The following is a 41,322-nucleotide window of genomic DNA, read 5'->3' as shown; positions in this document are numbered from 1 at the left end:
GAAAGGCTTTACATCAGCCAGTTTCGGACATGATGGGTCGATTGACTCAGCTCATGTCCGTTTTTCTTGGCGTCCCGCTACCGGATACAGAACTTCCCACTGTCCAGAAGATTAAGTTTAAGGAATATAAAAAGAAGATGGACGCTGCCCTTAAAAAGATTGCCTTGACGGACGTAAGAAACCTTGGGTCAATTGATCTCCAGTCAATCATAAACGAGCTTCTTTAAGACATTAATAAGTAGACTTTATGTTGCAAATTCAAGCATCAAAAATCACATCACCTTTGATGCCTGAAGTGTAATACTCAGCTTGCTTAATGATTCAATGAGCTACCAAAACAAAAAAGATCTGAGAAGATAGAAAGGCAAGGCTCTAATTATTCTATGCAATTTGAATGGGATAAAAATAAAGCCACTCGCAACCTGTCAAAACATGGCGTTTCTTTTGAGGAAGCAGAAACCGTTTTTGAAGATCCTCTCTACGTTGACTTTTATGATCCAGACCACTCAGAGGAAGAAGATCGCTATCTTATTGTCGGGGAGTCGCATCAAGGGCGCTCATTGATTGTGTCATACACAGAACGAGGAAACATAATACGCCTGATTAGTGCTAGGGAAGCAACACGATCTGAACGAGAAGTTTACGAAGAGGGATAATACAGCGATGGAAGACGATCTAAGACCAGAATACGACTTAAAAAGTCTGCGAGTCAGGAAACTAGGCTCTGGCAGAAAAGATTTTGCTGGGGTAACAGTACGCTTAGAACCCGACGTTGCCGAGATGTTTCCTGATGCTGAGGCAGTTAACGAAGCACTACGTTTTTTGATTCGAGTAATGCGGGACAATTCAGTTTCTAGCTCATCCAGGGGCAATTAGAAGAAATGGCCTCTAAACTAATGGGGGACTAGGTTATGTGGAAAGATGAAATCGTTGAAGAAATTCACCGTATTCGTGACGAATATGCCAAGTCCTTTAACTACGACTTAAAAGCCATATTTGAAGACCTGCGTAAAAAACAGGACGAAAGTGGCTATAAATTTGTTGACTTGTCAGGAAATCGCAGCTCGAAAACACGCTGGATAAAGCCATTGGAAGCTTCTACGGTGAACGATCAGAATGTTGATAAATAGGCCAGATCGAAGCGATGGAGCCTGAGTAATCTGCTCCCAATACGGCCCTCAATAGGGGCAGAAATTCCATGAGCAAGAAAACTGAAAATGCAATGCAGGATGATCTACGTCCCGAATACGACTTCTCTCAGATGAAGGGCGGCGTTAGAGGTAAATATGTTGAACGCTATCGTTCAGGCACCAACCTAGTCCTCCTAGATCCCGACGTAGCCCAAGCCTTCCCCACCGATACTGTCGTCATTAATAGAGCAGACCCATGATTACAACCCTCAACAAGCCATCGGCTCTAATGCATGAAATCCAGCTTGAGAAAGTTGGAGGCTGTAACTTGTTTAAATTCAGTGAGCCTCTTCAATTACGTATGGAGAGCCTTTTAGAAAGAAAAAAGCGGATGCAATAACCCCCGATGAAATCACTGAACTAGATGCAATTGGAGAACTTGACCGCATTTTTACCTACGTTAACGCCGTGCTAGCGGCTGACCACGTCAATCAGGGATGAACTTAAACAAGCCGTTCGACTATGGGGATATGGCGAATCCGCTCAAATATCAAATGGTCATCCAATGGTCTGAGGAGGATCAAAGCTTCTTGGTGCGTTTTCCCGATTTTCCAGGTCAGCAATGGCGTACCCACGGGAACACCTACACTGAAGCAGCAGCTAACGGCCTTGAGGCGCTAGAATCCCTTGTAATTGTCTATGAGGCAGCGGGTGAGGCGTTGCCAAAGCCTACTGTGATTGATGTGGTTTAACTCAAATGGCAGACGATCTAAGACCAGAATACGACTTAAAAAGTCTACGAGTCAGAAAACTAGGCTCTGGCAGAAAAGATGTTGCCAGAACAACTGTGAAATCGGAATCCAACCCTGCTGAGGCGTTTCCTGGCGCTGATAAGGAAGTGCGACCATTAGAAGAGGTCATGGAGGAGATTAGTCGAAAAGCGCAGGAGAGAGGCTTAACGCCAGAAATCCTTGAGTCTATTCTGGGTGAGTCAAGCGACGCTCAAACTCTGGGCTCGTGAGGCGATCACCGCTTTCTAGGGGTGGGGCCACGGTTGGTTTAGCCGCAGTGAGGGGGGAGGTCGCCCTAGGACGGGCCATCGGTAGGGTAGTTCTATGCTATCGGGCGGGTGGGGGAACCGCGATGAAATTCAGTACAGTAAATTCAGTACAGTAAACATAACGTTACTGTGATACGTGGCTGTCCGAGTCGTCGATTCCGGGTTTCGAGGTTGTCGATGGCTCGACTGGATGGCCCAATGCCTCCGTCTATCACCCTGTTCTGCGCCCTTACCTTTGCCGCCTTGCCATGACCCAGCCCACCGTTGACCCTCCGGCGACGACCGCCCCCGTTGAACCCACCGCCCAGCCTCCGGAAGCCCCGCCTAGTTTTGTCAAGTTGGCTATGCGGAACATGGTCAAAAAGGGCGGCAAGTCGCTGTATCACTTTGCCCTCACCACGGCGGGCCTGTTGGGACTGCTGGTGGGTTTGGCCTACCTGACTCGCTAGGGGGCTAAACCAAATGACCGTTACCCCCAACCCGTCTGAACCTGCCCTGGAATCGCCTGTCCTGGAGGAGCCCGTCCTAGAGGTGATCGTGGAGGGCCACCATCCCCAGGGCGATCTGATCCCTACGGAGGACTGGCAAGCTTGGTTTAGCCAATGGGCGACCCAGGTGGATTTGCCGCCCTCGCCCCTGGGAGCCTACGAGCTATCCCTCACCCTCACCGATGATGGGGAGATGGCGGAGCTAAACGGCACCTATCGTCACATCGAACGGCCCACAGACGTGCTCTCCTTTGCGGCCCTGGAGGATGAAACCCCCCTAGCCCCAGAATTGCTGGAGAGTGAGCCTTTTTATCTGGGGGACATCATCATTTCCTTGGATACGGCCCAACGACAGGCCGAGGCGGCGGGTCACGATCTCCGATGGGAAACGGTGTGGTTGGCTAGTCATGGGTTTCTACATTTGCTGGGCTGGGATCATCCCGACGACAACCAATTAGAGGCCATGCTAGCCAAACAAGGGGAATTGCTGCGGGCCATTGGCTTAGCTGTGGCCGATTAGCCCCAGGATTTGCCTTAATGGTTTGGATGTGTTGATGAATCGCTGGAAATCTTGATCGCTGGTGTAGACTAGCCTCGAAGCAAGATTTATGCTGTGGCGTAGCGGATCGCTGCCGGAGAGACAGTGGTTGGCCTCGTATTCATCTATAACTGCCGATCCCTAGGGATCTCCTATTTATGACGCTATATCGCGAAAAATCCGACTCGGTGCCCACCACCGATTTGCCCCGGCCCATCCGGCCCCTGTCCTGGAAAGTTGCAAATAACCTATTGGTGAGCTTTCAGTATGCGTGGCAGGGGGTCAGCTATGCCTTCCGTACCCAGCGCAACTTTCGCATCCATGTGGGGGTGGGGCTCGTGGCGGTGGGGCTGGCGGTTGGCTTGGGGCTAAGTGCGGTGGAAATCGCGGTGATCATCTTGACCTGTGGGGCGGTGATGACCATGGAGTTACTCAATACCGCCCTAGAGTCGGTGGTGGATCTGACCGTACAGCAGACCTACCACGAACTCGCTAAAATTGCCAAAGACTGTGCCGCCGCCGCCGTGCTGATGTCGGCCATGATTGCGATTTCCGTTGCGGTTTGTTTACTATTGCCGCCCCTGTGGCAGCGTCTTTTGGGATAACCCTGATCATGATTCTTGTCATTGATAATTACGATAGCTTTACCTACAACCTCGTGCAGTACTTGGGGGAACTGGGCCAGGAACTGCCCGTGGCCAAAGACCTCCGGGTATACCGCAACGATCAGATTAGCCTCTCCGAGATCAAGGCGCTGGCTCCCGATGGCATTGTGATTTCCCCCGGCCCTGGCACCCCCAATGATTCCGGCGTTTCTCTGGCGGTGATTCAAGACCTTGGCCCCACGGTGCCAATTTTGGGGGTATGTTTGGGGCACCAAAGCATCGGCCAGGTGTTTGGCGGCACCATCATTCGCGCCCCCGAACTGATGCATGGCAAAACCTCGCCCATCTACCACAAAGGCCAAGGCGTGTTTGCCGGATTGGAGAACCCCTTCCAGGCCACCCGCTACCACAGCCTCGTGATTGAACCCCAGTCTTGCCCTGAGGTGCTAGCGATCACCGCCTGGGTGGAGGATGGGACGATCATGGGCGTGCAGCACCGCCAATACCCTACTCTGCAAGGGGTACAGTTCCACCCAGAAAGCATCCTGACCGACTCTGGCAAGCCCATTCTGCGGAACTTCCTGTTGTCTATTCCCGTGGCCGTTGCGGCCTAGGTAGACGCGATAGGCAGACGCTCCCTCTCCCAGCCCCATTTCCCATGGCTTCTATCCTCGACCCGCCCATTCCCGCTAAGGTTGCCAAAATGAAGGCACGGGTCTGCTGGCAACATCCGACCCTGGTGGCCCACCACATTGACCAAACCCGGCTGATATTGGAGGACGGCCACGCCGAGGACGAGGAATTCTCCTTTTTGGTGATTGGCGATAGTGGATCTGGCCCCCACCCGGATCACCACCCCCAGCGGCGGTTGGCGGAACAGATGGTGCCTCACCTGGAGGACTGTCGGTTTTTGCTGCACACCGGGGATGTGGTGTACCAAGTCGGCTCCCGCGAGCAGTACCCTGAGAACTTCATCAAGCCCTACCGGGAGTGGCTGGTGGGGGGAGAGCAGCCCGAAAAGATTGCCTACGATCAAATGCTGTTTCGGTTTCCGTTTTTGGCCGTGCCCGGAAACCACGATTATTACAATCTGCCCCGGCTGTATAGTTTGCTGGTGCAGATTAGCAAACCCCTACGCAAGCTGCTGGGTATCGACCTCAATCCCAATGTGGGCTGGCATGGGTCGGGGGTGGGAGATGCCTACGCCCGCGCTTTTTTGGATTATTTACAGGGAATGCCCGACCAACGGCTAGCGGCCCACCTACGGGCCCATTATGGCCCCTGGGATGGGCACACCCAGGGCTTGCGCTACCGACCGGGGGTGTTTACCCGTCTGCCCAACCGCTACTACACCTTTCGCTACGGCGGCATTGATTTCTTTGCCCTGGATTCCAGTACCTTTAACGATCCCTCGCTACTCACTCACCAGGGAGGGCTAGACCATCGCCAGGAGCTTCAGGATCAGCGGCGGCAGGTGTTGGAGGATCGGCGAGCGGTAGAGGAGGCTGCGCTGCACCAAGACCTCAGGGATGCCCATGCCCAGGAAGACCTGGACGACTGGCAAGCCAAGGTGGAGCAGTACGACGAAATGCTGCTCGATCTCGATAAGCAGCTCAACGCCAACCCCACCGCACTCATTGATACCGAGCAACTGCTATGGCTGCGGGATGGCCTGATTGCCTCCTGGCACGACCCAGCGGCACGGGGGCGCATTGTGTTCTTCCACCACCCCCCCTACGTCACCGAATCGACCAAGTGGAACCAGGGCCAAACCCTGGCGGTGCGCCAACATCTGCGCTGGGTGCTGGATCAGGTCGCGGCGGCAGTTCCGGCGATCTCCCCCCAGACTCCCCCCGTGAATCTGGTGATCAACGGCCATGCCCACTGCTTTGAACACCTCAAGACCCTAGACACAGGCCACGCCGATGGTCACCTAGCCTGGATTGTCTGTGGTGGCAGTGGCCTCAGTTTGCGGCGTCAGCGGTCTGGGGGCAACGTTCTTTACGAAACCGTCCCCGACCTAACCCCCGAGGCCCAGGCCGAGCTTCGTCCCGTGGCCGAGTCCCAGCTTTTTGTAGGCCGCACAGGCAAAAAGCCCGACTATCGCCGCCCCTACTCGTTTTTGCGGGTCGATGTGAAAGGAGGCAAGGATCCTAAATTCGTCCTCACCCCCCATGTGTCTGAGCGCTTTCACCAAGATTGGCAAGACTACGCCTTGGATCCTATTTACCTTTAGGCGGGTTACCTTTAGGCAGGTAGCTTGGGTCAGGTTTCATCAGTCTGGCCAATCCCACGCCCTAGCCGAGGGTGCCCCCCTCCGTGGGACGATGGCGCTTGAGGATGACCATGGTTGGCCCTACCACAGGGTTACGGGCCACCACCAGGCCGTCGGCGTCCCTCAGTTGCAGGGTGGCCAAGGCTAGCCCCTGGGCCTGGGTATAGATGTCTTGGGCAATGCGGTCTTGGGAAGCCCTTCCCAGGCCATACCAGTCGTTACTGACATTGACCGACAGCACTTGCTGGGGCCAGTTGACCTCCACCGACTGAATCAGCCCCACCCCATAGGAACGGCTGATTTTGCTGACCCGATCCTGAATATCGGCAATCAGGCTTTGCTCCGGGGAAGGCTCCAGCCCCTCTGTTCGGTTGTCTATGGCCCGGTTGTCTGCGGTGATGGCAGGATCTGACGCACTACTTTCCCCCAAAGGCGAGGCCTTTCCCCCCTGTGCGCCCCCTGGAGAGAGGGCTGGTGCAGAGACCGAGATCTCCGGCCCCTCCACCCCCTGACCAGCGGTGCTCCCTCCCCCCAGGGGGTTCCACAGCACGAGCCAGAGAATCACCAGCCCCAGGGCAATGGCCGTCATACGTTCATCGCTGAGGGTGCGCTGCCAGGTGATCGGCAACCAAGACCGCACTTGGCGCAGCCCCCGACGCCAGATCGCCGCCCCATCGGCCAACACAATCATCAGTTGATCAATCATGCCCAATTCCTTCGGCTGGTAGGGAACCTCACTCGGCTCCCAATCGTCGTAGGGAAGAACTGTGCGACCGGGTTTTTCCGCTTCCCGGCGCGACCCAGAGCCAGCATCCAGCACCGAGGGATCTGGCTCGTCCCTTTCTTCACCCCCGCCTGTCGCCATCACCGAGGGCCAAGACGCCGCCTCTGGTCTGATGTCCCTCGGTGGATCCGCCGCCATGGCCGCTGGTTCAGATTCGTCCAAATCCGTCCACACCTCCGCTGCTGGGGGATTGTTCATAGGGAACTCGTTGGCTGATCGGTCTGCTGCATCGAGTGCCGACGACGAAGCAGACAACGCCTCAAAGCTGTCCGGCAAGGCGTCATCCACTTGGTGATCCACGGCTGAATCGGCCTCGGCTGGCGGCCCCTCCGGCGGCGTCATCGCCTCTGCATCGGGAATCGCTGGAATGTCTTGGGGAAAATCGGGATCGTGGGAATTCATAGGGCAACCCGCCTACCAAATCTTCGTTCACCTCTGCCCACCATAAACCAGATCGTCCGCCATGATTGCTGCTGGTTCAGCCTAGAGCGTTTCTAAAGCGGCTAGCAGGGCCTCTGGCTCAGCATTGTGGTGCAAAAAGGAAAACCAGTGACCGTAGCGCAGTTGGCCCTGGGCATCCAGCACAAACTGGGCGGGGAGCGGTGCCCCCAGCGCTTGCCCCGTGTGGTACTGGCGGAAACTTTGCCCCACCGGATCGCACAGCAGCGGTAGGGTAAGCTGCAAGTCTTCTACCACGGCCTTGCCCTGACGAGGGTTGAGGCTGGTCACCATAAACACCTCCGTACCCGCATCCCGAAACCGTTGATAGGCCGCATTCATGGCCATGATGTGGGGGTAACACAAGGGGCAGTACACCCCCTCGGCAAAGATGCGGGTGAAGGCCAGCACCACGGGCTGTTTGCCGCGCCAGTTGGCCAGCCTCACCGTGCGTTGATGGGTGACATCGAACAGGGCAAAATCGGGGCCCCTGCTTCCCAGGGCCAATCCCAGGCGGGCAGGGCGAGGCAGCAGGTACTTGCGCCAAATGTGCCAAGGGGCGAGGGACGGTGGGGCGGTCATGGTTGGGGAAAAGGCAGTCTGAGGGGGCGGTCTGAGGGTGAGCAAGGCCGATGTCGTCGGGGATGCTAGGGTGTTCCAGGGGATGACAGCGGGGAGGATGCCTCTGCCGCCGCAAAGAAGTCTTTAGATTTTACGGGATCAGGCACCATGGTTTTGTCGCCCGGTTGCCAGTCTACGGGGCAAACTTCGTTGGGGTTACTCTGCACATGCTGGATAGCCTGGAGCACCCGCAGGGTTTCGTCTACATTGCGACCAAAGGCCAAGTTGTTGATGGTGGCGTGCTGAAGGATGCCTTCCCGGTCGATGATAAACAGCCCCCGCAAGGCCACTCCGGCTTCTGGGTCGAGGACGTTGTAGGCGGCGCTCACTTCTTTTTTCAAGTCAGAAATGAGGGGATAGTTGAGATCACCCACGCCCCCGGCCTTGCGCTCGGTTTGAATCCAGGCGAGGTGGGCAAATTCGCTATCCACCGACACCGCCAAAATTTGGGCATGGAGCGCCTTAAATTCCTCGTAGCGGTCGCTAAAGGCCGCAATTTCTGTAGGACACACAAAGGTGAAGTCGAGGGGATAGAAAAACAGCACCACATACTGCCCCCGATAGTCCGACAGTTTCACGACCTTAAAGGCTTGATCGACCACCGCCGTCGCCGAAAAATCAGGGGCCAGTTGCCCAACCCGTAGACATCCCTCCGTCTGTTCTGTCATGGTGGCTTTCCTAACCAACGATTGCTCCTATAAGGGTAAACCCTATTGACTGGATTGCAACCCCGTAGGGCAGGCTGGTGGTCTTCGCCACCCTTCGCCACTGACAATCTAGGGAAGTCTTGGTCAGCGCCCGCCCTAAACCCAGATCTAAAGAGCTATCTCTAACCAAAATGGCTCAGGCGTGATTTGAACACGCGACCAAGGGCTTATGAGTCCCCTGCTCTACCACTGAGCTACTGAGCCGTAGCATGGCGTTGAGTTCATCAAACTCAACCCACGGTTAATAACTATATCACAGCAAAGCCCCAAGTTAGCCATTCTGATGGCGAGAAACGAGCTATTCGCTCCTCAGGATCGGTGGCGGGTCGGATCTATCTCACCCTCGATCTTCCCCAAGCCAAAACGGGCCAGCCCCATTGGAGCTAACCCGTTTTGCAGGAGGATGAGATTTGAGTCTAGCGACGGGGGAGGTGAGCCATGGGGTTCACAGTACCCGTACCAGGCAGGTGGATCTCAAAGTGGAGGTGGGGTCCGGTGCTGCGTCCGGTGCTGCCCATCTCAGCAATTTGTTGACCCTGGTTTATCTGTTGCCCTTCCCGCACCAGTAGGCGGCTGTTGTGGGCATAGCGAGTCAGGCTACCGTCAGGGTGGCGGATATCCACCAGGTTGCCATAGCCGCCAGAGTTCCAGCCAGATCGCACCACAACCCCGCTTGCGGCGGCCACAATGGGCGTACCCACAGGGCCAGCCACGTCAATGCCTCGGTGCATCCGACCCCAACGCCAGCCATAGCCAGAGGTAAAGGTGCCGTGGGTTGGCCAAATATAGCCATTGAACCGATTGGGGGCAGAGGGAAGGAAGCTGTCGGAGCCGGGCAGCATGGGCATCCCAGGGGAAACGGTTTGCCCCGTTTCGACGCTGGGGAAGGGGCGGTAGGCATCGGCCCCCATGGGAGCTGCCGCTAGCAGCTGTTGACCATTGGGAGTCGTTGCTTCAGGAGTTGTTGCTTCAGGAGCAACGGAAGTCGGGGCCGGAAGGTTGGGAAGCATAATCCGGGGAGCCGCCGCCACCTGGGTCGGTAGGGCTTCAGATTCCGTGGCAACATCGGTGATTGTCCAATCCTGCTGTTCGGCTACAGCAGGATTGGGATCTACCTCATCATCAGCGGTTGCCGCCGCCAAGCGGGGCGGGAGGTTAGGCAGTACGGGAGCCGTTGTCGAAGCATTCAGTTCTGCAACGGCTGCAGAGCTTGGGGCTTCGGTTTCAGGACCTTCGGCAACAAAGGTCGATTCCCGCACCAGCAGAGCCGAACTCTGGGTGACGGGTTGGCTTACCCTGGGAGCCGTGGTGACGCTAGTCTGAGAGGTGGATGTTTCGGGCAGAGCAGCTTCGGTACGGTTTTGCTCTAGGGCTAGACGGGCCAGACGAATCCGTTCGTTCAGCAGTTCCCGATCTACCATCGATCCATTGGACTCGCGGATGCGGGCGAGATGGTCTTGAATGACCTGCTCACGGGTACGGGGCGAGGTCATTTCCTGGGTACTGGGTGCCAGTCGGTCGCCAGCAGCAACCGTTTCAGTTTGGTCTGCTGGTTTATCCGGCTGTGATGTCGCTACCTCAGCTTGGGGAGCGGTGGCGACGGGCTGCGCGGGCCTACGGACAGAGAGACGAGGGGTTGGCTGACCTTCTTCATGGAGCGCCATGCTCATCGGCAGGGCTGAGGTGTTGCCCGTGGGGGCCGCCGTGGCATTGGGGTTAACGGCGATGCGTTCTGACGTTGATTCAGCCACCTCAGGCTTATCCGTCGGCTCAACGAGATCAGACTCGGCAGAGGGAGTTGCTAACGCCACATCTACGGCGGCGTCTTGCCAGGAACTTGAAGTCGTTGCGGTCTCAGTCAGCGGGGCAACGGCAATGTCTGGGCTAGGTTGAAGCTCTGGAGGAGCCACGTTGGGCTGAGCCGCTTGGGTTTCGGTGGTCGTGGCTTCAACCCAGTCATTTGAGCCGGAGGCCATCGCTAGGCTGGTAGAGCCTATGGCCTCAGATTGCTCACTTTCCTCGGATAGCTCACTGAGGGCTTCTTCGTCTAGCTTATCGGCTTCGGTTTCCGAGAACTCGGTGGTTTCACCCTCTAGGGAAACCCAGCCCTGCTCTAATTCATCAACGGAGAGCCGCGCCAGGGAGGCTTGATCTTCGGACATGGCCAGATCCTCACCGCCTACGGCACCCAAGGCGGATCCGGTGTTGGCCTGGTTATCGGTGGGCACCCGAAGCACTTGTCCCTCTCGCAGGACATCGCTGGGGGAAATGCCGTTGACGGACTTGATGGTATCAACATCCGCTTGGTGACGGGCGGCGATGTGCCAGAGGGTGTCGCCTTCGTTCACCGTGTAGTAATCTGCCGATGCCGTGAAGCTAGTCCCCAGGGGGGCAGCGGCAGTGGGCTCTTGAACGGTATTGCCAGCGGCGGGCAACACAACAATGGTGGATCCTTCGGCGGCAAGGGCCATACCGGGCATTGAGACGACGGAGGCCGTTGCCCCAACGGACAATGCAAAACCTAACATGCTGACCGGAGCGTTAACCTGCTGGCGACAAACTCCTAGTAGCCCAACTGCCGCAGCAGCATCACTTTGGATGGGCGCTTCGACAAGGGACTGTTTTCGAAATACACGCTTCAAGGAACGACCTCCTGTAAACCAGTGCTCGACGTCTTGAACATTGTCTCTAGGGTCACCAAAGGGGACGAGGGTCGTCCTCAGGCAATGGCGGTAAAACCCCAACAAACAGTGAAATTCAAACGGTAGAACAACAGATAAGTTACGGAACCAGTCTTAGCTCAGTAAGAATACCTTGCTAATCAGACTTAGGCAAGTTTACACAAGTTTATGTAAAAAACAATGCCCAATCTTATTTGGCCTGTTCGAGATAGCCAACTGAGAAACTGGCCATCTTGGAACACAACATATAGGTTTAACCCTATAAAAAAGGATTTGGCAAGTGTGTGGGCTAGGACGGCTGATCCCTAAACCGGACAGAATGTTGGAGCAGATCGGGCGACAGTCCTCCCGATCAAGATCGCCTGAAATCCCCTTTGGATAAGGCATCTGGGGAAAGAGAAGCCGATGCAAAACAGCCCCTTTGATCTCGCTTGATCCCCGTTTTTTGCGATCTAGGGCTTGAGCATATGGATTTCTTATCTAGATCGGCATTATTTTGTATCGAGGATGACGTTGTTTCTTAAACCTATGCTCTGTCGCCCTTAAAGCGAGGGGGATCCCCAATTCAGGGGGTTGGCCAGAGATCGATCTGCCGTAGGCACTCGAATAGACCAATGGCCGCACTGCTCGCTAGATTTAAGCTTCTCACGGCCCCCCGATTCATCGGAATAGCGACGACTTCGGTGCATTGGGCCAGTACGGCAGACGGTAGCCCCTCCGTTTCGCTACCAAAGAGGAGCCAGTCGTCTGCCCGGTAGGCTAGATCAATATAGCGGCACGATCCGGAGGCACTGAAGCCAATGGTGCGCCCGCCCATTCGTTGACGCTGGCGGTCAAAGCTGTCCCAGTCGTCGTGGAGGGTGAGATTGACCTGGGGCCAGTAGTCTAGCCCCGCCCGCTTTAGGTATCGATCACTGAGTTCAAAGCCTAGGGGGCCAACCAAGTGGAGCGGTGTGTTGGTAGCGGCACAGGTGCGGGCAATATTTCCCGTATTTGGCGGAATTTGGGGATTAACAAGGACAAGCTGGGGCATGACAGCAATCAATACAAAGGCCGAATGGATGAATGCATGAATTGGCGACTTTGTCTAGCACCAATAGGAAAGTTTTATCTTTTGGTCTAAATTCATGGCGCTAGAGGGCGTGGTCGAGGTAAGGCCTAAAAATGCAGCAAAAGATAACCTGGAGTTATCAGGGTGATAGAGAAGCCTGGGGGCGATGGGGTGCTCTGTGAGGTTGCCTAGGCGGCGCAGGGCTCACAGATCTCCTGGGCAAGCTGATCTTCGTGGGTTTTCACGGTTTGGATGGCGGTTTTGAGGATAGTGGGCACCGATTGTCCGGCGTCGTACTGCTGGATCCAGCGCTGGGCTTCGTTGCCCTCCCGCAAAATCCGCTTCAGGGGGCTGAGAAAACAGCTAATGCCGTTGGCCTTGGCGATGGGCCAAACCTCATCATAGAGTTCTTGGATCCATTCTTTCGCTGAGATACTTCGACCATCCTGCCAATGGCGCAGGTCAGCCTCTAGGCTGTGCTTGGCCACGGCAATTTCGTTGGCGTCGCTGATCCGCACGAGGTCGTGGTTGCGGCTCTCGGTGGGGAACTGGCTGAGCACCAAAGGATCCAGGTCGGGATTCTGCATCATCTGAATCAGGCGGGCTTCTAACAGGGCCGTCACCGCCAGCAGGCCAATGGGGTCGCTAATCAGGTCACAAATGCGCAACTCTAAACGGTTGAGGCTGTAGGGACGACGATCACCATTGGGCCGCACCGATGACCACAGGTGGCGTACATTTTGCATGGTGCCCGCCGCCAGTTGTTCCTCCATCCAGTCAATGTGGTGGCGATGGCTTTCAAACAGGGGCACATCGGCGGGGGTTTTGGGGAAGACCTGCCAGCGGCTGGAGTGGGATCCGGTTACCGCCCCATCGAGAAAGGGCGAAGAGGCGGTGAGGGCGAGGTAGAGGGGGGCTTCTACCCGCACCAAACGGCAGGCCCGCATCAGCATTTTGGGGTCGGAAATGCCGATATTGATGTGAATACTGGCGGTGACGACGGTGGTGCCGTAGGTTTGCTCGATGTAACTGTGGTAGGGGTTGCTGGGGTCGGATCGGAAGAAACGATCCGTTGGCCCCAGGGCCAGGGTACTGCCCGGAATGAGGGTGTAATTCCCGAGATCTTGTAGGTACCGACGGAGTTCGTGGCGGGGGCGCACCAACTCACAGAGCAGCTTTTCGTACTGGCAGAGGGGCGGGGTGGTGTATTCCACGTTGCGACTATCGGGCTCGCGCACAAAGCCATTCAGATCGGCCACAATCCGATCCGACAGCCCGACCACGTCCCCATTGGGAGTGCCCGTGTACATTTCCACTTCAAACCCTTTCGATAGCAGCACGGCAGACCCCGCAATTAGATCGTCAAATTTTCTCTATATATAAATAGTATCGGTCGAGGGACGGGGGGGTTAGGGAATCGGGGTCTCCTCCAAGATTTGCGTGATGAGATCCTTGGGGCGGGCATTGCCAACGGGGATGAGGCGGTGGGCCAAAACGTGGGGGGCGAGGGTTTTCACGTCGTCGGGGATGGCGTAGTCGCGGCCTTCCAGGTAGGCGAGGGCTTGGACGGCGCGGTAGAAGGCCACCGACCCACGGGGGCTGACACCGAGGGTGATTTCCCGGTGGGCACGGGTGGCGCGGACGAGGTCGAGGATGTACTGCTGAAGGGAGGCTTCTAGGGCAACCTGGGCGCACTGTTGGCGTAGGGCTACCACTTCTTCGAGGCTGATGCAGGGCTGGATGTCGCGGCTCATCGATCCGCCCCCCAGTCGTTGCAGCATACCCAACTCTTCGGTTTCGGTGGGGTAGCCCAGGCTAAAGGAGAGGGCGAAACGATCCATCTGGGCTTCCGGCAACGGAAAGGTGCCCTGGTATTCCACCGGGTTTTGGGTGGCGACGACAAAAAACGGGTCGGGCACGGGGCGAGAGAGGCCGTCGGTGGTGACTTGGTGCTCCTCCATCACCTCCAGCAGAGCGGATTGGGTGCGGGGGGTGGCGCGGTTAATTTCGTCGGCCAGCAGAATGTTGGCGAACACTGGCCCCGGCATAAACTGAAATTCGCCGCTGTTGGGGTTCCAAATGCTGGTGCCCGTCACGTCGGTGGGTAGCAGGTCGGGGGTGCATTGAATCCGCTGAAAGTTGCCGTCTATGCAGCGGGCCAAGGACTTGGCCAGCAGGGTTTTGCCCACACCGGGAACATCCTCTAGCAGGGCATGGCCATCGGAAAACAGCGCCACCAGCACCAGGCGAATGGCCTTGTCTTTGCCGACGATGGCTTTACTGAGGTTTTGAACCAGCGTTTCAATCCGATCTCGCATGAGCCTTGCCTTTCGTATTCTAGTTCTGGTGCTTATTCTGCTGACCTTCTAGGCTTATCATGACCCCGATCAGCCCCAATTGCCCACCGGAGTTTTGGCCAGGGCGGCGAGGGCGGTCTGACAGTCCTGCTCAATTTGGGCCTTCAGGGCATCGAGGGAGGGGAAGCGTTGTTCGGGGCGCAGGTGCTGGTTCAAAAATACCTGGAGAGATTTGCCGTAGAGATCCCCCGACCAGTGCAGCAGATGGACTTCCACCGTCACGCTCAGCCCTTGCACCGTGGGCCGTTGGCCAATGTTCATCACCCCCGGTAGGCGCTGCCCTGCCACCGGACTGGCCCCCTCCACCCACACACTGTAGACCCCGTGGGGCGGCAAAAACTTATCTTCGGGGATGGCCAGGTTGGCGGTGGGAAAGCCCAGGGTGCGGCCCAGTCGTTGGCCCTTCACCACCCGCCCCGACAGACTATAGGGACGCCCCAGCAGGGCTTCGGCAGTGGCCAGATCGGCCTGGGCCAGGGCGTTGCGAATGCGAGAACTGCTGATGCGCTCTCCCCCTAGGCAGGTATGGGGCGTGATATGGACTTCCACGCCGTAGGGACGGGTAAGGGTTTGCAGGTCGTCTACGGTGCCCTGGCGCTTTTTGCCAAAGCAGAAATCCTTGCCGACGCTGATGTACTGCACCTTGAGCTGTTGAATCAACAGGTCTTCGACAAATTCCTGGGGGGTGAGGTTGGCAAGGGCTTGGGTGAAGGGCAGCAGCACCAGTTGACCGACGCCGAGCTGGCTGATCATCGCCGCCTTTTCGGTGATGGGGGTGAGGGCAGGACGAGATTTGCCAGAGAAAAATTCCTGGGGATGGGGAAAAAAGGTCATCACTGTGGGGGTGGGGGTGGTTCGCAGATCCCGCATCCGTTGGTCGATGTCGGGGAGAGGAAGATCGTTGGGACTCGGCCCCCTGCGACGGCTGAGTCCCCGCAGGGGGGGCGTTGGATCAAGGGTGGTTAACGCTGGGGCCGATCCTTGGGCTAGGGAGTCGCTATGGCCTAACCCCAGGGCGTGGGCCGAAATTTGCTGCATAACGGCTTGATGCCCCAAATGGACACCATCAAAGTTCCCCAGGGCAATGGCCGTTGGAGTGATGGCGGTCGTTAGGGAAGAGGTAATCCACACGCTTTACATTTTGACATAACCGCTCCCCCCGACCGCATCCTCGCTTCAAGGGACTTTGAATCGATTCTGGATCCCCTATCCCCCCTGGGAGAGGGGAGGGGCTACGCTGAAGGTCTAGTGAACAGGCAGCAGGGTGGCAGGGGTGGGGGCATTGAGGTCGAGGGCCATGCCTTCGCGGGCGACGACGCTGTGGGGAAAGGCGGCTTTGGTGTCGGCGGCGACTTGATCCATGAAGTCGTCGTCGTGGGCGGGGTCGTGGTGGAAAATGACCAGGGTTTTGACGTTGGCAGCCTGGGCGACTTTGACCGCCTCCTGCCAGGTGGAGTGGCCCCAGCCCACCTTGCTGGATTTGGGATCGCTATACTCGGCGTTGGTGTAGGTGGCGTCGTAGATCATTACGTCGGCGTCGCGGGCGAGGGACAGCACGTTTTCGTCGAGGCGATCTGGAAAGTGCTCGGTGTCGGTAATGTAGGCGGCGGCCTTGCCCTGGCAGGAGACTCGATAGCCTACGGACTCGCCAGGGTGGTTCAGCAGGGCGTTTTCCACCACCACATCGCCAAGGGTGACGGTTTCACCAATTTCAATGTCGTGGAATTTCAGATCGGCCCCCATGATTTGCAAGGGCACCGGGAAATTAGGGTGCAGCATTTGGTCGTTGAGGCGCTGCTCGATGGTAGAACCGTTGGGGGCGATGGCCCCATAGATATTGAAGCGGTTGCCCTTGATGAAGGCCGGAACAAAAAAAGGAAAGCCCTGGATGTGATCCCAGTGGGAATGGGTGAAGAAGAGGTTGGCCTCTAGGGGCATGTGTCGCAGCAGCGAGACGCCTAACTCCCGCAGCCCAGTGCCGCCGTCAAAAATCAGGCGATGGTCGCCCACCAGCATCTCAATACAGGAGGTGTTGCCCCCATAGCGGACGGTGGGGGCTCCTGGGCAGGCGATACTGCCACGAACGCCCCAAAACCTGACTAGAAACTGCGGGTTTAGCTCGGCCATGAATCTTTAGGTATCAAAAGGAACGTGGGCAGGTATAACCAGTCAATTCTGCCGTAGAGCAACGCTATCAGGATGATGAGTAGGATTCTTTTTATAGTAATGAAGTTTTCTGGTTCTGGTCTGTGATTTCCGTCAACACTAATTTTACGGAGTGACCGTCATCACCGCCGTTGTCCTTCACTGAAATTCCCCTAGCGCCCCAGAACTGCGGCCCCTTCATAGAAAAAGATGCCAGCGATGCAGCCCGTCATCAGGGTCGCCAAGGTTCCTGCCCAGAGGGCTTTCCAGGCTAGTTCGCTGATTTCGTGGCGGCGGGAGGGCACAATCCCCGATAAGCCACCCACAAAAATTCCCACCGAGGGCAGGTGCGCAAAGCCACAGAGCACATAGCTAACAATCACCAGGGCTCGGTCGCTGAGGGTGCCATCTTGCGAGAATTTCCCCAGGGCGATGTAGGGAGGGATGGCGGTTTCCAAGAATCGACTACCGATTAACTGCGAGGAAATCCAGAGTTCTTGCCAATCCAGGGACACGCCCGTCAAAAACGTTAGGGGTAAGAAAATCGCTCCCATCATGTTTTGGAGCGTGACGACCTGAAACACCTGGCCAATGGCTCGCCACAGGAAAAAGGAACTGCCAGACAACTGGGCCAATTGGGCAAAGATGATATTCAATAGGGCAATCAAGCCCAAAATGGCGATCAGGGCGGCGGCAATGCCCGTGGCCATTTTTACCCCGTCCAGTGCGCCGAGGATGAGGCTATCCATGGGGCTTTGACGTTCCTCTTCGGCCATGTCTACGGCGGGCACTTGGCCCAGGGTTTCCGGCTCCTCGGTTTCCGGCACCAAAATTTTGGCCATCACAAAGGCGGCGGGAATGGTCAGCACCGAAGCCGCCATCAGGTGTCCGGCAATGGAGGGAAACGTGCCCCGCAAAAAGCCCGCATAGAGCCCCAGTACCGTAGATGCAATCGACCCAAACATAGAGGCCAGAATGGCGCAGAGTTCGCTGCGGGTCATGCGTTCCAAAAAGGGCTTAATGGCAATGGCCGACTCGATGCCCACAAAAATGTTCGCGGCCCCCGCCAGCGCCTCGGCTCCGCTAATGCCCATGGCCCACCGAAAGAACCGCGCAAACACCCTCACCACGGGCTGAATGGCCCCCAGGTTATACAGCAGCGAAAAAATAGCGGAAAAGAATACCACCTGCGGCAACGACCGAAAGGCGAAGATGTAGCCCAAATCTAAATTCGCCGCTCCCAGTCGATCCCCCGGCACGGGCACAAAGGGATCGGTTAGGGCACGGGCAATCCAGCGTCCGGCCCCGGCGGGGCCAGCAGGGATGGCTGGGGGTACCAGAATGTTGCCAAACAGGAACCGCGCCCCGGCATCGGAGGCATCAATTAACCCATTCAACAACCCACTCAGCCACACCACGGCATCGCGGCTGATGGGCAGCAGGAAAATCATCAAACCCACCACCAACTGAACCCCAATACCCCACTGGATAATCTTCCAGGGCACCCGTCGCCGATCCTCCGACCCCAGCCACGCAATGAAGCACAGTCCAGCCAGTCCCAGTAGCGAAATGAAACGCAGTGCCATGGTGAAACCTTTGCAAACCTGTCCCCGATTATGCCGAAGATTACCCACGCTGCAACAAGATAGCAATGGATCTTAGAGGCTATTCACAAAGTGAGTTTTCCGGCATGGATTCGTTGGGGTCGCCATCACTGGGTGCCAGTCCTGTGGGGTTGCCATCCCTGGGGTCGAGTCATCCTCTAGGCGTTGAGTTGGGCAGGGGCCAGATATTGGCTGTCAACCAAAAAAGCGCCCCGGTCAAAGCGGACGCCCCAGTAGCCACCGGGACGCCGATCTAGCACCAAGCCCACATCGCCCACTTGCAGCAAATCTGGGGGACGCAGCATCGGCATGGGGTCGGCGGTTTTGAGGTAGGGCGGCAGAGCGACCAACCTCACCTGATCTCCCACGGAAAACTCATTAGCCATCGTTGCCCCTCTTGTTCACCGATTCACTCATTGCCCAGCATAGGACGCCATGGTGTGTTCTAGAGGGTGTGATCTGAAGTGGGGATGGGCCAAGGACGGGGATTCCCTGTGGTCATGGCCATCAGGAAAGCGCTAGGCTAGCGGTAGGTTTTCCACCGTTTGTCCGCCTTACCCTTGCCAGCCTGAATTGGGGCCAGCCATGACCTTAGACGATGCCGACCTGCAAGCCAGACTTCGCCGCATTGAGACCGAACTGGAATTGACGCAATCCAGCCCTCGCCCCACGGGTGGCCACCCACCGCGCACTGAATCTCCGGCCCCGTCCTCCTCGCAGGGTTGGCTAGATCGATGGAAGGCCAATGCGTTGCTGCCGTTACAACTGTTGATGATTCCCTGGACGCAGGAAATTATCGATCAGGTGTTGTTTGGCGGAGGGTGGAATTTGCCCCTGCACCCGCGCAGCCTGGAGGGCATTCCCGGCATTTTCCTGTCGGCTATTTCCCATAGCGGCTTCCCCCACCTGATCGGCAACAGTATCGGGTTTGTCATCTTTAGCTGGCTGATTTTGGCCAAAAGTCGGCGCGACTATTGGATGGTGCTACTGCTGGGCTGGCTGGGCGGCGGCGTGGCGTCTTGGTTGCTTGGCCCCAATAGCGTCCATGGCCTCAGTGGTGTGGTGTATACCCTGTTTGGCTATCTGCTGTTCATCGGTTGGCTAGAGCGGCGGGTGGTGCCGCTGCTGATTTCAGTGTTCGTGCTGGTGAACTACAGCTACTTTATTTGGGGGATGTTTCCCACTCACCCGATGGTGGCCTGGTGGGGGCATTTGTTTGGCTTTCTCATCGGTATTTTCGCGGCCTATGGGGTCTACCGCGAACCCCACGCTTCCTAGAAAATTGCAGGGGGATCTGGATCAGAAACCGGGGGGGATCTTGGCAGCAGGTTTTGGGCAGGAGGTTTTAAGGAAATAGCCTACAGGCCATCCCAGAAAGTGCCGACATCGATGAGGGCTTCGTAGCGCTCTAGTTGGTCGAAGGAGAAGTCCACCATGGTGGGTACCAGCAAGGATCGGGCTGGATTTTGACGGCTCACGAACAACTGCCCATCCCGGTCGTAGAGGAATAGGGATACATGATCGTCGTCTTCAAATTCGGCCACGAGGCCATACTCAAAACCGGGCCAGTCCGTCGGTTGCTGGGTGGCCCAATCGTTGGGGCGGTAGGGCTGGGCTAGCTTAACCACATCTCCGGTGTTGATGGCGTACTCAGACATGGTGAATCTCCTCTGGGCGTAAGGGGGTGAAGGGAGGGCAACGGTGGCAATGGGTACCCAATCACCGCCAGGGAACTGACCGGAATCTGGGACGATTGGTATTCAGCGATACCTTTCCGCAACCGTTTAGCCAGCTTACCGTAAATGTTCTGAGATCGAAACCCTTCTGTATTCAGAGACACAGTTTTTAAGAAAAGGATCCCCCCCTTGAATCTGAGGGTCGGCAAGTTCGGTCAAATCTTGCGCCAGATCTCACATTCGATCCTAATATTCATTCAGGGCGAGGGATGGGGTGTATCCCGGCGCAGCACGGTATTTTGCGAGACGTTGCGAGGACTGACCATGGGTACCTGGGTAAAGGAAACCGATGAAGCCATCTATCTGATGCAGGGTAATCAGTGGATTTCCCGGATCCAAAAGCGGCCTTCCTCCGGCAACCCCAAGGAACAGGTGCTCAATGTGGAGGGGATGCGGCAGTGGTTTTTGCGGCCCGATGCCCCCCTAGCCATGACGGTTTCCGTGGGTGCAGGTGGCCCAGAGCCGGATCGCATGGGTTCCCCCAGTTCCGGTGCTGCCGAGGACGAGGAGGACGACCTTGACCCTGCTGATCCCGATGCTGGAACAGGCACACCGGGGGCCAGCCGCCCCAATGCCGGGGCCAAACTGCGGGTGAAAAAAGCCACCTACGTGCGACGACAACCCCTACCCGCCGACCGCCTCGCCGAGGTGGATAAGGTGCTGCTAACCCAGGGCACCATCCTGGATATTCAATACTATGTGGATTTGGGCGATAACCAGTGGCAGGTGGAACTGCGGGAACCCACCCTAGGCAGCCAGCCCCAGAAAACCTGGTGGGTCTCTGCGCCCGATGTGGAAATGATCACCGACATTAGCCTCACGGTGACGCGCAACACGGTCTTCAAGCGAGAACCCAAGGATTCCTCCCAACTTCCGGCCAACAGTGTGTTGGCGGTTCCGTCCGGCACCCGGTTCCATCTCATTAACAACAAACCCGCCGCTGGCGATCATGCCGAAATTGAGCTAGCCGAGGCCCCCACGGAGCGCGAATCCAGACGGGAATGGTTTGTGTATAAACCTGACGTGAAGATTGAGGGCAAACGAGAACTGTTACGGGTCAAAGGGGACACCGTCTTCAAAACCCAGCCGATTCAATCCAACCAACTCGCCAGCGATGACAAGGTGTTGGTCAAAAAGGGCACCGTCTTTCTCGTCAACTCCTATGCCCAGCCCGCCGATAACCATGTGCGGGTGGCCCTCCAGGGAGCCTTCCTGGGGCCAAAGAACCTAACCACCTGGTTCGCCTACGTGCCCGACATTGAAATCGAGGGGACTAGCCTCGGCAACAACCCCAACGATAGCGGCATCGCCCCAGCCACCGGAAACACCTTCCCCAGCGGCCCCTCCCCCAGCGGCCCCGTCAGGGTAGCGGCCACCCCCGTGGATCGAGGCATTCAGATCACCCTACCTGGATACCGAGGCACCTACTACTCCAACGATCCCATCCATCCTGTTAACCAGTACGGCCAGCGGGGCAACTTCACCTGGGCCGAAGCCCTCCACGTCAACCGAGCCACGGGCTACTATCGCAAACCCGCCAACGCCCAGGTGGTGCAGGGTATCCTCAAGGTGGCGCGGGTGATGGAGGAAATCCGCCAAATGTATGGCAATCGGCCCATCCGCATCAACTCCTGGTATCGCGACCCGGCCACCAACGCCGCCGTAGGAGGAGCCCGGTTTTCTCGCCATCTGTCTGGTGATGCGGTGGATTTTGTCATTGCCGGGGTCAGTTGTTTCAACGTCTATGCCCGCCTTAGTCCCTGGTGGGGCAACCGAGGGGGGCTAGCCAGTTCCACCGTCTTCACCCATATCGACATGCGGGGCTATCGGGCTCGGTGGGATTACGGCTATTAAGGATATTTCTGGCTTAATTCAATACAAAGAGAAGATAATTTGTTCGGATGGCTTCTCCCCAATGCCTAGGGAAGAGGGTAGAATTTAGCTTGGTTTTTTAAGCGTTGAAATTATCTCTACCATGGCGGATTCTGGTGCTTCCCTGACTAGCGAAAACTCTGAACTATTGCCCCGTCAAGAAAGGGTGGAAACGCTACGTAATGCCCTAGAGACCCTGCAAATTGCCGATGAAATCGCCAAGCAGGGCTATCTCATCACCAGTTCCGAACTGGCGGATTTGATGGATGTAAATGCCAGCGCCGTGACTAGCCGGGGCGAACTTTGGCATTGGCGGAACTGGTCTGTTTCCCGTGTGCGCCGCGAAGGCAACCAAATTCTCTGGCAAATCGAGCGCATTGATTAGGCTCTGTTCTTGGCAGCGTCCAATCGCTTGCACTACACCCTGATTAACCCAGTAGGGGCGAGGTTACCTCGCCCCTACTGTTGTGGCTTCTACGACAGCCCTCCCACAAAGCGGCCTGGGCTGAGTTTTTGTTCGGGGTCAAACTGGGTTTTGATGGCCTTCATTAGGGCTAGGGCTGGGCCAACATCGCCCCAAACATCGCAGGCTTGCTTGAGGTCGGGAGATGCCTCCAGCAGCACGAGGTAGCCTTGAGACCCCGTACAAACAGACCGCAGTTTTTTGAGCAGATCGGGGGTAGCGGTATCTGCGTCTAGACATACCGTACCAATGCCACTGCTGGCGTGGAGGCGGGTCAGGTTGTCGGGATCGATCTGCTGGAGTTGGGCTAACAGGTCGCAGGCGGTGATGGGCAGCAGGCCAACCTTGGCTTTTACGGTAGCCGATTCAGTCGTCTCTGCCGGAAAGAGGTGGTGATTCGCCTGATTCCAGAACGATTGATCTTCGGTTGCCGCCAATTCTTTGATGTCTAATCCGGCGGGAATGATCTGGCGCAGGACGGTTAACTGTTCCTCTACCCCAGGGGCGATGGACTGGAACCGGGCCGCGAGGGTGAAGGATTCTGGGCTACCCAGGGCAGCGGCGAGGGTGGGGGAGAGCAGGTCTAGGGCCACAGGAGTCAGCGATGAGCGACGCACGGCGGCGGTGAGGGCCTGAATTTCGGCAATATTCCCAGAAATCACCAGGGTTTTTGAGGTTTCCTGCACTGGAAACAGGCGGAAGGTGAGTTGGGAAATCACGCCCAAGCTGCCGTAGGAACCCGTGAACAGCTTCATCAGGTCGTATCCGGCCACGTTTTTCACCACCCGTCCCCCGGCCTTGGCCACTTGGCCGTCGTAGCGCACCACCGAGAGGCCGATCAACATATCTCGCACGCCGCCGTAGCGCTGGCGCAGAGAACCCGCACCCCCCGTGGCCACGATGCCGCCCAGGGTAGAGCGGTCGGGATAGGCCGGATCTAAGGGGAGGAATTGGTTAACAGCAGCTAGTTTTGGGGCCAGTTCCGCCAAGGTTAGCCCCGCCTGGGCGGTGAGGGTCATATCCCCCACGGCATGGTCGATGATCTGATTCAGGCGGGCGGTGCTAATCACTAGGTCAACCCCTTCAGCCAAACCGCCCCAGGTGATCTTGCTGCCATTGCCACAGGGCAACACCCGCCACTGGTTTTGGTGGGCACAGGCCATCACCTCCGCCAGTTGGGCTTCGCTGGTGGGGTAAACCACAGCTTGGGGCAGGGTGCGATCTGCCGTCACCTGGGCTAGGGCAGTTCCTAGCTCGGCGGCGATTTGCTCTTGGGAATTGACGGATTCAGCCCCAAGCAGGGCGGTGAGGGTGCTAACGAGGTCGGCCATGGGCGCTAGTCGATGCTGATGGGGGTAGGGCCGCTGGCACTGGAGGCCGATGGAGGCGGTACGTCGGTGCGGGGGGTGCGAAACTCGCTGTAGAGCCGATCCCGCCAGTCGAAGAAGACTTGGTATTCGGGCACATCGGCCAAACCGGGCACGCCCTTGCCGCAAATGCCCTCCGGCAGATCGACATACTGACGGTCGGGGAACTTGAGGTACATGGTGGCGGCGGCCACGGCGAAATCCGCCAGGGTGGGCTGGCTTCCCAACAGGTAGGGGCTGTTTTCCAGCATCAGGCACAGCGCCTCTAGATCGTGCTTGAGGGCAGTGGCGGCAACTTTGATGTCATCTGGCCCAAAGCCGACCCCGGTGCCCACCAGATTCAAAATATCCCCCGGTAGGGCACCCACCAGGTTCCGCAGCAGGTCGGGGGTGGCGGTGGGTAATAATGCGGTACGGAAGTTGGGGTGCTGCTTAAAGGCACCGATCATCACCTTGCGGGCGTTGGGCACAATCGCCTCATCGGCCCAGCTTTCCATGGCGAGGCACAGCCCCCGCTGCTTGGGATCGGTGGGCAGAATAGCGCGGTCGGGATAGGTGCGCTCTAGGTGCAGGGCAATAGCGGTGGAGTCGGGAATAATCTGGTCGCCATCCTTAAGCACAGGCACCTGGCGCTGGCCCGACATTTGGAAGACTTCAACCTGACCTACGCCAGGGGTAACTTCTACCTTTTGGTAGGGCAGTTGCTTGTAATCGAGGATGAGACGAACTTTCTCCGCGTAGGTGGAGGCTTCAAACTGGTACAGCGCTAGCATGGGTGTCCTCTTAGCAGCCTTGAATATCGGGGATCAGTTCTGACCCGGTATCACTGTATCGCTATTTGCGGGGTCTGCACAGGCGGCGGGCGGCTGGGTGGTAATGGTGACGGACTCAAACCCTGCGGTAGACAAAAGCTGGCCCACGGTCACTTCGGCGCGGCGGTTGGCCTCATTTAGCAAACCCGTGGTGCAGGCGGCGGCTTCGATTTTCTGGAGTGCCTCCTGTTGGGCCAGGGCTTGCAGTTGGGGGGCATTATCTGGCCCTAGGCCCAGCCAGCCCCGGTCATAGTCGTAGACGGTGGACTTGCCCACATCCAGCTTGCTATCCAACAGTTGCGGCGGCGGCAGGGTAACGCGAATGGCCGATTCCCCCTCAAGCTGCACGTCATCTACGGTAATTTGCGACAGATCCACCCCGGCCCGCACCTCCCCGTAGGCCAGGTAGAGCAGGTTGGTAGAGCCGATCACGTAACCCGCTAGAGTGCGGTCGCTTTGGGCCGGAACGACGGCCTCCATGGCAAAAATCGCCGTTGTCAGTTCACTTGCCCCCCGGAGTTGCTGCACCACCACGGTACGCACATCCACCTCCGGTTCCGTTACCGCCGGAATAAACAGTGTGGGGACGGCCTGCAAAAATTGCTGCCCCGACCGCAAAACCCCCACCCCCATCACCAGACCCACCGCTACAGTGCCGCCGATCACCATTTGCCCCAGGGGCCATAGCCACCACCAGGGTTTCATCAATGGCTTCGGTTTGGGTTGAGGCTTGATGCCATGGGAAGACATGGCAGGCGGAAAATCCCTAGGGGGCGTGATTCTGGCAAACCCATCCTCTGGCCAGTGCGCCCCATCGGCCTGTTCTCCTAATCCATCCCTATCCCCTGGCCAATGCTTAGGAGATCCTTGAGTTCTGGGCGATGTCATCTCCGCTGGCGGCATGATGACCGTAGCCGACAGGTGGCGATCTGGGGCATCGGAATCGGCAGGAACATGGCCCATAGTTGACCTCAAGGGGCGAAGGTGAACGGCAAACGTGACGATACGAGGCTAACAAATTCCCCTCCTCGTCGGCGAATCGGCTGTGCAACTTTAGTACCCAGGTCATGACAGCGATCCTGGTTGGCTTTGCCGTCATTGGCCCCATGATGTTGCCAGAATGTCGTCCCTAGAAAAGGGAGCGCATCGTCCTGGTGGTTGCAGGGCCAATTTAAAATCAGACTTTGTGAAACAGAAGCCAGCTTGTAAGCTACACTACTGAACTGTCCAAGACGCTTTCTTAACCTAAGGGGCCGATCACTCGCCTGGGGATCGGGGAAAATGACATAAAACCCTACATAAATACCGCAGTTTTCCACAGGCGCATCTTTTGTTAAGATGATTTAACTTTTTCTGGAAGCCCTTCTATTCAGCAGGTTGCGAGGGGCTAAGGATCCTTAATAGCCATATTCCACAAACTTATCCACAGCTTTGCCCAGGGCTGTGGATAACTTGTCCTCAGGGGTGAATTTGTGCCAAGGAAGTTAACGAAAGACTAAGCTTGGCCCCTCCCGACAGGTGGCCCATCCTGGGTAAACGTCCGTTTGTCGATGTCTGTTTCAGGAGATCCCTCTTCCGATGGCTGTATCCATGCGTCAAAAAACCATCCTCATCACCGGGGCGAGCAGTGGCATTGGAGCCGCCTGTGCCCGACTCCTGGCTCAGGATGGAGCAAGGGTGATCCTATCGGCTCGTCGTACTGAAAAACTCCAGACCCTAGCCTCCGAATTGCAGACCCAGTATGGCATTGAGGTCTTACCCCTGACGCTGGATGTGTGCGATGCCCAGGCGGTACAAACCGCCATTGACGGACTACCCGCAGAATGGCAAGCCATCGACGTGCTAATCAACAATGCGGGCCTCAGTCGAGGGATGGATAAACAATACGAAGCGCCCCTGCAAGACTGGGAAGAGATGATCGACACCAACGTGAAAGGCTTGCTCTATATGAGCCGCGCTGTGGTACCGGGGATGGTGGCGCGGGGGCAGGGCCATGTGGTGAATGTGGGTTCCATCGCCGGACGACAGACCTATCCGGGCGGTAGCGTGTACTGTGCCACTAAGGCGGCGGTGAAGGCGCTGTCCGAAGGGCTAAAACTCGACCTTTTGGGTACTCCGGTACGGGTGACCAACATTGAACCGGGGTTTGTGGAAACGGAATTTAGCGATGTGCGCTTCCATGGCGACACCGAACGAGCCAAACAAGTCTATAAAGGCATGGTGCCCCTCACCGGGGAAGACATCGCCGACAGCATTGTCTTTGCTATCACCCGTCCGCCCCACATCAACATCAGCGAAATTTTTCTCATGCCCACCGACCAATCCTCGGTGTTCCACGTGCATCGCCGCCCAGAGTAGGGCAAAATGGACGCCAGCCTCAGCGGTAAAATAAATTACAGTTGCCGAGCCCAGCCATCCTGGTCAGAGAGTTAGGAAACTGTGCCCTTCATTCGTTGACTCGCCCTCTATTTGTCGCGTAACCCCTATGCCCCTTGTCGTTGGTGATCCTGCCCCCGATTTTGCTCTACCTGATGCAGAAGGCAACCTTTACAGCCTCGAAACCCTCAAGGGTCAGCGGGTAGTGCTCTATTTTTACCCCCGCGACAACACTCCGGGCTGCACCAAGGAAGCCTGTGGTTTTCGCGATGCCTACGCCGCCTATCAAGAAAAAGGCGTAACGGTGCTGGGCGTAAGTGCCGACGATGCTAAATCCCACGCCAAATTTACCGCCAAATACAATCTGCCCTTTCCGCTGTTGATCGATGAAGGCGGCGAAGTGGCCAGCCGTTTTGGCGTTTATGGCCTGAAAAAGTTTATGGGCAAAGAATATATGGGTATCACCCGGAGCACCTTCATCATTGGCCCCGACGGCACCCTAGAGAACATCTATCTCAAGGTAAAGGCCGAAACCCACGCCGAAACCGTGCTAGCGGATTTAGCGGATTGAGCCGATGAATGGGGCCATAGGATCATGATCTAGATTGTGAACTAGGTGTGAATTAGGCCGCACCACTCCATGGGTCGTATCGCGATGGGTCCTATTACTGTTCTGAGCTGGCCTCAACCCAGCCCGTTGAGGAAATTCCATGTCCTACTTTGTCCATATACTACGCACCCTGGCGGGGCTGTTGTTTCGGCGGCCCATCCTCGGTACCTGCGTAATTCCAGTGCTGCCCGATGGCACCATTGTGTTAATTTTGCGCCGCGATAACCGCCGCTGGAGCCTGCCCGGTGGCCTAGTGGACTGGGGCGAGGATGTAATCACCGCCGCCCGCCGAGAACTGAAGGAAGAGGCGGGCCTGGAACACGCTGAATTAGATCGATTGGTGGGGGTATATTCCAGACCCAAACGGGATCCACGTTTTCATTCCGTTTGTGTGGCGGTGGCGGTGCAGGTGCAGGGAACGCCCTCCGTTGCCGACCCCCGCGAAGTGCTGGAGGTGCGATCCTTTGCCCCCGACGCCCTGCCCTGGGACAACCTCGCCCACGACCACCGTGAGCATTTGGAGGATTTTTTCCAGGGCAAGACGGTTTTAGCCTAAGGGGGGTTTTAGCCTAAGCTGAAAGAAGGGGGCTGGCCCATGGGTCGGGAATGCGCTCGCCCAATCGCCGCCCTGCAATGGTTGTATCTCCCCAGTCTGGGCTATGAAATCCTCCCACGAAGTCGTCATGCGCACGGGTCGCCTCAAGGTGCCCAGCGGTACCCTGTTTTGGCACGAGGCCGGACGGGGGGAAACCCTAGTCTTTCTCCATGGTTCCTGGCACGACAGCGGCCAATGGCTTTCGGTGATGCAAACCCTAGCCACGGAATGCCACGGTCTAGTCCCCGACCTGATCGGCTTTGGCGAATCGGCCAGCACCGCCACGGTTCACTCGGTGGATTTAGAAGTAGACGCGCTACACACTTTGCTTCAGGCGTTGCGGATTTCCCGCTGTGTGCTGGTGGGGCATTCCCTGGGGGCGTGGGTGGCCCTGCGCTATGCCCAACGTTACCCCGACCAGGTGCGAGGGGTAGCGGTGGTAGACCCGGAAGGATTGGCGGGTTCCAAAGCCTCGCGCTGGCGGTTAGATCGCTGGTTGGTGAATCCCCTATCGCCCCTGGTGCCGTTGATGACCCTCGCCTCCTGGTTGGGCGGCAAAGGCAAATTCCGGGCCTTGCAACGGCGACGACACACCCTGCGTCAGGCTCCGGCGGCCTGCCAAATCCTGTTTCGGCGGCGTCCCGCCGACATTGCCGCAGAGCAGATTGATCCCAACACCCTGCCAACTGCAAACGTCGTACAATTTTTGGCCAACCCAGCCTCCCCAGCAGAGGACAATTCTCGCTCCTCAGGGATGATGTTGGGCCTGGTGCAGCCCGTTCCCGCCGCCGATACACCCCTCGGCTTAGAGGAAGCCGCCACCGCCGCCGCCCTCCGTCAGTTTTTGGCTACCATGAAAAGTCTTGTATGAATGGTCAGCAATGTTAACAATTAGGGGTGAATAAATCGGCAAAGTCCGGTACCCTAGGGGGTCAAGTCACCCTGTTCATCTTCGGGGATGCAATGTGAGACCACGAGATCAGGATCAGGCCCGCCATGACTGACAACCCTTCGTCCAATCCGACCCCAGAGCCTCAAGATCAGCCCCCTTCCAGCGGCACCCCAACGGCCTCCCCTAGGGCGTCTGGGCCAAGCCAACCTGAGCCAAGCCAAAACTGGGAAGTGGTGAACTTTCCTGGTCAAATGGCCATCACCGACGTTCAGGCCGACGTCCAGGCGGCGGCTTCCCCCTCGGCCCCGCTCCATCGCACCGAGGAACTGATCCAGCTCATCCAAGACTTGAACCAATGCAACGATGCCCTGCTGATTCGGGTGTCGGATCTGGAGGAATCCCTAGAGCGATCCCAGGCCGCTCTCCAGGCGGAAGTGGAACGCACTCAGTCCCAGGGCGTTGTCACCGCTGCTAGACCCCCCGCCCCGGCCCAGGTGGCGCAACTGCTGAGCGAATTAGACGCCGCCAACGACGGTCTGCGACGGGCCACCATTCACAACGAAACCCTGCAAACCGAGCTAGAGTCTAGCCAACAACGGGTGGCCCAGCTAGAGCGAGAATGCACCCTGCTGCAACAGCGCTTTAGCGAAAAGACTACCGCACTCCAACAGGCCGAAGATAGCTGTCGCGATCTCAAAGCTCGCCTCCATCGCCAACAGCGCTACACCCTTCAGTTCAAGACGGCCCTAGAAAAGTGCTTGAACATGGCTAGCGAGGCTCAGCACTCCCCAGCTATGCCGAACGCCGTGATGGCCCTAGGCACGGAGGACAGCCAGCCCGTGGCCATGCCCAAAGCCCAGGAAATTCAGCCTTGGACGGCCCCTAGCGTGGTCGCTGATCATCAGGCCGAGGCTCTATCGAACCTGATCCATAGCTTCAAGCCCACAGCGGCAAAACCATCAACCCCGGTGGTGTCAACTCCGATCCCGGCTGTATCAACTCCGGTCAGTGCGGCCCCAGAACCCGCCGCCCCAGCAACCTGGGCCAAGCCTGCCGCTGAAGTGCCTGCCCCCGCCTCGGAAGCCCCGGTGATGGTTGATCCCTGGCTTGCCCCCACCGATGAGGCCGAGCCATCCCCTGGCTTCACAGAACCCTCTCCCTGGGGGGCTCCGTTGATCGTGCAGACTGTCCCCGAACCCGTTGAAGCGGCAACGTCACCCCAAACGGCAACACCCCCCCAAATCCCAGAACCCGTGGCCGATTTTCCAGAACCTTTCCAGGCCAAGCCTGTGGTAAAGCCCAATCTGGCCAAGGCGGAACCTGCCCTTACGGCCCCCGCTAGCCCTCAGCCAGCGACCGCTCCACCCGCAATCACTCCGGCGGTGTATCCCCAGCGTTCCCCGCGCAAAATTTCCTCCCTGGCGGCGGTGCAACTCCCCAGTTTTGGCCGTCCCCCCCGCCGATCCTAGGCTGGGAAGTATAGAACCGGGTGCCAACTGCGGCGGAGAATGTCGCGGGTGAGGCTGGGGGTAGACCATTTGAGGAACCCACCTAGGCCGCTGGCGCAGGTAGCAATGGCCCCAATATCGTACTGTTCCGCCGTCAGCATAATTTGCTGGATGGGATCGCCCTCCACCACCGTGGTGTTAACCACGAGGCCAAGGCCGGCCAGTTCTGCCTGGATTTTCTCGCATTCGGCTTGGGCCTGTTCAACGGGATGATCACCGTGGAATTCGCGGCGGATATTGTCATCAATCACCCACAGCAGCCGCACCCGCTCTAACACCGAGTGGGGGTTGCTCTGCACCTGTTTTTTCACTTTTTCAATCAGGGTTTTGCCCGTTTCTTGGCCGTCGTAGGGCAGTAGCAGGTAGCGGAAAAGGTGGCTGGTGCGCAGCTCTAGCTCGGCGGTAGTGTAGGTGGAAATGAGCTGGGGCCGCAGAATCATCAGGGGGACGGGGGTTTTTTCCGCTAACTGCATGGTGGTGCTGCCAAACAGCTTTTCCTCTAGCATGGTGCGGGTAGGGGTGCCCAGAAAAATCACATCGGCATGGCACTGCTTGGCAAGGCGCAAAATGTTGTCGCCCACGCGCCCCATCTGCACCTCTACCTTCACTTCCACAGCGTCGGGCACGTCGCGTAGCAGGTCTGTGATCCGCTGTTTGGGCTGCGCTAAAATTGCTGGATCCTGGCTGGGAATTTCGCGCTCGGCATCAATGGCAACATTGTGAAAAAAGGTGAAGGACTGAATCCCCCCTGCCGCTAGACTCGGCACAAACTGCGCCAAACGATGCATTCCATCGGTAAAGTCGGTACAAATCAGAGCGCGTTGAAACATAGTTGCCTCGTCGTTGCGTCGTCTCGGTGCAAAGTCGTCTCAGTGCAAAGGAGCGGGCCGATCCATAACCCATCTGGGCGACCCTAACGAGGCTTACGGTAAGTAATACCCCGCCATAACTACGATAACGTCTGGCTGCTCTGTTTCGCCGCAGGCTTTTGGGGAACGCTGCCATTTAGGCGACCCCAGCGCGTTGCTAGAACCATGGCAAGGCTTAGTCCATCGAAAAGACCACGGTAGGGCGGGCATCCTGCCTCCCCAAGAGGCCGCTAGGGTGGCTGGGTTACCTTGAGGTTGTGATCCACTGAGGTGCCATGGCGAATCTGTAGGTTAGAAAGCTGTAGGTTAGAAAGCTGTAGGGTAAACGACGGCATTAAGGCGGTGAGGCGTGGGCGTCCAAGGCGGTCGGTAAAACGCGGTCGGTTAGCTGTATAGATGAGTGTCGTGCCCGTGGGGTTTGTCGTCGAGCAGGAAAACGGTCGAGAAGGAGACGCCCCAGCATCCCTAGCCTGATTCCTCAGAACCCTGCGAGAGAGGGAGGTCGCCATCTTCAGGACGTTCAGAATTGGCCTAGACCGCCCAAAAAGGCGCGAAGTAGCGGTTGGGGGAGCTTAAAATTGGGGGTTTGGCCCAATCCCCCACTCATGCTTTAGAAACTGCTTGTACATAGTTTCGCGCATCATCATTTGCTCGTAGAGCTTAACCAGAAACTGCTGGGCTTGCTCACGGCTCATTTGGTTCACCTGGGTCTCGAAGGAGCGCAGGTTAAACTGTTGCTCAAGGGAGAGTTGCATCGGGTCGTTCATGGATGGACTCCTGAGAGAGAACAACATGGGACGCCAAAACGGCATTTCCCATGGGACATCGGATCTTCGCTAAGGCCCAGGGTTTGAGAGTAACCACAGATAGCCCTAGGGACGTGATCGGGGTCAAGGTGGAATCCTTGAACAATTTTTTACAAATTATAACAATTGTTTGACAAAGATCCAGCCTTGACAGGTTTGAGATATAGCTAGTAAGCCCTAAACGGACAAACTTGGCCTCAAACTTCACATTTTTTATCAATATCCCTTGAGTAAAAATGCTCAGTGTGAACGGTTCGAGGAAGGGGGATTCGGGGCGCAGTGGGAGCAGGCTTTTCCGGGCTGGTATTGGGGAGAGGCTTGATCCTGGGGGCTGAGGGGATAGCCACAGCCGCCGCAGAGGACGTAATTCTGGGGCTGGAGGGAATGATCCACCGCCACCCGTTCATCAAATACAAAGCAGTCCCCCTGCCACAGGCTCTCGTTGGGGGGGATTTGTTTGAGGTAGTTGAGAATGCCGCCCTTGAGGTGGTAGACCTGGTCAAAGCCGCGCTGGCGTAGGTAGGCGGTGGCCTTTTCGCAGCGGATGCCCCCGGTGCAAAACATCGCTACCTTGCGGTGCTGGGCCGGATCGAGGTGCTGCTCAACATAGTCCGGCAGTTCGCGGAAGGAGCGGGTGTGAGGATTCACGGATCCTTGGAAGGTGCCAATCTCGACCTCAAAGTCGTTACGGGCGTCGATTAGCACTACTTCAGGATCTTGGATCAGCGAGTTCCAGTCCTGGGGGTCTACGTAGGTGCCCACCTGCTGATTGGGGTTGAGGTCGGGGCGACCTAGGGTGACAATTTCTGGCTTAATCTTCACCTTCATGCGCCCAAAGGGGGCCGACTCGGTGGTGGATTCCTGTACCGTCAGCGGGCCGATGGCAGGATGGGCTTGCAGCCAAGCCAACAGGTGATCCAAACTTTCCCGAAAGCCTGCAACGGTGGCATTTAGCCCTTCCTCGGCCAGCAAGATCCTGCCACACAGACCCCAGCGCTGGCTCTCGACCAAGACATCCTCCCGCAGTTGGGGCAAATCATGGAGGTCAACGAATTTGTAAAAGGTGGCGATAATCCAGGTCATGGGGAAGAGACGGTGTGAGAGGAACTTTGAAGACTACTTCCGGCCCCCCTCTCCTCCCTGGGAGAGGGGCTGGGGGTGAGGGCAAACTCCCCAACCGACAAGAACCTCTATTTTAGGATTGCGAACGCCCATTACTGAGGATTCGGGGCCTCTGGTGCATTCCCCTCAAGGGGCGGCTGGGTGGCAATGGCGAGCTGCACGCCTTCTAGGGTTCTGAGTTGATCCATCACCGCCACCACCCGCCCGTGAGGTACGGCTTGATCGGCTTGGATAATCACCACGTTGCCAACGGTTGCGGGTAATTGAGTTTGAACCACCCCTAGCAGTTGGTCATCGCTGACGGCTTGCCCCCCCACCGCCAAGGCACCACTGGCCGCCACCGTCACCACAATGGACAGTTGGGGCTGGACTGTGCCCGTCTGTGCCCCCGGTAGCGACACCGTTAGCCCCTCGTTGCGACTGAGGTACAGGCTCGAAATCAGGAAAAACGTCAGCACCGCAAACACCACATCAATCATCGGCACGATGTTGATCTGGGGAGAGGATTCTGGTTCGTCGGGCAGGCGCATAATTTAGGCCACGGAAAAGCTTGACGCGCCCCAGCCTTGCCCCCTAAACGGCCAACCTGGACAGCACACCCTAGCTTATCCCAACCCTTAGGGCCGATGGCCAGTCCCAGAATCGCTTCTAGAGGAGCCGAGCAGGGCCGAAGTAGCCCCTAGGCGCTATGGCCAGGGTGAACGGTCTGGGACTGAGGGGCGCGGTTCAGGATCGGCTCCCCAGAGGCGGTTGGGGCTGGCGTTGGCAAGATTTCCTCGTGGGTGATGGCATCGTTGAGGATGTGGAGAAGGCGCTGTTCCTCCACGGAGAGATCGGGGCGCTGGCTGAGGGCATAGAGCGCGTCGGCCATCTCCGCCAACAACGCCTTGGACTGGAGCGCTTGGCGCACGATGGCTTCTAGATAGGTAACACGTTCTACCTGGGATAAATTAGCCCACATCATACCGAGAGCCTCGATGTAGCCCTGAAGCTAGCGCTATTATGGCAGGGCGCTATCCGTGGGCGATGTGCTTAATATCACATGAACTGTCTTTTAAAGCAATTCTAGCCAGGACTTCCCGCAAGGTCTTGAAGGGCGGTTCAAGGGGGGATGGGAAACGGGCGAGAGCCTTGGTCAAGCAGGCATAGCAGGACAAAAGAACCATGCCAAGGAACATGGGAGTCCTCAGAAATCTTTAGATTGCCTTAACCATTGCCCCTGTCTAGGCCCACCCTAGATTAGGAGGAAGCATGGGGAGATAGCCTGTCCATACAGGACTGAGGTTAGGCAGATCGGGCCATGGCCAGAATCCGCTCCGCCACCGCATCGGCTACGGGCATCACCGATAGCCGATTACCCCGTCGCACTACCCAGAGGTCTTCTGGGGCAAAGGTGTCCTTCAGTTGGTCGAGGGTGATCCCGGTGGCAAAGGTTTCGACATAACCCACAACAACGGTACGCCAGCGGGGCTTTTCGGGCGAAGATTTGGGGTCGTAATACGTGTGGGCCGGGTCGAACTGGGTGGGATCGACCACGTTGGCCTCCACGATTTTGGCCAGCCCCACAATGCCCGGTGGCTTGGTGTTGGAGTGGTAGAAAAAGGCCAAATCCCCCACCGCCATCCTGGTGAGAAAATTGCGGGCCTGGTAGTTGCGCACGCCGTCCCACAGTTCCGTTTGGTCACGGGCCAGATCGTGGATGCCGTAGACATCGGGTTCAGACTTCATCAACCAGTAGGTCATGGTTTAGCAGGTTCTCCAACAAATCGCGATGGACAGAATCTTGGCTGGATAGGGTGACGTTTCGGCCCCCGTTGTCCGCATAGGCAAAGGCAAGGCAAAGCGCTTGGGCCGGAAGATTCGCCAACCGCTCGGCCCATTCAATGGCCACGATGCCGGGGACGGTTTCTTGCTCATCCCAATAGGCTTCGAGATAAAGATCCGTCACCTCTTCACCATCGAGCCGATATAGGTCAATATGGTACAAGGGTACTCTGCCTTCCGGGTACTCATTCACCAGGGTAAACGTCGGACTGCTGATCGGATCAGCAATCCCCAAACCCAGCCCCAAGCCTTGAATCAGTGTCGTTTTGCCGCTGCCCAAATCCCCCGACAGCAGCAAAATCGTCCCCGCTGGCAGCACCCGCCCTAGCCCCTCTCCCAGTCGTTGGGTCGCCGCCGCATTGGGCAACTCCAGTTCCATCACTGCATCATCCATCCCGTTCAACCATCCATCCCCTAGGACTTTATCAGCGATACCGCTAGCGATCTCGATTTATATCCAGAACGCTCCAAATCCACCACCCCGATCTACAACAGAACCAACCAAACCGTCCCGACTCCCGACTCCCGACTCCCTAACCCCCATGATCATCACCGTAGCCAGCTTCAAAGGCGGTGTCGGCAAAACCACCACAGCCATTCACCTGGCGGCTTTTTTGCAGAACGATGCCGAAACCTTACTGATCGACGCCGACCCCAACCGTTCTGCCTTGGCCTGGGCCAACCGGGGAACGCTGCCCTTTGCGGTGACGGACGAATGGCAGGCGGGGGATTATCTGCCCGACGAAGGCCATGTGGTAATTGACACCCCAGCCCGACCCGACCCGGAGGATTTGGCGATGCTGGCGGAGGCTTGCGATGTTTTGGTGCTGCCCACCACGCCCGATGTGTTGTCCTTGGATGTGCTGGCCCTGATGGTGGCCTATCTAGAACCCTTGGCAATTCAAAACTATCGCGTGCTGCTGACCATGATGCCCCCCAGCCGCCGCATTGCCGCCGCCCTACGGCCCCTGCTGGAGTCGATTCAGCCCCGCCAGTTTGACCACAGCATTCGACGCTATGCGGCCTACCAAAAGGCGGCACAACAGGGGCAGGTGGTGTCTGCGGTGAAGGTCGCTAAGGCGGCGGAAGCTTGGTACGACTACGTCACCATTGGCCAGGAATTGCTGCTGAAGTTTGGGGGGTAGGGCTGGGAGTCTCGCCTATTTCTGGCGGATTATGGCTTTGCATGGGTAAAGCCTCATCTTGGTGCTGTTTTCCCTACGACTCCTTGAATCTCCCTTGGCCGTGAACGTCATCGGCCCCTGACAACCGCTAAGATTGATCCTCGGTGCGTTGTGATCCCTAGGAAATCAGAAATTCCAGATTGGCCCTTATCCCCCAGCCCCTTCTTCCAATTGTAGGAGAAGGGGGGGCCGGAGTCAGTCAAAGCCCCTCTCCCAGGTTTGGGAGAGGGGTTTGGGGAGAGGGCAAAGTCAAGGCCAACAGGAGTGTTTACGATCTACGGATCCTGGGTTCTGACGGATCAGGTGAGATGCGGTGAAGGAGTTTGGGTAAGCCATGAAACTGAAGCGCGGGACGGTGGCGTTGGTGGGGGTGGCCCTGTTGTTGGGGGCGGGGGTGTTGATGGGCGAATTGCGCCAGAGCCGTGCCCCCGAAAGTGCCACGGTGAGCGATGGGGTGGGGCCAGTGTTTACTTTTGCCGAAACCGATGTGGCGACGGTGACGGTGGAACGGGACGGCGAAACCCTATCCTTTGAGGGCGATGGCGAGGGCAATTGGCAGATGACGACCCCAGAAAACCTCGTCGCGGAACCGGGGGCAGTGGCCTTTTTGCTGAGCCGATTGAATACCGACGCGCCCCTGCAACGGGTGACGATGGCGGCGGATCAGATTCAGGATTTTGGCCTAGATCAACCCCAGGGTAAAGTGACCGTGACCTTGCAGGATGGCACCGAGCACGTTTTGATTCTGGGCGGGCCAGACTTTAGCGGCAACGCCAACTACGCCATGGTCGATCCGGCGGAACCTTGGCCCCCGGAAAATCCCACCGACGAATACGAAGGGTTAGTGGTGACTCGCGATGTGGCCAACGGCATCAATCGGCCCCTGGAGGAATGGAAAATGCCTGTAGACGGGGAAATTTTGGAGCCGTCTGATGAAGAAGGAAATTAGCTGCCTAGGCAACATGCAAGGGGTCTCTGCTAAACAGGTTGCGATAAAGGGGGCATGGGTTTTAGCCCTCCAGCACAATACCATGGAGGAATCGCGTGACCAAAACTAATGGGATACAAGCCCCGCCCTTTTAGGGCGGCTTTTCCTGGTCTTGGATGTAGCGCTTCAAAACCTCTATCGGTGCGCCGCCGACCGAGGCCGAGAAGTGTGCGGGTGTCCAGAGAGCGGCCTTGCCCTTGGGCTTGGGCAGCCCAGATTGGCCATACCGACGACTTGAAACTCCCTTCAAGGCATTCACGATCTGGGAAATGGAGAGCTTGGGTGGATATTCCACCAGCAGATGAACATGGTCGGCTTCACCGTTGAACTCAAGGATCTGAAAATCCATCTTCAGGGCCACGGCTTTACATGCGGACTCAATTACCTTCAGCCCTTCGGCACTCAGCACCTTCTGCCGATACTTGGTCACAAAGATCAGGTGGGCCTTGAGATCTGAAACGCTGTGATTCTCCCGGCGATAGGCCATTGTTTTAATGGTACGACCAACTTATAATAAGACCATGAAAGCACGTTATCAGTACAGAATCTACCCCACCGACCAACAACGCCTAGGGCTGGCTAAGCTCTTTGGGTGTTGTCGGGTGGTGTGGAATGATGCCCTGGGCTTGGTCAAATCAACACCGGAAGGTGAGAAATGGCCGAGCAGTGCTGAGTTGCAGAAAATCTGTATCACCCAAGCCAAGCAGACTGATGAGCGGGAATGGTTGGCTGAGGTCAGCAATATTCCGTTGCAGCAGTCGATCCAGGACTTGGGAACGGCGTTCAAAAACTTCTTTGATTCCCGTAAAGGCAAGCGGAAAGGGCCACGGGTTGGGTTTCCTCGGTTCAAGAAGAAACTCAATCAGCAGTCGGCCCGCTTTACCCGTGGTGGATTTTCCCTCAAAGAGGCCAAGGTTTACCTGGCCAAGATTGGGGAGATCAAAACCAAGTGGTCGAGGCCGCTACCCTCTGAACCTAGTTCAGTCACGGTGATCAAGGATTGTGCAGGACGGTATTTCCTGAGCTTTGTGGTGGAGGTGGAGCCCATCACCGTCGAACCCAAAAACCAAGGGGTCGGCGTGGACTTGGGCCTTGAAACCTTAGCCACCCTCAGTACCGGGGAGAAAATCAAAGCCCCGGATACCCAACAACTGGACAAGCACATTCGCAAAGGGAAGCGCAAACTCGCTAGGGCCATGAAAGGCTCGAAGCGGCGTGAATCGTTGCGACTGGCCATTGCCAGGAGGTCAGCTAAACAGCGCGACATTCGCCAAGATTTCAACCAAAAGCTGGCTTCTCGCCTGGTGCGGGAAAACAGCGTGGTGGTCTTGGAGGATTTGAACGTGGCGGGAATGGTGAAGAATCGTTCCCTGTCCAGGGCCATTAGTCGGGCTGGATGGCGGCAAATTAGAACCCTCTGTGAGGGTAAAGCCCACCTGATCCACGACCGGGAGGTGCGAACCATCAGCCGATGGGAACCCACCTCCCAGGTGTGTTCATGTTGTGGCTATCGTTGGGGCAAGTTGGATTTGTCGGTACGGTCGGTGTTGTGCCTCAACTGCGGGGCGGAACACGACCGAGACATTAACGCCAGCGCAAATATTTTGGCGGCAGGGCTTGCCGACCCGAATGGGCAGACGCTAAGCCGTGTAAGACCCCATTCCGGGGCGGTGGCTTGTCTGCCTACTCATCAGGAGTCCGCCTAGTGCGGGCAGACTGGGAATCCTCGCGCCTTTAGGCCGAGGAGGATGTCAAAATTTGATCCTCTAGCACAGCGGTTTTTCCCGAAAACGCCATACTTTAAAGCAGCCAGTACCCTAACCATCACCGGAGGGGGATGCTGTGGCCACCACCTCAGGAGAGAACCATGACGCTCAAACACCATGCGCGTAAACTCAAACGCCAGCTTGCTCTGATCGGCTATAAACTCAAAAATCTTGGCAAAGCAACCTACGAGTGCCCCATCTGTGGCTACATCGGCCCCTTCATGGATCTCACCCCTGCCACAGGACTGAGGAAGCACGCTCAATGCCCCAACTGTAGCGCCCTAGAGCGGCACCGACTCCAGTTCCTCGTCGTTGAGGAGGTTCTGCGTACCCTTAACCCAGCGGAGTTGAAGATACTTCACGTTGCGCCAGAGCCCTTCTTTCGGGATCTATTCTCAAAGCGGTTTGGCCAGTATGAAAGCGCCGATATTGACCGGAACGATGTGGATCATCGGGTGGATCTGCAACAGTTGCCTTTTGAGGATGGCCGCTACGATTTTGTCTTTGCATCCCATGTGTTAGAGCACATCCCTAACGACGAAAAGGCCATCTCTGAAATCTGCCGAATTCTCAAACCCAACGGTATTGCGATGCTGCCAGTCCCTCTGGTTGCAGAAAAAACCATCGAATATCCAGAACCCAACCCCAACGAAGCCTATCACGTTCGAGCCCCAGGGCTCGACTATTTCGCTCGGTATGAGCGCTATTTCCCCAGGGTTGACACCGTCCGGTCTGATACCTTACCTGAGAAATATCAGCTTTTTCTGTTTGAAGATAGAAGCCAATGGCCCACCCAGGAGTGCCCCCTGCGGCCCGCCATGCCCGGTGAAAAGCACATCGATGTGGTGCCCGTGTGTTATGTCTCAGCAATCTGACGATGATGGGTTCTCCAACGGCGACTTTACTGGTGTCTTGCCCCGACCAAAAGGGGCTGGTGGCCAAGCTGGCTAACTTTATCTATGCCAATGGTGGCAATATTCTCCACGCCGACCAGCACTGCGACCCGGAGGCGGGGCTGTTTTTGTCGCGGCTGGAGTGGGAGATGGAGGGCTTCAACCTGCCCCGTGAGATCATCGGCCCCGCCTTTACCGCCATTGCCCAACCCCTGGGGGCCACCTGGCAGCTTAGTTTTTCCGATGATGTGCCCCGTCTGTCGATTTGGGTGAGCCATCAGGATCATTGCCTGCTGGATTTGCTGTGGCGGCACCAGGCCAAGGAGTTTCGGGCCGAAATTCCCCTGATCCTCAGCAACCACGCCACCCTGAAACCCATCGCCGACCAGTTCGGGATTGATTTTCACCACCTCCCCATCACCAAGGACACCAAGGCGGAGCAGGAACAAAAACAATTAGCGCTGCTGAAGGAGTACAACATCGACCTGGTGGTGTTGGCCAAATATATGCAGGTGCTCTCGCCGGATTTTCTCAACGCCTACGGTCGGGTCATCAACATTCACCATTCTTTTTTGCCCGCCTTTATGGGGGCAAATCCCTACCAGCGAGCCTTTCAGCGAGGGGTGAAAATCATCGGCGCAACGGCCCACTACGTCACCTCAGATTTGGACGAAGGCCCCATTATTGAACAAGATGTCGTCCGCATTAGCCACCGCGACGACGTGAAGGAACTGATCCGCAAGGGCAAGGACATGGAGCGTATTGTGCTGGCCCGTGCGGTGCGTCTGCATTTGCAAAGCCGAACCTTGGTTTATGGCAATCGTACGGTGGTGTTTGGTTAAGCTTCTTAATACCCGAAATCTGGCCTAGGGTAGAGGCATCGTCGCAGGGGCTACGGCTTCATGGGACTATCTGGCTCTGCAAAGACCGTCCCTCTTCACTAGACTGAATCGGAGCTAAAAAAGCAGCCAATTCTTCATCTGAAATCGAATGTTCCTGCTGTTAATGCGTGCATTTATAGCAGCCCGCAGGCAGGTTAGGACAATATGCGGAAGGCATTGTCGAGGGCATCCCACAAGGTGTCAAACTGGTGCAAGGTCTTTCGCACGTAGTGCTTGATCCGTGCCCAAAACTTCTCAATTTTGTTCAAGTCAG

General features: G+C 57.1%; 48 protein-coding genes and 1 tRNA gene. 24 read left to right on the top strand and 25 right to left on the bottom strand.

Annotation, left to right across the window (positions count from 1 at the left end):
• The 11 genes from H6G62_RS27505 to H6G62_RS15260 form a co-directional block, all read left to right on the top strand.
• Positions 1–227, top strand: a 227-nt coding sequence (locus H6G62_RS27505) for a hypothetical protein (RefSeq protein ID WP_206755647.1), incomplete at its 5' end; no start/stop codon positions are given.
• Positions 228–383: 156 nt separating this feature from the next.
• Positions 384–656 carry a BrnT family toxin gene (locus H6G62_RS15305; protein WP_190496636.1) on the top strand — a complete coding sequence of 91 codons (273 nt, stop codon included), beginning with the start codon at positions 384–386 and terminating at the stop codon, positions 654–656.
• A gap of 255 nt (positions 657–911) precedes the next feature.
• Positions 912–1,130, top strand: a complete 219-nt coding sequence (locus H6G62_RS15300; protein WP_190496634.1) for a hypothetical protein — start codon at positions 912–914, stop codon at positions 1,128–1,130.
• Positions 1,131–1,198: 68 nt separating this feature from the next.
• Positions 1,199–1,390, top strand: coding sequence for a hypothetical protein (locus H6G62_RS15295; RefSeq protein WP_190496632.1), 192 nt, complete (start codon positions 1,199–1,201; stop codon positions 1,388–1,390).
• A 237-nt stretch (positions 1,391–1,627) separates the two neighbouring features.
• Positions 1,628–1,882 carry a type II toxin-antitoxin system HicB family antitoxin gene (locus tag H6G62_RS15290; RefSeq protein ID WP_242052072.1) on the top strand — a complete coding sequence of 85 codons (255 nt, stop codon included), beginning with the start codon at positions 1,628–1,630 and terminating at the stop codon, positions 1,880–1,882.
• 5 nt (positions 1,883–1,887) lie between these two features.
• Positions 1,888–2,151, top strand: a complete 264-nt coding sequence (locus H6G62_RS15285) for a hypothetical protein (RefSeq protein WP_190496648.1) — start codon at positions 1,888–1,890, stop codon at positions 2,149–2,151.
• Between the two features lie 287 nt (positions 2,152–2,438).
• Positions 2,439–2,639, top strand: coding sequence for a DUF3285 domain-containing protein (locus H6G62_RS15280; protein WP_190496630.1), 201 nt, complete (start codon positions 2,439–2,441; stop codon positions 2,637–2,639).
• 13 nt (positions 2,640–2,652) lie between these two features.
• Positions 2,653–3,198, top strand: a complete 546-nt coding sequence (ybeY, locus tag H6G62_RS15275; protein ID WP_190496628.1) for an rRNA maturation RNase YbeY — start codon at positions 2,653–2,655, stop codon at positions 3,196–3,198.
• A gap of 176 nt (positions 3,199–3,374) precedes the next feature.
• The gene (locus tag H6G62_RS15270; protein ID WP_190496626.1) at positions 3,375–3,821 is read left to right on the top strand and encodes a diacylglycerol kinase family protein; all 447 of its coding nucleotides are present in this window, start codon (positions 3,375–3,377) and stop codon (positions 3,819–3,821) included.
• An 8-nt stretch (positions 3,822–3,829) separates the two neighbouring features.
• A complete protein-coding gene (locus tag H6G62_RS15265) occupies positions 3,830–4,435 on the top strand; it encodes an aminodeoxychorismate/anthranilate synthase component II (protein ID WP_190496624.1) in 606 nt (201 codons plus the stop codon).
• Positions 4,436–4,479: 44 nt separating this feature from the next.
• Positions 4,480–6,057, top strand: coding sequence for a metallophosphoesterase (locus tag H6G62_RS15260; RefSeq protein ID WP_190496622.1), 1,578 nt, complete (start codon positions 4,480–4,482; stop codon positions 6,055–6,057).
• A gap of 61 nt (positions 6,058–6,118) precedes the next feature.
• Here H6G62_RS15260 and H6G62_RS15255 read toward each other — a convergent pair whose 3' ends face one another.
• The 12 genes from H6G62_RS15255 to sipA all read right to left on the bottom strand — a co-directional run bounded on the left by H6G62_RS15255 (position 6,119) and on the right by sipA (position 18,870).
• The gene (locus H6G62_RS15255) at positions 6,119–7,282 is read right to left on the bottom strand and encodes a hypothetical protein (protein ID WP_190496620.1); all 1,164 of its coding nucleotides are present in this window, start codon (positions 7,280–7,282) and stop codon (positions 6,119–6,121) included.
• Positions 7,283–7,363: 81 nt separating this feature from the next.
• Complete coding sequence (locus H6G62_RS15250; RefSeq protein WP_242052070.1) at positions 7,364–7,945, bottom strand: peroxiredoxin family protein; 582 nt, start codon at positions 7,943–7,945, stop codon at positions 7,364–7,366.
• Positions 7,946–7,965: 20 nt separating this feature from the next.
• On the bottom strand, positions 7,966–8,607 hold the full coding sequence (locus H6G62_RS15245; protein ID WP_190496618.1) for a peroxiredoxin: 642 nt from the start codon (positions 8,605–8,607) through the stop codon (positions 7,966–7,968).
• Between the two features lie 171 nt (positions 8,608–8,778).
• A tRNA-Met gene (locus H6G62_RS15240) sits at positions 8,779–8,850 on the bottom strand.
• A gap of 212 nt (positions 8,851–9,062) precedes the next feature.
• On the bottom strand, positions 9,063–11,288 hold the full coding sequence (locus H6G62_RS15235; protein ID WP_190496616.1) for a peptidoglycan DD-metalloendopeptidase family protein: 2,226 nt from the start codon (positions 11,286–11,288) through the stop codon (positions 9,063–9,065).
• 604 nt (positions 11,289–11,892) lie between these two features.
• A complete protein-coding gene (locus H6G62_RS15230; RefSeq protein WP_190496614.1) occupies positions 11,893–12,360 on the bottom strand; it encodes a tRNA (cytidine(34)-2'-O)-methyltransferase in 468 nt (155 codons plus the stop codon).
• A gap of 206 nt (positions 12,361–12,566) precedes the next feature.
• Positions 12,567–13,718, bottom strand: a complete 1,152-nt coding sequence (gene gshA, locus H6G62_RS15225) for a glutamate--cysteine ligase (protein ID WP_190496612.1) — start codon at positions 13,716–13,718, stop codon at positions 12,567–12,569.
• A 69-nt stretch (positions 13,719–13,787) separates the two neighbouring features.
• Positions 13,788–14,696, bottom strand: coding sequence for a MoxR family ATPase (locus tag H6G62_RS15220; RefSeq protein ID WP_190496610.1), 909 nt, complete (start codon positions 14,694–14,696; stop codon positions 13,788–13,790).
• 69 nt (positions 14,697–14,765) lie between these two features.
• The gene (locus H6G62_RS15215; protein WP_190496608.1) at positions 14,766–15,866 is read right to left on the bottom strand and encodes a bifunctional riboflavin kinase/FAD synthetase; all 1,101 of its coding nucleotides are present in this window, start codon (positions 15,864–15,866) and stop codon (positions 14,766–14,768) included.
• A 114-nt stretch (positions 15,867–15,980) separates the two neighbouring features.
• Complete coding sequence (locus H6G62_RS15210) at positions 15,981–16,862, bottom strand: MBL fold metallo-hydrolase (RefSeq protein ID WP_190496606.1); 882 nt, start codon at positions 16,860–16,862, stop codon at positions 15,981–15,983.
• Positions 16,863–17,053: 191 nt separating this feature from the next.
• Positions 17,054–18,466: a nucleoside transporter C-terminal domain-containing protein gene (locus H6G62_RS15205; protein WP_190496604.1), complete on the bottom strand. Its 1,413-nt coding sequence runs from the start codon at positions 18,464–18,466 to the stop codon at positions 17,054–17,056.
• A gap of 176 nt (positions 18,467–18,642) precedes the next feature.
• Positions 18,643–18,870 carry a regulatory protein SipA gene (gene sipA / locus H6G62_RS15200; protein WP_190496602.1) on the bottom strand — a complete coding sequence of 76 codons (228 nt, stop codon included), beginning with the start codon at positions 18,868–18,870 and terminating at the stop codon, positions 18,643–18,645.
• 199 nt (positions 18,871–19,069) lie between these two features.
• On the opposite strand from sipA, the gene H6G62_RS15195 reads away from it, so the two are divergent.
• Positions 19,070–19,762: a rhomboid family intramembrane serine protease gene (locus H6G62_RS15195; protein ID WP_190496600.1), complete on the top strand. Its 693-nt coding sequence runs from the start codon at positions 19,070–19,072 to the stop codon at positions 19,760–19,762.
• Positions 19,763–19,842: 80 nt separating this feature from the next.
• Here H6G62_RS15195 and H6G62_RS15190 read toward each other — a convergent pair whose 3' ends face one another.
• Positions 19,843–20,142, bottom strand: coding sequence for a hypothetical protein (locus tag H6G62_RS15190; RefSeq protein WP_190496598.1), 300 nt, complete (start codon positions 20,140–20,142; stop codon positions 19,843–19,845).
• 342 nt (positions 20,143–20,484) lie between these two features.
• Between H6G62_RS15190 and H6G62_RS15185 the strand changes: the two genes are divergently transcribed.
• Both H6G62_RS15185 and H6G62_RS15180 read left to right on the top strand, forming a co-directional pair.
• Positions 20,485–22,074 carry a D-Ala-D-Ala carboxypeptidase family metallohydrolase gene (locus H6G62_RS15185; RefSeq protein WP_190496596.1) on the top strand — a complete coding sequence of 530 codons (1,590 nt, stop codon included), beginning with the start codon at positions 20,485–20,487 and terminating at the stop codon, positions 22,072–22,074.
• 121 nt (positions 22,075–22,195) lie between these two features.
• Positions 22,196–22,477: a hypothetical protein gene (locus H6G62_RS15180; RefSeq protein WP_190496594.1), complete on the top strand. Its 282-nt coding sequence runs from the start codon at positions 22,196–22,198 to the stop codon at positions 22,475–22,477.
• 89 nt (positions 22,478–22,566) lie between these two features.
• On the opposite strand, the gene H6G62_RS15175 is transcribed toward H6G62_RS15180, so the two are convergent.
• Genes H6G62_RS15175 through H6G62_RS15165 form a run of 3 tightly spaced genes read right to left on the bottom strand, consistent with a single transcriptional unit; the run spans position 22,567 to position 25,697 of the window.
• Positions 22,567–23,886 (bottom strand): FAD-binding oxidoreductase, encoded by a 1,320-nt coding sequence (locus tag H6G62_RS15175; protein ID WP_190496592.1) that lies wholly within the window; start codon positions 23,884–23,886, stop codon positions 22,567–22,569.
• A gap of 5 nt (positions 23,887–23,891) precedes the next feature.
• Positions 23,892–24,695, bottom strand: coding sequence for a glutathione S-transferase family protein (locus H6G62_RS15170; protein WP_190496589.1), 804 nt, complete (start codon positions 24,693–24,695; stop codon positions 23,892–23,894).
• Positions 24,696–24,728: 33 nt separating this feature from the next.
• Positions 24,729–25,697, bottom strand: a complete 969-nt coding sequence (locus H6G62_RS15165) for a DUF4230 domain-containing protein (RefSeq protein ID WP_242052068.1) — start codon at positions 25,695–25,697, stop codon at positions 24,729–24,731.
• A 615-nt stretch (positions 25,698–26,312) separates the two neighbouring features.
• Between H6G62_RS15165 and H6G62_RS15160 the strand changes: the two genes are divergently transcribed.
• The 5 genes from H6G62_RS15160 (at position 26,313) to H6G62_RS15140 (ending at position 30,676) form a co-directional block, all read left to right on the top strand.
• Positions 26,313–27,092: an SDR family oxidoreductase gene (locus tag H6G62_RS15160; RefSeq protein WP_190496587.1), complete on the top strand. Its 780-nt coding sequence runs from the start codon at positions 26,313–26,315 to the stop codon at positions 27,090–27,092.
• A gap of 127 nt (positions 27,093–27,219) precedes the next feature.
• Positions 27,220–27,681, top strand: a complete 462-nt coding sequence (bcp, locus tag H6G62_RS15155) for a thioredoxin-dependent thiol peroxidase (RefSeq protein ID WP_190496585.1) — start codon at positions 27,220–27,222, stop codon at positions 27,679–27,681.
• Between the two features lie 139 nt (positions 27,682–27,820).
• Positions 27,821–28,276 carry an NUDIX hydrolase gene (locus H6G62_RS15150; RefSeq protein ID WP_190496584.1) on the top strand — a complete coding sequence of 152 codons (456 nt, stop codon included), beginning with the start codon at positions 27,821–27,823 and terminating at the stop codon, positions 28,274–28,276.
• A gap of 103 nt (positions 28,277–28,379) precedes the next feature.
• Complete coding sequence (locus tag H6G62_RS15145) at positions 28,380–29,186, top strand: alpha/beta hydrolase (protein WP_190496582.1); 807 nt, start codon at positions 28,380–28,382, stop codon at positions 29,184–29,186.
• A gap of 125 nt (positions 29,187–29,311) precedes the next feature.
• On the top strand, positions 29,312–30,676 hold the full coding sequence (locus H6G62_RS15140; RefSeq protein WP_190496580.1) for a hypothetical protein: 1,365 nt from the start codon (positions 29,312–29,314) through the stop codon (positions 30,674–30,676).
• Here the strand turns inward: H6G62_RS15140 and H6G62_RS15135 are convergent.
• The 8 genes from H6G62_RS15135 to tsaE all read right to left on the bottom strand — a co-directional run bounded on the left by H6G62_RS15135 (position 30,673) and on the right by tsaE (position 35,730).
• Positions 30,673–31,545: a universal stress protein gene (locus tag H6G62_RS15135; protein ID WP_190496578.1), complete on the bottom strand. Its 873-nt coding sequence runs from the start codon at positions 31,543–31,545 to the stop codon at positions 30,673–30,675. The genes H6G62_RS15140 and H6G62_RS15135 overlap by 4 nt on opposite strands.
• A gap of 269 nt (positions 31,546–31,814) precedes the next feature.
• Positions 31,815–32,093 (bottom strand): hypothetical protein, encoded by a 279-nt coding sequence (locus H6G62_RS15130; protein WP_190496576.1) that lies wholly within the window; start codon positions 32,091–32,093, stop codon positions 31,815–31,817.
• Between the two features lie 63 nt (positions 32,094–32,156).
• Entirely contained in the window at positions 32,157–32,351 is a 195-nt protein-coding gene (locus H6G62_RS15125) for an NblA/ycf18 family protein (RefSeq protein WP_190496573.1), read from the bottom strand.
• A 279-nt stretch (positions 32,352–32,630) separates the two neighbouring features.
• Positions 32,631–33,473, bottom strand: coding sequence for a rhodanese-related sulfurtransferase (locus H6G62_RS15120; RefSeq protein ID WP_190496571.1), 843 nt, complete (start codon positions 33,471–33,473; stop codon positions 32,631–32,633).
• A 131-nt stretch (positions 33,474–33,604) separates the two neighbouring features.
• Entirely contained in the window at positions 33,605–34,042 is a 438-nt protein-coding gene (locus H6G62_RS15115; RefSeq protein WP_190496570.1) for a biopolymer transporter ExbD, read from the bottom strand.
• 149 nt (positions 34,043–34,191) lie between these two features.
• A complete protein-coding gene (locus tag H6G62_RS15110) occupies positions 34,192–34,476 on the bottom strand; it encodes a hypothetical protein (RefSeq protein WP_190496568.1) in 285 nt (94 codons plus the stop codon).
• Between the two features lie 320 nt (positions 34,477–34,796).
• On the bottom strand, positions 34,797–35,255 hold the full coding sequence (locus H6G62_RS15105; protein ID WP_190496566.1) for an EVE domain-containing protein: 459 nt from the start codon (positions 35,253–35,255) through the stop codon (positions 34,797–34,799).
• The gene (gene tsaE, locus H6G62_RS15100; protein WP_242052066.1) at positions 35,230–35,730 is read right to left on the bottom strand and encodes a tRNA (adenosine(37)-N6)-threonylcarbamoyltransferase complex ATPase subunit type 1 TsaE; all 501 of its coding nucleotides are present in this window, start codon (positions 35,728–35,730) and stop codon (positions 35,230–35,232) included. Before tsaE ends, H6G62_RS15105 begins: the two co-directional genes overlap by 26 nt.
• 148 nt (positions 35,731–35,878) lie before the next feature.
• Here tsaE and H6G62_RS15095 point away from each other — a divergent pair, with 148 nt between their 5' ends.
• The gene (locus H6G62_RS15095; RefSeq protein ID WP_190496564.1) at positions 35,879–36,481 is read left to right on the top strand and encodes a ParA family protein; all 603 of its coding nucleotides are present in this window, start codon (positions 35,879–35,881) and stop codon (positions 36,479–36,481) included.
• 373 nt (positions 36,482–36,854) lie between these two features.
• On the top strand, positions 36,855–37,469 hold the full coding sequence (locus tag H6G62_RS15090; protein WP_190496562.1) for a DUF4340 domain-containing protein: 615 nt from the start codon (positions 36,855–36,857) through the stop codon (positions 37,467–37,469).
• Between the two features lie 130 nt (positions 37,470–37,599).
• Here the strand turns inward: H6G62_RS15090 and tnpA are convergent, their stop codons facing one another.
• On the bottom strand, positions 37,600–37,995 hold the full coding sequence (tnpA, locus tag H6G62_RS15085) for an IS200/IS605 family transposase (RefSeq protein ID WP_190496559.1): 396 nt from the start codon (positions 37,993–37,995) through the stop codon (positions 37,600–37,602).
• Between the two features lie 34 nt (positions 37,996–38,029).
• Here tnpA and H6G62_RS15080 point away from each other — a divergent pair, with 34 nt between their 5' ends.
• The 3 genes from H6G62_RS15080 to purU all read left to right on the top strand — a co-directional run bounded on the left by H6G62_RS15080 (position 38,030) and on the right by purU (position 41,009).
• Complete coding sequence (locus H6G62_RS15080) at positions 38,030–39,214, top strand: RNA-guided endonuclease TnpB family protein (RefSeq protein WP_190496557.1); 1,185 nt, start codon at positions 38,030–38,032, stop codon at positions 39,212–39,214.
• Between the two features lie 161 nt (positions 39,215–39,375).
• Complete coding sequence (locus H6G62_RS15075) at positions 39,376–40,149, top strand: methyltransferase domain-containing protein (protein ID WP_190496555.1); 774 nt, start codon at positions 39,376–39,378, stop codon at positions 40,147–40,149.
• Between the two features lie 5 nt (positions 40,150–40,154).
• On the top strand, positions 40,155–41,009 hold the full coding sequence (gene purU, locus H6G62_RS15070) for a formyltetrahydrofolate deformylase (RefSeq protein ID WP_190496637.1): 855 nt from the start codon (positions 40,155–40,157) through the stop codon (positions 41,007–41,009).
• The last annotated feature ends 313 nt before the right edge of the window (positions 41,010–41,322 follow it).

This window comes from Phormidium sp. FACHB-1136, assembly GCF_014697375.1.
Taxonomy (GTDB): domain Bacteria; phylum Cyanobacteriota; class Cyanobacteriia; order Phormidesmidales; family Phormidesmidaceae; genus Nodosilinea.
This window is presented reverse-complemented; position numbering and strand designations above follow the sequence as displayed.

Excerpts from the sequence above, each read along its gene's own strand:
- H6G62_RS15160 (WP_190496587.1), top strand. The coding sequence starts at position 26,313 with ATGGCTGTATCCATGCGTCAAAAAACCATCCTCATCACCGGGGCGAGC.
- H6G62_RS15170 (WP_190496589.1), bottom strand. The coding sequence starts at position 24,695 with ATGCTAGCGCTGTACCAGTTTGAAGCCTCCACCTACGCGGAGAAAGTT.
- tnpA (WP_190496559.1), bottom strand. The coding sequence starts at position 37,995 with ATGGCCTATCGCCGGGAGAATCACAGCGTTTCAGATCTCAAGGCCCAC.
- H6G62_RS15195 (WP_190496600.1), top strand. The coding sequence starts at position 19,070 with ATGACCTTAGACGATGCCGACCTGCAAGCCAGACTTCGCCGCATTGAG.
- H6G62_RS15230 (WP_190496614.1), bottom strand. The coding sequence starts at position 12,360 with ATGCCCCAGCTTGTCCTTGTTAATCCCCAAATTCCGCCAAATACGGGA.
- H6G62_RS15220 (WP_190496610.1), bottom strand. The coding sequence starts at position 14,696 with ATGCGAGATCGGATTGAAACGCTGGTTCAAAACCTCAGTAAAGCCATC.
- H6G62_RS15080 (WP_190496557.1), top strand. The coding sequence starts at position 38,030 with ATGAAAGCACGTTATCAGTACAGAATCTACCCCACCGACCAACAACGC.
- H6G62_RS15190 (WP_190496598.1), bottom strand. The coding sequence starts at position 20,142 with ATGTCTGAGTACGCCATCAACACCGGAGATGTGGTTAAGCTAGCCCAG.
- H6G62_RS15145 (WP_190496582.1), top strand. The coding sequence starts at position 28,380 with ATGAAATCCTCCCACGAAGTCGTCATGCGCACGGGTCGCCTCAAGGTG.
- H6G62_RS15185 (WP_190496596.1), top strand. The coding sequence starts at position 20,485 with ATGGGTACCTGGGTAAAGGAAACCGATGAAGCCATCTATCTGATGCAG.
- H6G62_RS15270 (WP_190496626.1), top strand. The coding sequence starts at position 3,375 with ATGACGCTATATCGCGAAAAATCCGACTCGGTGCCCACCACCGATTTG.
- H6G62_RS15115 (WP_190496570.1), bottom strand. The coding sequence starts at position 34,042 with ATGCGCCTGCCCGACGAACCAGAATCCTCTCCCCAGATCAACATCGTG.
- bcp (WP_190496585.1), top strand. The coding sequence starts at position 27,220 with ATGCCCCTTGTCGTTGGTGATCCTGCCCCCGATTTTGCTCTACCTGAT.
- H6G62_RS15120 (WP_190496571.1), bottom strand. The coding sequence starts at position 33,473 with ATGACCTGGATTATCGCCACCTTTTACAAATTCGTTGACCTCCATGAT.
- H6G62_RS15130 (WP_190496576.1), bottom strand. The coding sequence starts at position 32,093 with ATGGCGACCTCCCTCTCTCGCAGGGTTCTGAGGAATCAGGCTAGGGAT.
- H6G62_RS15255 (WP_190496620.1), bottom strand. The coding sequence starts at position 7,282 with ATGAATTCCCACGATCCCGATTTTCCCCAAGACATTCCAGCGATTCCC.
- tsaE (WP_242052066.1), bottom strand. The coding sequence starts at position 35,730 with ATGGATGATGCAGTGATGGAACTGGAGTTGCCCAATGCGGCGGCGACC.
- H6G62_RS15300 (WP_190496634.1), top strand. The coding sequence starts at position 912 with ATGTGGAAAGATGAAATCGTTGAAGAAATTCACCGTATTCGTGACGAA.
- H6G62_RS15140 (WP_190496580.1), top strand. The coding sequence starts at position 29,312 with ATGACTGACAACCCTTCGTCCAATCCGACCCCAGAGCCTCAAGATCAG.
- H6G62_RS15110 (WP_190496568.1), bottom strand. The coding sequence starts at position 34,476 with ATGATGTGGGCTAATTTATCCCAGGTAGAACGTGTTACCTATCTAGAA.
- ybeY (WP_190496628.1), top strand. The coding sequence starts at position 2,653 with ATGACCGTTACCCCCAACCCGTCTGAACCTGCCCTGGAATCGCCTGTC.
- H6G62_RS15260 (WP_190496622.1), top strand. The coding sequence starts at position 4,480 with ATGGCTTCTATCCTCGACCCGCCCATTCCCGCTAAGGTTGCCAAAATG.
- H6G62_RS15280 (WP_190496630.1), top strand. The coding sequence starts at position 2,439 with ATGACCCAGCCCACCGTTGACCCTCCGGCGACGACCGCCCCCGTTGAA.
- H6G62_RS15285 (WP_190496648.1), top strand. The coding sequence starts at position 1,888 with ATGGCAGACGATCTAAGACCAGAATACGACTTAAAAAGTCTACGAGTC.
- H6G62_RS15290 (WP_242052072.1), top strand. The coding sequence starts at position 1,628 with ATGAACTTAAACAAGCCGTTCGACTATGGGGATATGGCGAATCCGCTC.
- H6G62_RS15150 (WP_190496584.1), top strand. The coding sequence starts at position 27,821 with ATGTCCTACTTTGTCCATATACTACGCACCCTGGCGGGGCTGTTGTTT.
- H6G62_RS15295 (WP_190496632.1), top strand. The coding sequence starts at position 1,199 with ATGAGCAAGAAAACTGAAAATGCAATGCAGGATGATCTACGTCCCGAA.
- H6G62_RS15165 (WP_242052068.1), bottom strand. The coding sequence starts at position 25,697 with ATGGGCCATGTTCCTGCCGATTCCGATGCCCCAGATCGCCACCTGTCG.
- H6G62_RS15245 (WP_190496618.1), bottom strand. The coding sequence starts at position 8,607 with ATGACAGAACAGACGGAGGGATGTCTACGGGTTGGGCAACTGGCCCCT.
- H6G62_RS15135 (WP_190496578.1), bottom strand. The coding sequence starts at position 31,545 with ATGTTTCAACGCGCTCTGATTTGTACCGACTTTACCGATGGAATGCAT.
- H6G62_RS15180 (WP_190496594.1), top strand. The coding sequence starts at position 22,196 with ATGGCGGATTCTGGTGCTTCCCTGACTAGCGAAAACTCTGAACTATTG.
- H6G62_RS15095 (WP_190496564.1), top strand. The coding sequence starts at position 35,879 with ATGATCATCACCGTAGCCAGCTTCAAAGGCGGTGTCGGCAAAACCACC.
- H6G62_RS15075 (WP_190496555.1), top strand. The coding sequence starts at position 39,376 with ATGACGCTCAAACACCATGCGCGTAAACTCAAACGCCAGCTTGCTCTG.
- H6G62_RS15210 (WP_190496606.1), bottom strand. The coding sequence starts at position 16,862 with ATGGCCGAGCTAAACCCGCAGTTTCTAGTCAGGTTTTGGGGCGTTCGT.
- sipA (WP_190496602.1), bottom strand. The coding sequence starts at position 18,870 with ATGGCTAATGAGTTTTCCGTGGGAGATCAGGTGAGGTTGGTCGCTCTG.
- H6G62_RS15305 (WP_190496636.1), top strand. The coding sequence starts at position 384 with ATGCAATTTGAATGGGATAAAAATAAAGCCACTCGCAACCTGTCAAAA.
- H6G62_RS15205 (WP_190496604.1), bottom strand. The coding sequence starts at position 18,466 with ATGGCACTGCGTTTCATTTCGCTACTGGGACTGGCTGGACTGTGCTTC.
- purU (WP_190496637.1), top strand. The coding sequence starts at position 40,155 with ATGGGTTCTCCAACGGCGACTTTACTGGTGTCTTGCCCCGACCAAAAG.
- H6G62_RS15175 (WP_190496592.1), bottom strand. The coding sequence starts at position 23,886 with ATGGCCGACCTCGTTAGCACCCTCACCGCCCTGCTTGGGGCTGAATCC.
- H6G62_RS15105 (WP_190496566.1), bottom strand. The coding sequence starts at position 35,255 with ATGACCTACTGGTTGATGAAGTCTGAACCCGATGTCTACGGCATCCAC.
- H6G62_RS15090 (WP_190496562.1), top strand. The coding sequence starts at position 36,855 with ATGAAACTGAAGCGCGGGACGGTGGCGTTGGTGGGGGTGGCCCTGTTG.
- H6G62_RS15125 (WP_190496573.1), bottom strand. The coding sequence starts at position 32,351 with ATGAACGACCCGATGCAACTCTCCCTTGAGCAACAGTTTAACCTGCGC.
- H6G62_RS15265 (WP_190496624.1), top strand. The coding sequence starts at position 3,830 with ATGATTCTTGTCATTGATAATTACGATAGCTTTACCTACAACCTCGTG.